The 57,671-nt window shown below is 38.2% G+C and carries 54 protein-coding genes, 5 tRNA genes, 1 other RNA gene, 1 pseudogene and 1 riboswitch (2 of these 62 cut by a window edge); of the genes and pseudogenes, 24 read left to right on the top strand and 37 right to left on the bottom strand.

Annotation, left to right across the window (positions count from 1 at the left end; genetic code table 11):
* Nucleotides 1-1,034, bottom strand: the 5' portion of a protein-coding gene (dinB, locus tag DV428_RS05725; RefSeq protein ID WP_114908998.1) for a DNA polymerase IV. It extends 34 nt beyond the left edge of the window; the window shows 1,034 of its 1,068 coding nt (coding positions 1-1,034); its start codon is at nucleotides 1,032-1,034; the stop codon falls past the left edge of the window.
* Between the two features lie 174 nt (nucleotides 1,035-1,208).
* Here dinB and ssrA point away from each other — a divergent pair.
* Nucleotides 1,209-1,574: a transfer-messenger RNA gene (gene ssrA, locus DV428_RS05720) on the top strand.
* 49 nt (nucleotides 1,575-1,623) lie between these two features.
* Here ssrA and hypE read toward each other — a convergent pair.
* The 8 genes from hypE to DV428_RS05680 all read right to left on the bottom strand — a co-directional run bounded on the left by hypE (nucleotide 1,624) and on the right by DV428_RS05680 (nucleotide 7,764).
* Nucleotides 1,624-2,637, bottom strand: coding sequence for a hydrogenase expression/formation protein HypE (gene hypE, locus DV428_RS05715; RefSeq protein ID WP_114908997.1), 1,014 nt, complete (start codon nucleotides 2,635-2,637; stop codon nucleotides 1,624-1,626).
* Nucleotide 2,638: 1 nt separating this feature from the next.
* Nucleotides 2,639-3,751, bottom strand: a complete 1,113-nt coding sequence (gene hypD, locus DV428_RS05710; RefSeq protein WP_114908996.1) for a hydrogenase formation protein HypD — start codon at nucleotides 3,749-3,751, stop codon at nucleotides 2,639-2,641.
* Nucleotides 3,752-3,754: 3 nt separating this feature from the next.
* Nucleotides 3,755-4,564, bottom strand: coding sequence for a hydrogenase nickel incorporation protein HypB (gene hypB / locus DV428_RS05705; RefSeq protein ID WP_114908995.1), 810 nt, complete (start codon nucleotides 4,562-4,564; stop codon nucleotides 3,755-3,757).
* 147 nt (nucleotides 4,565-4,711) lie between these two features.
* Nucleotides 4,712-5,329 (bottom strand): energy-coupling factor ABC transporter ATP-binding protein, encoded by a 618-nt coding sequence (locus DV428_RS05700; RefSeq protein ID WP_114908994.1) that lies wholly within the window; start codon nucleotides 5,327-5,329, stop codon nucleotides 4,712-4,714.
* Nucleotide 5,330: 1 nt separating this feature from the next.
* Entirely contained in the window at nucleotides 5,331-5,963 is a 633-nt protein-coding gene (locus DV428_RS05695; RefSeq protein ID WP_114908993.1) for an energy-coupling factor transporter transmembrane component T family protein, read from the bottom strand.
* Entirely contained in the window at nucleotides 5,963-6,583 is a 621-nt protein-coding gene (gene cbiM, locus DV428_RS05690; protein ID WP_114908992.1) for a cobalt transporter CbiM, read from the bottom strand. Before cbiM ends, DV428_RS05695 begins: the two co-directional genes overlap by 1 nt.
* Nucleotides 6,583-7,068, bottom strand: coding sequence for a hypothetical protein (locus tag DV428_RS05685; protein WP_005632431.1), 486 nt, complete (start codon nucleotides 7,066-7,068; stop codon nucleotides 6,583-6,585). The genes cbiM and DV428_RS05685 overlap by 1 nt, the downstream gene beginning before the upstream one ends.
* 12 nt (nucleotides 7,069-7,080) lie before the next feature.
* Nucleotides 7,081-7,764, bottom strand: coding sequence for a DUF4198 domain-containing protein (locus DV428_RS05680; RefSeq protein WP_065246690.1), 684 nt, complete (start codon nucleotides 7,762-7,764; stop codon nucleotides 7,081-7,083).
* A gap of 95 nt (nucleotides 7,765-7,859) precedes the next feature.
* On the opposite strand from DV428_RS05680, the gene DV428_RS05675 reads away from it, so the two are divergent.
* Nucleotides 7,860-8,267 carry a Cd(II)/Pb(II)-responsive transcriptional regulator gene (locus tag DV428_RS05675; RefSeq protein ID WP_005653165.1) on the top strand — a complete coding sequence of 136 codons (408 nt, stop codon included), beginning with the start codon at nucleotides 7,860-7,862 and terminating at the stop codon, nucleotides 8,265-8,267.
* A 13-nt stretch (nucleotides 8,268-8,280) separates the two neighbouring features.
* Here DV428_RS05675 and DV428_RS05670 read toward each other — a convergent pair whose 3' ends face one another.
* On the bottom strand, nucleotides 8,281-8,823 hold the full coding sequence (locus tag DV428_RS05670; RefSeq protein WP_114908991.1) for a tetratricopeptide repeat protein: 543 nt from the start codon (nucleotides 8,821-8,823) through the stop codon (nucleotides 8,281-8,283).
* Nucleotides 8,824-9,540, bottom strand: a complete 717-nt coding sequence (locus DV428_RS05665) for a YwiC-like family protein (RefSeq protein WP_053465502.1) — start codon at nucleotides 9,538-9,540, stop codon at nucleotides 8,824-8,826. It lies immediately after the preceding gene.
* A gap of 111 nt (nucleotides 9,541-9,651) precedes the next feature.
* Here DV428_RS05665 and DV428_RS05660 point away from each other — a divergent pair, with 111 nt between their 5' ends.
* Nucleotides 9,652-10,002, top strand: coding sequence for a RidA family protein (locus tag DV428_RS05660; RefSeq protein WP_114908990.1), 351 nt, complete (start codon nucleotides 9,652-9,654; stop codon nucleotides 10,000-10,002).
* 28 nt (nucleotides 10,003-10,030) lie between these two features.
* Nucleotides 10,031-10,435 (top strand): Z-ring associated ZapG family protein, encoded by a 405-nt coding sequence (locus DV428_RS05655; protein WP_114908989.1) that lies wholly within the window; start codon nucleotides 10,031-10,033, stop codon nucleotides 10,433-10,435.
* Nucleotides 10,436-10,569: 134 nt separating this feature from the next.
* Here DV428_RS05655 and DV428_RS05650 read toward each other — a convergent pair.
* Nucleotides 10,570-10,646: transfer RNA gene (locus tag DV428_RS05650), tRNA-Val, on the bottom strand.
* A gap of 229 nt (nucleotides 10,647-10,875) precedes the next feature.
* On the opposite strand from DV428_RS05650, the gene pyk reads away from it, so the two are divergent.
* The 4 genes from pyk to pgi all read left to right on the top strand — a co-directional run bounded on the left by pyk (nucleotide 10,876) and on the right by pgi (nucleotide 16,708).
* Nucleotides 10,876-12,312: a pyruvate kinase gene (gene pyk / locus DV428_RS05645; RefSeq protein WP_114908988.1), complete on the top strand. Its 1,437-nt coding sequence runs from the start codon at nucleotides 10,876-10,878 to the stop codon at nucleotides 12,310-12,312.
* Nucleotides 12,313-12,453: 141 nt separating this feature from the next.
* Nucleotides 12,454-13,860, top strand: a complete 1,407-nt coding sequence (locus DV428_RS05640; RefSeq protein ID WP_162790783.1) for a replicative DNA helicase — start codon at nucleotides 12,454-12,456, stop codon at nucleotides 13,858-13,860.
* A gap of 9 nt (nucleotides 13,861-13,869) precedes the next feature.
* Nucleotides 13,870-14,952, top strand: coding sequence for an alanine racemase (alr, locus tag DV428_RS05635; protein ID WP_111407288.1), 1,083 nt, complete (start codon nucleotides 13,870-13,872; stop codon nucleotides 14,950-14,952).
* Nucleotides 14,953-15,058: 106 nt separating this feature from the next.
* The gene (pgi, locus tag DV428_RS05630) at nucleotides 15,059-16,708 is read left to right on the top strand and encodes a glucose-6-phosphate isomerase (RefSeq protein ID WP_114908986.1); all 1,650 of its coding nucleotides are present in this window, start codon (nucleotides 15,059-15,061) and stop codon (nucleotides 16,706-16,708) included.
* 222 nt (nucleotides 16,709-16,930) lie between these two features.
* On the opposite strand, the gene DV428_RS05625 is transcribed toward pgi, so the two are convergent.
* The 3 genes from DV428_RS05625 to DV428_RS05615 are packed head-to-tail and all read right to left on the bottom strand — an operon-like array spanning nucleotide 16,931 to nucleotide 18,295.
* Nucleotides 16,931-17,395 carry an outer membrane lipoprotein gene (locus tag DV428_RS05625; protein WP_114908985.1) on the bottom strand — a complete coding sequence of 155 codons (465 nt, stop codon included), beginning with the start codon at nucleotides 17,393-17,395 and terminating at the stop codon, nucleotides 16,931-16,933.
* Between the two features lie 29 nt (nucleotides 17,396-17,424).
* Nucleotides 17,425-17,721: a hypothetical protein gene (locus tag DV428_RS05620; protein WP_114908984.1), complete on the bottom strand. Its 297-nt coding sequence runs from the start codon at nucleotides 17,719-17,721 to the stop codon at nucleotides 17,425-17,427.
* Nucleotides 17,722-17,725: 4 nt separating this feature from the next.
* Nucleotides 17,726-18,295, bottom strand: a complete 570-nt coding sequence (locus DV428_RS05615; RefSeq protein WP_114908983.1) for a VOC family protein — start codon at nucleotides 18,293-18,295, stop codon at nucleotides 17,726-17,728.
* A 79-nt stretch (nucleotides 18,296-18,374) separates the two neighbouring features.
* Between DV428_RS05615 and argS the strand changes: the two genes are divergently transcribed.
* Complete coding sequence (gene argS, locus DV428_RS05610) at nucleotides 18,375-20,108, top strand: arginine--tRNA ligase (RefSeq protein WP_114908982.1); 1,734 nt, start codon at nucleotides 18,375-18,377, stop codon at nucleotides 20,106-20,108.
* Between the two features lie 293 nt (nucleotides 20,109-20,401).
* Here argS and ilvN read toward each other — a convergent pair whose 3' ends face one another.
* The 3 genes from ilvN to DV428_RS05590 form a co-directional block, all read right to left on the bottom strand.
* Nucleotides 20,402-20,893 carry an acetolactate synthase small subunit gene (gene ilvN / locus DV428_RS05605; RefSeq protein ID WP_005626246.1) on the bottom strand — a complete coding sequence of 164 codons (492 nt, stop codon included), beginning with the start codon at nucleotides 20,891-20,893 and terminating at the stop codon, nucleotides 20,402-20,404.
* Nucleotides 20,893-22,614 carry an acetolactate synthase 3 large subunit gene (locus DV428_RS05600; protein WP_114908981.1) on the bottom strand — a complete coding sequence of 574 codons (1,722 nt, stop codon included), beginning with the start codon at nucleotides 22,612-22,614 and terminating at the stop codon, nucleotides 20,893-20,895. The genes ilvN and DV428_RS05600 overlap by 1 nt, the downstream gene beginning before the upstream one ends.
* A 266-nt stretch (nucleotides 22,615-22,880) precedes the next feature.
* Nucleotides 22,881-24,401, bottom strand: a complete 1,521-nt coding sequence (locus DV428_RS05590; protein WP_153066468.1) for a Na+/H+ antiporter NhaC family protein — start codon at nucleotides 24,399-24,401, stop codon at nucleotides 22,881-22,883.
* A 57-nt stretch (nucleotides 24,402-24,458) separates the two neighbouring features.
* Nucleotides 24,459-24,635, bottom strand: a riboswitch (Lysine riboswitch).
* A gap of 219 nt (nucleotides 24,636-24,854) precedes the next feature.
* Between DV428_RS05590 and DV428_RS05580 the strand changes: the two genes are divergently transcribed.
* From DV428_RS05580 to aroA, 3 genes are all read left to right on the top strand, one after another.
* Complete coding sequence (locus DV428_RS05580) at nucleotides 24,855-25,259, top strand: H-NS histone family protein (RefSeq protein WP_114908978.1); 405 nt, start codon at nucleotides 24,855-24,857, stop codon at nucleotides 25,257-25,259.
* 70 nt (nucleotides 25,260-25,329) lie between these two features.
* Nucleotides 25,330-26,166 (top strand): formyltetrahydrofolate deformylase, encoded by an 837-nt coding sequence (purU, locus tag DV428_RS05575; RefSeq protein WP_114908977.1) that lies wholly within the window; start codon nucleotides 25,330-25,332, stop codon nucleotides 26,164-26,166.
* Nucleotides 26,166-27,464, top strand: coding sequence for a 3-phosphoshikimate 1-carboxyvinyltransferase (gene aroA, locus DV428_RS05570; protein ID WP_114908976.1), 1,299 nt, complete (start codon nucleotides 26,166-26,168; stop codon nucleotides 27,462-27,464). The genes purU and aroA overlap by 1 nt, the downstream gene beginning before the upstream one ends.
* Nucleotides 27,465-27,549: 85 nt before the next feature.
* Here the strand turns inward: aroA and DV428_RS05565 are convergent, their stop codons facing one another.
* The 6 genes from DV428_RS05565 to DV428_RS05540 all read right to left on the bottom strand — a co-directional run bounded on the left by DV428_RS05565 (nucleotide 27,550) and on the right by DV428_RS05540 (nucleotide 35,505).
* On the bottom strand, nucleotides 27,550-28,890 hold the full coding sequence (locus DV428_RS05565; protein ID WP_114908975.1) for a replication-associated recombination protein A: 1,341 nt from the start codon (nucleotides 28,888-28,890) through the stop codon (nucleotides 27,550-27,552).
* A gap of 59 nt (nucleotides 28,891-28,949) precedes the next feature.
* Nucleotides 28,950-29,567, bottom strand: a complete 618-nt coding sequence (gene lolA, locus DV428_RS05560; protein WP_114908974.1) for an outer membrane lipoprotein periplasmic chaperone LolA — start codon at nucleotides 29,565-29,567, stop codon at nucleotides 28,950-28,952.
* 17 nt (nucleotides 29,568-29,584) lie between these two features.
* Nucleotides 29,585-32,356: a DNA translocase FtsK gene (locus DV428_RS05555; RefSeq protein ID WP_114908973.1), complete on the bottom strand. Its 2,772-nt coding sequence runs from the start codon at nucleotides 32,354-32,356 to the stop codon at nucleotides 29,585-29,587.
* 1 nt (nucleotide 32,357) lies between these two features.
* Nucleotides 32,358-32,837, bottom strand: a complete 480-nt coding sequence (gene lrp / locus DV428_RS05550) for a leucine-responsive transcriptional regulator Lrp (RefSeq protein ID WP_114908972.1) — start codon at nucleotides 32,835-32,837, stop codon at nucleotides 32,358-32,360.
* 122 nt (nucleotides 32,838-32,959) lie between these two features.
* Nucleotides 32,960-34,336, bottom strand: coding sequence for a DNA repair protein RadA (gene radA / locus DV428_RS05545; protein WP_005644699.1), 1,377 nt, complete (start codon nucleotides 34,334-34,336; stop codon nucleotides 32,960-32,962).
* A 122-nt stretch (nucleotides 34,337-34,458) separates the two neighbouring features.
* Entirely contained in the window at nucleotides 34,459-35,505 is a 1,047-nt protein-coding gene (locus DV428_RS05540) for a CYTH domain-containing protein (protein WP_114908971.1), read from the bottom strand.
* A 163-nt stretch (nucleotides 35,506-35,668) separates the two neighbouring features.
* Here DV428_RS05540 and DV428_RS05535 point away from each other — a divergent pair, with 163 nt between their 5' ends.
* The 8 genes from DV428_RS05535 (at nucleotide 35,669) to DV428_RS05500 (ending at nucleotide 42,514) form a co-directional block, all read left to right on the top strand.
* Nucleotides 35,669-35,881, top strand: a complete 213-nt coding sequence (locus tag DV428_RS05535; protein WP_114908970.1) for an excalibur calcium-binding domain-containing protein — start codon at nucleotides 35,669-35,671, stop codon at nucleotides 35,879-35,881.
* A gap of 134 nt (nucleotides 35,882-36,015) precedes the next feature.
* The gene (locus DV428_RS05530; protein WP_005641798.1) at nucleotides 36,016-36,696 is read left to right on the top strand and encodes a TIGR00153 family protein; all 681 of its coding nucleotides are present in this window, start codon (nucleotides 36,016-36,018) and stop codon (nucleotides 36,694-36,696) included.
* A gap of 24 nt (nucleotides 36,697-36,720) precedes the next feature.
* Nucleotides 36,721-37,983, top strand: coding sequence for an inorganic phosphate transporter (locus tag DV428_RS05525; protein ID WP_114908969.1), 1,263 nt, complete (start codon nucleotides 36,721-36,723; stop codon nucleotides 37,981-37,983).
* A gap of 67 nt (nucleotides 37,984-38,050) precedes the next feature.
* A complete protein-coding gene (locus tag DV428_RS05520; protein ID WP_005641802.1) occupies nucleotides 38,051-38,662 on the top strand; it encodes a TIGR04211 family SH3 domain-containing protein in 612 nt (203 codons plus the stop codon).
* A gap of 6 nt (nucleotides 38,663-38,668) precedes the next feature.
* Complete coding sequence (locus DV428_RS05515; RefSeq protein WP_114908968.1) at nucleotides 38,669-39,916, top strand: multifunctional CCA addition/repair protein; 1,248 nt, start codon at nucleotides 38,669-38,671, stop codon at nucleotides 39,914-39,916.
* A gap of 75 nt (nucleotides 39,917-39,991) precedes the next feature.
* Nucleotides 39,992-40,612, top strand: a complete 621-nt coding sequence (lolB, locus tag DV428_RS05510) for a lipoprotein insertase outer membrane protein LolB (protein WP_065264995.1) — start codon at nucleotides 39,992-39,994, stop codon at nucleotides 40,610-40,612.
* Between the two features lie 11 nt (nucleotides 40,613-40,623).
* On the top strand, nucleotides 40,624-41,565 hold the full coding sequence (gene ispE, locus DV428_RS05505; RefSeq protein ID WP_114909583.1) for a 4-(cytidine 5'-diphospho)-2-C-methyl-D-erythritol kinase: 942 nt from the start codon (nucleotides 40,624-40,626) through the stop codon (nucleotides 41,563-41,565).
* Between the two features lies 1 nt (nucleotide 41,566).
* On the top strand, nucleotides 41,567-42,514 hold the full coding sequence (locus DV428_RS05500) for a ribose-phosphate pyrophosphokinase (RefSeq protein WP_046939176.1): 948 nt from the start codon (nucleotides 41,567-41,569) through the stop codon (nucleotides 42,512-42,514).
* 314 nt (nucleotides 42,515-42,828) lie between these two features.
* On the opposite strand, the pseudogene DV428_RS09800 reads toward DV428_RS05500, so the two are convergent.
* The 6 genes and pseudogenes from DV428_RS09800 to hmrM form a co-directional block, all read right to left on the bottom strand.
* Nucleotides 42,829-42,986: pseudogene (locus DV428_RS09800) on the bottom strand (glycosyltransferase N-terminal domain-containing protein); the annotation flags it as partial.
* Nucleotides 42,987-43,230: 244 nt separating this feature from the next.
* A complete protein-coding gene (locus DV428_RS05490) occupies nucleotides 43,231-46,116 on the bottom strand; it encodes an autotransporter outer membrane beta-barrel domain-containing protein (protein ID WP_114908967.1) in 2,886 nt (961 codons plus the stop codon).
* A gap of 257 nt (nucleotides 46,117-46,373) precedes the next feature.
* A complete protein-coding gene (locus DV428_RS05485) occupies nucleotides 46,374-46,616 on the bottom strand; it encodes a hypothetical protein (protein WP_065246718.1) in 243 nt (80 codons plus the stop codon).
* Nucleotides 46,617-47,128: 512 nt separating this feature from the next.
* Nucleotides 47,129-48,316, bottom strand: a complete 1,188-nt coding sequence (gene tyrS / locus DV428_RS05480; protein ID WP_114908966.1) for a tyrosine--tRNA ligase — start codon at nucleotides 48,314-48,316, stop codon at nucleotides 47,129-47,131.
* Between the two features lie 199 nt (nucleotides 48,317-48,515).
* Nucleotides 48,516-49,232: a DNA/RNA nuclease SfsA gene (sfsA, locus tag DV428_RS05475; RefSeq protein WP_114908965.1), complete on the bottom strand. Its 717-nt coding sequence runs from the start codon at nucleotides 49,230-49,232 to the stop codon at nucleotides 48,516-48,518.
* An 8-nt stretch (nucleotides 49,233-49,240) separates the two neighbouring features.
* Nucleotides 49,241-50,635 (bottom strand): sodium-coupled multidrug efflux MATE transporter HmrM, encoded by a 1,395-nt coding sequence (hmrM, locus tag DV428_RS05470; protein WP_114908964.1) that lies wholly within the window; start codon nucleotides 50,633-50,635, stop codon nucleotides 49,241-49,243.
* A gap of 42 nt (nucleotides 50,636-50,677) precedes the next feature.
* On the opposite strand from hmrM, the gene DV428_RS05465 reads away from it, so the two are divergent.
* The gene (locus DV428_RS05465) at nucleotides 50,678-51,292 is read left to right on the top strand and encodes a riboflavin synthase subunit alpha (RefSeq protein WP_114908963.1); all 615 of its coding nucleotides are present in this window, start codon (nucleotides 50,678-50,680) and stop codon (nucleotides 51,290-51,292) included.
* 71 nt (nucleotides 51,293-51,363) lie between these two features.
* Here DV428_RS05465 and DV428_RS05460 read toward each other — a convergent pair whose 3' ends face one another.
* On the bottom strand, nucleotides 51,364-51,960 hold the full coding sequence (locus tag DV428_RS05460) for a DedA family protein (RefSeq protein ID WP_114908962.1): 597 nt from the start codon (nucleotides 51,958-51,960) through the stop codon (nucleotides 51,364-51,366).
* A gap of 226 nt (nucleotides 51,961-52,186) precedes the next feature.
* On the opposite strand from DV428_RS05460, the gene rplY reads away from it, so the two are divergent.
* Nucleotides 52,187-52,474, top strand: coding sequence for a 50S ribosomal protein L25 (gene rplY, locus DV428_RS05455; protein WP_005633680.1), 288 nt, complete (start codon nucleotides 52,187-52,189; stop codon nucleotides 52,472-52,474).
* 93 nt (nucleotides 52,475-52,567) lie between these two features.
* Here rplY and DV428_RS05450 read toward each other — a convergent pair whose 3' ends face one another.
* From DV428_RS05450 to DV428_RS05430, 5 genes are all read right to left on the bottom strand, one after another.
* Nucleotides 52,568-53,140: a DUF2726 domain-containing protein gene (locus tag DV428_RS05450; RefSeq protein WP_114908961.1), complete on the bottom strand. Its 573-nt coding sequence runs from the start codon at nucleotides 53,138-53,140 to the stop codon at nucleotides 52,568-52,570.
* A gap of 153 nt (nucleotides 53,141-53,293) precedes the next feature.
* A tRNA-Gln gene (locus DV428_RS05445) sits at nucleotides 53,294-53,368 on the bottom strand.
* A gap of 46 nt (nucleotides 53,369-53,414) precedes the next feature.
* Nucleotides 53,415-53,489: transfer RNA gene (locus DV428_RS05440), tRNA-Gln, on the bottom strand.
* Between the two features lie 28 nt (nucleotides 53,490-53,517).
* A tRNA-Leu gene (locus tag DV428_RS05435) sits at nucleotides 53,518-53,602 on the bottom strand.
* Between the two features lie 5 nt (nucleotides 53,603-53,607).
* Nucleotides 53,608-53,684: transfer RNA gene (locus tag DV428_RS05430), tRNA-Met, on the bottom strand.
* Between the two features lie 303 nt (nucleotides 53,685-53,987).
* Between DV428_RS05430 and lysC the strand changes: the two genes are divergently transcribed.
* A complete protein-coding gene (lysC, locus tag DV428_RS05425) occupies nucleotides 53,988-55,340 on the top strand; it encodes a lysine-sensitive aspartokinase 3 (RefSeq protein WP_114908960.1) in 1,353 nt (450 codons plus the stop codon).
* A gap of 129 nt (nucleotides 55,341-55,469) precedes the next feature.
* Complete coding sequence (purA, locus tag DV428_RS05420) at nucleotides 55,470-56,768, top strand: adenylosuccinate synthase (protein ID WP_046953488.1); 1,299 nt, start codon at nucleotides 55,470-55,472, stop codon at nucleotides 56,766-56,768.
* A 129-nt stretch (nucleotides 56,769-56,897) separates the two neighbouring features.
* On the opposite strand, the gene DV428_RS05415 is transcribed toward purA, so the two are convergent.
* Nucleotides 56,898-57,671, bottom strand: the 3' end of a protein-coding gene (locus DV428_RS05415) for a Hia/Hsf adhesin N-terminal domain-containing protein (protein WP_153066467.1). It continues 2,991 nt past the right edge of the window; 774 of the gene's 3,765 nt are visible here — the last part of the coding sequence; its start codon lies beyond the right edge, outside the window; it ends in the stop codon at nucleotides 56,898-56,900.

Here is a 57,671-nt window from a genome sequence, read left to right as displayed (position 1 = left end):
TCAGGTAAATTGACATGTAGCCCAATCAAACGAATCGATCGCCCTTTTGCTCGCATAAAAATTTGAGGAAGTAATTGTTGAAAACTCTCCAAAGAAAGTGGCAAACCTGTTTTTTCTAAAGTGGTTACTTGAAAATCTTCAAATTTAAGTTTCACGCCTATTTTACGAAATGCAGATAACGGTATATTAGAACTAACACGTTCAAGGCGACGAATTAACTCGTCATAAAGATTATTCAATAAGGCTGAAGCTTGCTCTATTGTATGAATGTTTTCAACCAAAGTCTGTTCTACGCCAACTGATTTACGTTCACGATGGGCTTGTACTTCACGATCATCAATGCCATGACTAAAGTCCCAAATACGTTTACCCGCTTTACCAAATTGATTTAATAAGACGATTTGATCAAAGTTTTGAATGTCAGCACAAGTTTCTAATCCCATATCGAGTAATCGTTGTGATGTTACTTTACCCACACCGGGAATTTTATTTAAAGATAAGGTTTTAATAAATTCACTGACTTCGTTCGGCTTAATCACAAATTGCCCATTAGGTTTATTCATATCCGAGGCAATTTTGGCAAGGAATTTTAAAGGCGCCACACCTGCTGAAGCAGTTAAATTCAACTCATCAAAAATTGCTTGGCGAATTTCTTGCGCAATCCAAGTCGCAGAGCCTGAACATTTTTGACAGTGCGTAACATCTAAATAAGCTTCATCTAAAGAAAGTGGTTCAATAATATCGGTGTAGCGCTGGAAGATTTGATGAATTTGTGCCGAAACTTGTTTATACAACGCCATATTCACAGGCACAAGAATGAGATCAGGACACTTTTTTATGGCTTGAGCCGTTGGCATTGCACTATGCAAACCAAATTTTCTCGCCTCATAATTACAAGTTGTTAATACACCTCGTTGACGAGAAGAACCACCCACAGCAACAGGCTTTCCCTGTAAATTAGGATTTTCACGAATCTCAATTGATGCGTAAAAACAATCCATATCAATGTGAATAATTTTTTTATCTTGTAGCATAAAAAAAGTGCGGTTAAATATTTTCTAATATTAATTAAGCAAACAACTGTTTAAATATACATTTAATTTAATAGCCTTGCAATTTAATATTTTATAAATGCCCTTTAACGCATCAATTCAATCAATCTCAACTTTCCCTACCTTTCTTTTTTTGTTAGACTAATGCGCAATTTTGGGGCTGATTCTGGATTCGACGGGATTAGCGAAGCCCAAGGTGCACGTCGAGGTGCGGTAGGCCTCGTAAATAAACCGCAAAAAAATAGTCGCAAACGACGAACAATACGCTTTAGCAGCTTAATAACCTGCATTTAGCCTTCGCGCCCCAGCTTCCGCTCGTAAGACGGGGATAACGCGGAGTCAAACCAAAACGAGATCGTGTGGAAGCCGCCGTTTGAGGATCGAAGCACTAAATTGAATCAAACTAGCTTAAGTTTAGCGTGTCTGTCCGCATGCTTAAGTAAAATTAAAGACTAGACTAAACGTGTAGTACTGAAGGTAGAGTAATTTCGGACGGGGGTTCAACTCCCCCCAGCTCCACCAAACAAAAAACTAAAGCCTTGATTATCAAGGCTTTAATTTGATCTAATCATTAACAAATTCTCGGCAGCGGTTCATTTGTTGGTAAATCTAACAATCGACTTTGTCCAAAAATGCCCACTAAACGCACTTTTTTATCGGTTGTCACTTCACCAATCACAGCCGCATTTTCACCTAATGGATGGCGACGAAGTGCGGTCAAAATTTCTGGTGTTTTTTCAGCTGAAGCAACGATAACAAGCTTTCCTTCATTAGCGAAGTTTAATGCTTCAAGACCAAGTAATTCACAAATTCCACGCACTTCTTGGCGAATTGGTAAGGCTTGTTCATCAATATTAATCCCTAGCTGTTGCGCCTGTGCAAATTCGTGTAAAACAGCATTGACTCCCCCACGGGTCGCATCTCGAACTGCTTTCACGCCATCTACCCCGCGTAAATTTTCAATCAATGGATAAAGCACTGAGCAATCACTGTGAAGATCCGTTTGGATACCCAGTTTTTCACGTAAATTTAAGATTGTTGCACCATGATCCCCAATGGTGCCACTAACAATGATTTTATCGCCTGGTTGAATTTTATGAACACCCCAATCCAAATTTTGAGGAATAACACCAATTCCACTGGTATTGATAAAAATCTTATCCACTGCGCCTTTTTGTACCACTTTTGTGTCGCCAGTAACAACTTGAATACCTGCCGCTTTTGCGGTTTCAGCCATTGATTGAATAATTGCTTTAAGATCCGTAAGTGGTAATCCTTCTTCCAAAATAAAGCCACAGGATAAATATTTTGGCATCGCACCGCACACAGCCACATCATTTGCCGTGCCGCACACCGCTAATTTTCCGATGTTACCACCAGGGAAAAAAATGGGATCAATTACAAAACTATCCGTACTAAATGATAGTGTTTCGCCTTGCTTTGCTAATTCCGTTAATGGGATTCTTGCCTGATCTTCCCCTTGCGCCAAAATAGGATTGGCAAAGGCTTCAAAAAAATAATCTTGGATCAATTTCTGCATGGCTGCACCACCATTACCGTGCGCCATGGTGATAAATTCACTCATTTTATTCTCTCCGATATTGATAATAGGCTGCACATGCGCCTTCGGAAGAAACCATTAATGCGCCATAAGCATTATCAGGATTACAACCTGTGCCAAATAATGGGCAATCAGATGGTTTACAACGCCCAGTCAAGACATCACCACAACGAGAATTAGGATCATCCGCCACCTGTTGCGCTTGGCTTTGGAAATAAATTTCGGCATCAAATTCACGATAAGCATCCGTCAATTCCACGCCAGATTGTTCAATTTCTCCCAAGCCACGCCATTCACTACTTGCTTTAAGCTGGAATACTTCTTGCATTGAACGTTGGGCTAAAGCATTTCCGTGATCATCAACAATTCGTTTATATTGATTTTCGATTTCACAACGGCCATCAGCAAATTGCTGCACTAACATTACAATCGCCTGCAAAATATCTAAAGGTTCAAAACCTGTAATCACAAAAGGTTTGTGATATTTATCGACAATCCCTTGATAAGGCGATGAACCAATCACCATACTCACATGCCCTGGCGCAAGAAAACCATCAATTTTGACTTGATCTTGAGCCAGTAAGCTATGTAACGTTGGAATAATCGTGATGTTTTGGCAAACAATCCAGAAATTTTTTGTTCCTAGTTTTTTGGCTTGTTGAAGCGTCACTGCTGTGCTCGGCATCGTCGTTTCAAATCCTAAGGAAAAAAAGACGACTTTTTTATTCGGATTATTTTGTGCAATATTCAATGCATCCAAAGGTGAATACACAATGCGAACATCTGCACCTTTCGCTTTTGCTTCTAATAGCGAACCTTTGCGACCTTTCACTCGCATTGCATCACCAAAGGTACAAAAAATGACATCTGGTTTGAGCGCAATTTCAATACAAACATCAATACGCCCCATAGGAAGCACACAGACAGGGCAACCTGGGCCATGAATAAATTCGATACTTTTTGGCAATAGCCGATCCAAGCCAAATTTAAAAATCGTATGGGTATGCCCGCCACACACTTCCATTAAATACAATGGGTTCTGCGCCGTAAAGCGCGGCATTTTTTCCATCAATTTTTCAAGTTGCGCCACTAAACTACGGGCAAGTTCAGGATCGCGAAATTCATCAACAAATCGCATCGATTATCCTTGTTTACATTGTTGTTCTAGCCAATTTAACCACTCACTGAGACCTTGTTCAGTGCTAGCGGAAAGTTGAATCACTTCAATATTGGGATTCACACGTTTTGCATTGGCAATGCATTGTTCTACATCAAATTTCAAATAAGGTAATAAATCCACTTTATTTAAAATCATTAAACTTGATGCAGCAAACATGTGAGGGTATTTAAGTGGTTTATCTTCGCCTTCTGTCACTGATAAAATCACCACTTTCGCTTTTTCACCAAGATCAAATTCAGATGGACAAACTAAATTTCCCACATTTTCGATAAACATAATGCTGTCAGCTTGAGGTCTTAATTTTACCATTGCTTCGCTAATCATTTGTGCATCCAAGTGGCAGCCTTTGCCTGTATTCACTTGAATAGCCGGCACGCCAGTAGCACGAATACGATCTGCATCATTTTCAGTTTGTTGATCGCCTTCGATTACATAACAAGTGCGGTCATTTTTGAGGGCATTTAGCGTCGTCGTTAAAAGTGTGGTTTTACCTGAACCCGGACTCGATACAAGATTCAAGGCTAAAATATGTTGTTTAGCAAAGAATGCTCGGTTGTGATCCGCTAGTTGATTATTTTTTCCGAGAACATCTTGTTCGATTTTTAACAAACGTTTTTGAGTATCGTCTGAATCGACTGGTTTATTGAAATGAAATGTTGAATGTGAAAAGTTTGGCGTACCTGATTGATGACTTCCTTGATCATCATGAGTATGAGGTAATTCACCAATACGGACTTGCTCTGGATGTCCGCAGCCACAGGTTGTACACATAAATCCTCCGTTTTAATGTGATTATTTGGGCTGAGATTTCAAACTGACTTTCAACAGAAATGATGTTTAAAACACTCAAAGCCCTTAGCTTTGTCAACAAATTTGCAACAAGCATAGCACAATCAAAATTCGGCTTTTTGATGAAGATCATAAACTGATAATTTCTGTGGCTAATTCGTTAATAAATCCATGATGATGGGATGAAATCAAAATGGGTAAGGAAAGTTCTCGCAAAAGTGCGGTCAATTTTTCAGTATTTTTTCGATCTAATCCATTGGTGGGTTCATCTAATAATAAGATTTTTGGCTGCATCGCTAAAACACCCGCAAGTGCGGTAAAATTTTTTTCCCCACCAGATAAGGTATGCACCATACGATCTTTTAAACGTGTAATACCAAGACGTTCTAATTGCTGCTCTGCGATATGATACGCCTGCTCTCTAGGCACATTTTGGTTTAATGGTCCAAAGGCAATATCATCCAATACTGTTGGGCCAAAAAGTTGGTCATCGGCATTTTGAAAACAAATGCCAACCGTGCCTCGAAACGGCGCAAAATCTTTTTCTTCACGACAAACTTGGCCAAATAGTTTAATTTCACCTTTGGTTACAGGAACAAATCCCAACAAAGCAAGCAGTAAAGTGGTTTTTCCTGAGCCAATTTCCCCTTGTACGAAAAGACGTTTTTGTCCTTCTAAGGTAAAACTCAAATCTTGAATAATCGCTCTACCATTGCGTTCTATATAAAGATTATTTACAGCTAACATGTTATTTTTCTCTCTTTTTACCAAACTGAAAACCACGACATTTTAAAGCCATTTGCGCAGTTTCGGCTTTCAATAGGGCATGAATCAATAATAAAGCGACACTTTGAGCCGTCACATAAAGGGTTCGGCGATTAAGCCCAGGACGAAATCCACGAGCTCGCATGGCAATATCCATTTTTTGACGCAGTTCGCCAAGCAGTGCAATGTAACGTACAGTCAGCACAAAAAGTTGAATTAATTTTTCTGGCAAAGGCAATTTACCAATAGCTTGAACAAGCACCGTATCATTAATATTCCACAAAAAAAGCCAAAGCGAAATCAACAATAAATGAGTCCGCAAACTCAATTTCTCTGCTAATTCTATACCTTGAAAATTGAGTTCAATGCCATTTTCTCCAATTTTCCAACTTAATGTCGCCCACATTAAAGCAATAAAAATGATTAAAGCAAACCAACGTTTAAGGTAAGGCAAAAAAGATTTTTGACTGAACTGCAGTGAAATAAAAAAGAGAGAAACTGCAAGCGCATTAAGGGGGATAAGCCAAGTGAGATCACTCAATCCACTAATGATTAGCCCCCAGATAAATAGATAAATCAACCTAAAGTGCGGTTGAAATAAGCGGTGAATTTTCATTAAGAGACATTCTCGGTACGATTCATGACTTCAGGATACATTTTACCAAGTAAGGTAATCACCCCTACGCTGATAATACTATCCAAAATAAATACCGGAAGATGAGAGACTAGCAAGAGCCAAACAAGATTCAGATAACTTTTACCACCATCTAACATCAGCACAAAAGAAGCAAGCGCGCCTGCCCCACCAACGCCAATTACGCCAGATCCAATACCGACTAATAAGCGATCTTTTAAAGCCATGTTTGGTTGTAAACGAGAACGGAAAAGATAATGAGCGATCACCGCTGGCGTTGCCATCACGCAAAGGTTGACACCTAACACTGCAAATCCGCCAAAAGAAAAGAAGATGACTTGCAATAAAAGTGCGATAAGAAACGCAGGAAAAACAGCCCACCCAAGGAATAAACCAGCCATGCCATTTAAAATTAAATGCACACTACCTATTCCGACGGGCACATGAATGGTTCCTGCCACAAAAAATGCAGCAGCAAAAAGTGCGGTGAGCGGTAAACGTTCTGATTCTAAACGACGTAACCCCACGGCAATGCCAGCAACAGCAAGCACTGCGCCAGCTAATAAAATAGGCGTATGTAACACGCCTTCAGATAAATGCATTAAATACGTCCTTGTTTAATTTTACGCGCATTACGTAAAGCAATAAGTCCAGCAATACCAACGATATAACCGATTCCGCCTAAAATATCATGCAAATAAATTTTATCTTTTAGATGCGCAATATCTTCACGAAGAAGCATTAAATCTGCACCGCTTTGATTTTCGGCAGATGTATGAGCAGCAACAACTGACGCACGATGTCCTTCATCCCCTTCCACCACAACTTTTAAAGTTGTATGTGGCACATCAGCAATCGAAAGCTTAAATGCGCCTTGGCGGTCTGTTTTTCCAGTTAAAACGGGATCAGAAACACCTGAGCGGAAAACTTCTAAATAAGTTTCAGCTGCTGGGGTCATATCGGAATAATAGGATTTGCCAGAGAGTGTTTGCCCATCATATTGGGCAAACACATAAAGCGCGTGGGCATAAGCATTCGGGAGATAGCAAGCCGCAAAAAGTGCGGTTAAAAAAACAATTTTCTTCATCCCAAATCCATATTATTGCGCATCAAAAGTTAACATATATTCTACAGAGCGACGATCGTAATCCGCATTATTAGTTACTTTTTCCTCAAACTCTGCCCATACTTTGTTGAAGCCTTTAGCTGGCGTAAATTGAGCGATACCTTTTTCATTAGTTAAATTGAACGGTGCATCTTCACTCACGCCCACTTTAATGCCTTGAACCGGTTTACCATTATGTAACACAAGGATAGAAAGTGGTTTGTTCGCTTGTGCTTTTTCTTGAGGAATCAATTCGTAAGCTTGTTGATGAGATTTGAAAGATTCAGCATCCCATTTCAAAATCGCTTTACCAAATTTAACAGGATTGGTACTAAATTCTGCCGTTGGTTCTTCACGTTTTGTTTTTTCAACGTATTTACCGCTTGGTAATTTTGACCACACGCCATTATCGAAATGAACGAATACTAAATCTGATTTAGGCATAAGATAGGCTTCGCCATTTCTGAATTGATAGTCAACTGCGGTTAATTTTCCTTGCGCATTTAAGGCTTGAATAGATTTAAGTTTAGATTCTGGATAGGTTTCAGTTTGTTCATGTCCAAATTTCACCACGTATTCACCTTGGGCTGAAGCAGGTTCAAGCCAAACATTGTGAGCGTTAGCAACAGACATACCTAAAAGTGCGGTTAATCCCACTGCGATTTTTTTTAATTCCATTTTGGATACTCCTTGTTTGTTTTTGTTTAAGAAAATCTGAATGCATGATAAAATATGAAGTAACTTTAGAGTCAAGTCATTTTTTAAGGAAATTGATGAAAATTGGAGCACTTGCTAAAGCCCTAGGCTGTACCGTAGAAACCATTCGTTATTATGAACAACAGGGTTTAATCCCGCCCCCAAAACGCACTTCAGGCAATTTTCGGCAATATAATGAAGAACATTTACAACGTTTATCGTTTATTTGTAACTGCCGAAATCTAGATATTTCATTAAGTGAAATAAAAAGCCTACTGAATTTAGAAAATGCCTCCAAACAACAAGCAGAAGAAATAAATCGCGTGTTAGACAAACATATTAAAGAAGTGGCCACACGAATTCACGAACTCGCCCATTTACGGATGAAATTAATGGAATTACGTGAGAAAACAGTCTCGAATGATGAAGATCCAATGAAATTGCTATTGCAACATAGTGGCGTGAAATTTGTGCGATTAAAATAACCGCACTTTTAGATTATGGCTGACTAGATAAACGCTGTTTTGCTTCCTTATTGCCTAATTTAGCAGCTTTCTTTAGCCATTCCAATGATTTTTCAGGTTGGTTTTGCGAGCGATAAATATTACTTAACATCATCATCGCATCCGTATCTTTAGCTCGAGCTGTACGCTCAAAAAGCTTAATAGCTTGCTCTGTATTTTGTTTGACGTAATCGCCACGTAGATACATAACGCCAAGGTTATTTAGCCCTTTCACACTGCCCTTCTCTGCCGCTTCGCTAAACCACCAATAAGCCTTTTCGTAATCTCTCACTGTACCACGCCCAAGGTTATATAACATACCTAGATTGCTTTGAGCGGTGACATTTCCTTCTAACGCCATCGGATACATAATATCGAAAACAGAAATCCATTGCTGTTTATTGGCAAAGTCTTGTGCCAAATTCATTCTTGCTTGATCATCCATTTTCGAACTCGCTGTAATATCAACGGTTTTCATCGCCCAAACAGACAAACTAAAACAAAGTAATACTGTATGAAAAAATAACTTCAGTTTCATTTATAAAGTTGCAATTAAAAGTAAAATAAAAAACACAGCAGTAATCGCAAATTCTGTTAGTCCAACTTGCATAACAGAAAGCTTTTTAGTGGGCAGATAAACCGCTCGTACTAATCCGGGAACAAAAGCTAATGCTAAAATAAATTGTTGCGAAACCACAAAAATCAGCACACATAATAAGTGAAAAATTACTGATGCCCAAAAATAACGTGGATTTTTTCGCTCACGCATCATGGATTTCACATAAAGTGTTGTTCCAATAAAAAATAATGTTGGATAAATCGCCACCCAAAGTATTTTTTCATCAAAAGTGCGGTCAGAAAAGTAATAGGATCCCATTCCAGCTAAAGCAAAAATTAAAATTCCCGCCAAATCATTCCATAAGTTACGCTCATCTTTTTTCTTGGTGAAATAAATGTTCACCGCGACAAACGGCAGCATGGCAAACATAAAATACAGCACTTGCCAATTATAAATTAACGCCGGAATCGCAAAAATCACGGCGGCAGCAAAATAAATCACAGACCATTTTTTGTATAACTCAAGATTTTTACCTTTAAACAAATTCAAAAAAGGATACGTCATCAAATAAAGCGAAAACCATCCTAATAGTAAAAATACGTGCGCCCATACAGGATTGGCAAGTAACATGCCGTAAATAAAAGGCACCAATGCCATAACAATAGCGCCATGCTGATTAGAGATAAGCAGTTTCATAATGATTAAATAATTGAGAATAATTATCGGGTATTCTAGCCTAGTAAAGAGGATTTTACAAAGTGGTAAACGCTATTTAGAATAGAAGAAAATACCCCAAAGGAGAACCTTATGACAATTCAACGCATTTTACCCAGTGCACGTTTAAGTGAAGTTTCAATGCATAACAACCTCGCCTATTTTGCAGGGCAAGTTCCAGAGTTAACCATCGAGCAAAATACCTACGAACAAACCAAAGAAGTATTAGGTTTAATTGATAAATTGTTAGCAGAAATTGGCTCCAATAAAAGCAACATTTTAACCGCACAAATTTTCTTGGCTGACATGCAAGATTATGCACAATTCAATCAAGCTTGGGATGAATGGGTCGATCATGTTAGCCCACCAAGTCGAGCGACAGTCGAAACTAAATTAGCGGATCCTCGTTGGAAAGTTGAAATTGTTATTATTGCAACTTGTTAGTTTTAAGCCGAATAAACAGGAGAATATTATGGAAAATTGGACAAATGAAATTTGGGTAGCAATTGGTATCGCTTTTATTGTTGGATTATTTATTGGTTACATTGCCGTGCGTTTAACCAAAGGCTCCGTAAAACATCAAGCTAAAACAGAAGCTGAATTAAAAACAGTCAAAACCCAACTTGATACACAAAAAGCGCAAATCGAAAAACATTTCGCAGAAAGTGCTGAATTATTCAAAACCTTAATTAACGATTATCAAAAACTTTATCGCCACCACGCAACCTCCTCCAATAATTTACTGGGCGAAAAAGATCACAAAGGTTTATTCACCCAACAGCTAATTACTGCAACAGATAAATCTCAAAATGAACAACCAAGAGATTATTCTGAGGGCGCATCAGGTTTATTTAAAGAAAATAAAGAAGAAAATTAAAAAGTGTGGCTAAAAATAGAAATGTTTTTAGCCGTTTTGATATAGGAACAATTTATTGTTCTCTTATACCACTCATAAAACCTAAATAAAACAAAACCCCGCGATTAGTTTCGCGGGGTTATGAAAGGGTTAATTGGTGCGACTAGCTGGACTCGAACCAGTGACCCCCACCATGTCAAGGTGGTGCTCTAACCAACTGAGCTATAGTCGCACTGCACAAAGTGTCTGGAATTATAGATATTTTTAATCTGAAAACAAGTATTTTCTTAAATACTCGATATAACTGGCAAAAAAGTAAACAGTATTGCCTTAAATAACCGAGCCGTTTTTGATTTCCCAAATTTTTAAGCGTATAATGCGCACCGATTTTTCATCTGGCTAATATATAGTCAAGTAAAAATAGTATCTTTAAAATTTTGTAATTATTGACGGAGTAAATAATGTCTAGAAGACTAAGAAGAACGAAGATTGTATGTACTATGGGCCCATCAACTGACCGTGATAACAATCTTGAAAAAATTATCGCAGCGGGCGCTAACGTAGTTCGTATGAACTTCTCTCACGGTACACCTGATGACCATATTGGACGAGCTGAACGTGTACGTTCTATCGCGAAAAAATTAGGTAAAACCGTGGCGATCTTAGGTGATTTACAAGGTCCTAAAATTCGTGTTTCTACCTTTAAAGACGGTAAAATTTTCTTAAGCGTTGGTGATAAATTCATTCTTGATGCAGAATTACCAAAAGGCGAAGGTACACAAGAATCTGTTGGTTTAGACTATAAAACGCTTCCACAAGATGTTGTTCCTGGCGACATTCTTTTATTAGATGATGGCCGTGTTCAATTAAAAGTATTATCAACTGATGGGGCGAAAGTTTTTACTGAAGTTACTGTTGGTGGTCCATTATCAAATAATAAAGGTATCAACAAATTAGGCGGTGGTTTATCCGCAGATGCCTTAACAGAAAAAGATAAAGCAGACATTATTACCGCTGCACGCATTGGCGTTGATTTCTTAGCTGTTTCTTTCCCTCGTTCAAGCGCTGACCTAAATTATGCGCGTGAACTTGCTCAACAAGCTGGTTTAAATGCAAAAATCGTTGCTAAAGTTGAACGTGCAGAAACAGTGGCTACTGATGAAGCAATGGACGATATCATTTTAGCATCTGATGTCATCATGGTTGCTCGTGGTGACTTAGGTGTAGAAATCGGTGATCCTGAATTAGTCGGCGTACAGAAAAAATTAATCCGTCGTTCACGTCAATTAAATCGTGCAGTAATTACAGCAACTCAAATGATGGAATCAATGATTAGCAATCCAATGCCAACTCGTGCTGAAGTGATGGACGTTGCAAACGCAGTATTAGATGGTACTGATGCGGTTATGCTTTCTGCAGAAACAGCAGCAGGTCAATATCCTTCTGAAACAGTAGCAGCAATGGCTGGCGTATGTTTAGGGGCGGAAAAAATGCCAAGCATTAACGTTTCTCGTCACCGTATGGATAAAGAATTTGAAACCATTGAAGAGTCTGTTGCGATGTCTGCAATGTATGCAGCAAACCACATGAAAGGTGTTGCAGCAATTGTCACTTTAACTAGCACAGGCCGTACTCCATTATTAATGTCACGTATCAGCTCAGGTTTACCTATCTTTGCTTTATCTCGTCATCAAGAAACCTTAAACCTTTGTGCACTATACCGTGGCGTAACTCCAGTTTATCATGGTGAAGATAGCCGCTCAGAAACCAGTGCAAAAGCAGCACTTCAATCATTAAAAGAAAAAGGTTACTTATCTACTGGGGATTTAGTGCTTGTTACTCACGGTGGTCAAGGTGCGACACAAACCAACGTATGTCGTACATTAATTGTTGAATAATCAACAATCTAGATACGTTAAAATGAAAGAGCGGTGGATTTTTCCACCGTTTTTTATTTCCTTTTTTCACCGCACTTTTCACTTAAACCCAATAGATATTTGCGGTATCATAAGCAACATTCTAGTATCGAAATAAGTCCTATGGCATCACAACCTCAAATCAAATCTTCTGACAAAAAAACGGCAAAAATAAGTATTCCACCACACTCACTTGAGGCTGAACAAGCCGTGTTGGGTGGCATCATGCTGAGCAATCAACATTGGGATGGTATTGCTGAACGTGTGATTGCTGACGATTTTTATACTTTTCAGCACCGTCTGATTTTTACAGAGATGGAACATCTAATGCGTAATCAATCGCCTATTGATTTAATTACGCTAGATCAAGCCTTAAGAAGCCGTGGTGTAAGCGATGAAGTGGGTGGATTTGCCTATCTAGCTGAACTTTCCAATAATACTCCGAACGCGATTAATATTTTGGCTTATGCAGATATTGTGCGCGAGAAAGCTATATTACGAGAACTTATTTCGGTAGGAAATCGCATTGCTGAAAATAGCTATTCTCCCAAAGGGCAAGACATCAAGTTAATTCTTGATGAGGCTGAGCGTGAAGTGTTTGCAATTGCAGAAAAACGAACAACTTCTAGTGAAGGTCCACAAAATGTGATCAATGTGCTGGAAAGTACTATTGAAAAAATCGATATTTTGAGCAAACTTGAAAATCATTCAGGCGTAACGGGCATTACGACAGGTTTCACTGATCTTGATAAAAAAACGGCAGGTTTACAGCCTTCTGACTTAATTATCGTTGCGGCACGTCCATCAATGGGTAAAACCACTTTCGCCATGAACCTTTGCGAAAATGCGGCAATGGCAAGTGAAAAACCCGTTTTAGTATTTAGTTTAGAAATGCCCGCAGAACAAATTATGATGCGTATGATCGCATCGCTTGCTCGCGTTGATCAAACTAAAATCCGAACAGGTCAAAATTTAGATGAAATCGAGTGGAATAAAATTGCTAGCGTAGTGGGAATGTTCAAGCAAAAAAATAATCTTTATATCGATGACTCTTCAGGCCTAACGCCTACTGATGTTCGTTCCCGCGCACGCCGAGTTTATCGTGAAAATGGTGGATTAAGTATGATTATGGTGGATTATTTGCAATTAATGCGCGCACCAGCATTTTCAGATAATCGAACACTAGAAATCGCAGAAATTTCTCGCTCCCTCAAGGCGCTAGCCAAAGAATTACAAGTGCCAGTGGTCGCCCTTTCTCAATTAAATCGTACTTTAGAACAACGTGGAGACAAACGCCCTGTAAACTCAGATTTACGTGAATCAGGCTCCATTGAACAAGATGCAGACTTAATTATGTTTATTTACCGAGATGAAGTCTATAACGATAACTCGGAAGATAAAGGTGTTGCAGAAATTATTATCGGTAAACAGCGTAACGGCCCGATTGGTCGAGTGCGGTTAAAATTTAATGGACAATTCTCACGCTTCGACAATCTAGCCGAACAACGTGAATATCATGATGATTATTAAGGAATAACAATGAATGTAAAACCGGCGACAGCGAAAATTAGCTCGCACGCCTTAAAACAAAATTTAGAAATAATTAAACAAAAAGCACCAAATAGTAAAATCATCGCAGTGGTTAAAGCAAATGCCTATGGTCACGGCGTTGTGTTTGTTGCATCAACTTTAGAACAAAATGTTGATTGCTTTGGCGTGGCTCGCTTAGAAGAGGCTTTAGCATTACGTTCCAATGGTATTACTAAACCGATTTTATTGCTTGAAGGCTTTTTTAATGAACAAGATTTGCCCGTCTTAGCGGTCAATAATATTGAAACTATCGTACATAATCGTGAACAATTGGAAGCACTAAAACGTGCGAATTTACCAAGCCCAATTAAAGTTTGGTTAAAAATAGACACAGGCATGCATCGTTTAGGTGTTGCATTGGATGAAGTGGATTTTTTCTATAATGAACTTAAAAAACTTCCATATATTCAACCGCACTTAGGCTTTGTTAGCCATTTTAGCCGCGCTGATGAATTAGAATCCAATTATACCCAACTTCAAATCAACCGTTTTTTGTCCGCCACAAAAGATAAACAAGGTGAACGTACTATTGCGGCGTCAGGCGGCATTCTCTTCTGGCCTGAATCTCATCTGGAATGTATCCGCCCTGGTATTATTATGTATGGCATTTCACCAACTGATACTGTAGGCGCTGAATTTGGTTTAACGCCAGTGATGAATTTAACTTCATCATTGATTGCTGTTCGCAACCATAAACAAGGTGAACCAGTTGGGTACGGTGGTATTTGGACTAGTTCGCATGATACAAAAATTGGCGTTGTGGCTATTGGCTATGGCGATGGATATCCTCGCGATGTTCCTGAAGGCACGCCTGTTTATTTGAATGGTCGTATCGTGCCAATCGTTGGAAGGGTTTCAATGGATATGTTAACCGTTGATTTAGGACCTGATAGCCAAGATCAAGTAGGTGACGAAGTGATTCTATGGGGTAAGGAATTACCTATTGAAACCGTAGCTAAATTCACAGGAATTTTAAGCTACGAGCTAATTACAAAATTAACACCGCGTGTTATAACTGAATATGTTGATTAATCTGTTAATCACTGCATTTTCTGAAGAGAGGGATTCACTCCCTCTCTAATAGAAATCCAAGAAAGTGCGGTTAAAATTTTGATTATTTTTTATGAAAGGAAATACCATGAAAAACATTAACCCTACTCACACCCATGCGTGGAAATCTCTCGAAGCACATAAAGCTGAATTGTCAAACATCACCATCCAGGATTTATTTAAACAAGAAAAAAATCGTTTTGACGATTATTCTTTAACATTCAATAACCAAATTCTTGTAGATTTTTCCAAAAATAACATCAATCAAACAACCCTTTCACATCTTCGCCAACTTGCTCAAGAATGCTCTCTTGATAGCGCAAAAGAAGCAATGTTTACCGGTGAAAAAATCAATCGTACTGAAAATCGGGCTGTACTACATACCGCACTACGCAATCGCGCTAATACTCCCGTGTTTGTTGATGGTAAAAATGTTATGCCTGAAGTCAATGCGGTGCTAGCTAAAATGAAAGATTTCTGTCAGCGTATTATTTCTGGTGAATGGAAAGGCTATACAGGCAAAGCGATTACTGATGTTGTGAATATTGGTATTGGTGGCTCTGATTTAGGTCCTTATATGGTAACTGAAGCACTTCGCCCATATAAAAATCACCTAAATATGCACTTTGTTTCAAATGTCGATGGTACACATATTGCGGAAACCTTAAAAAAAGTCAATCCAGAAACGACGCTTTTCTTAGTGGCATCGAAAACTTTTACCACTCAAGAAACCATGACAAATGCGCAAAGTGCACGTGATTGGTTACTAAAAGCAGCGAAAGATGAAAGTGCGGTTGCAAAACATTTTGCAGCATTATCAACCAATGCTAAAGATGTAGAAAAATTTGGTATTGATACCAATAACATGTTTGAATTTTGGGATTGGGTTGGCGGTCGTTACTCTTTATGGTCAGCTATCGGTCTTTCAATTGCACTATCAATTGGCTTTGAAAACTTTGAAGAGTTGTTGAATGGCGCGCATGAAATGGATAAACATTTCCGCTCTACCCCAATTGAAAAAAATATCCCAACCACTTTAGCATTAGTTGGTTTATGGAATACCAATTTCCTTGGTGCGCAAACAGAAGCGATCTTACCTTATGATCAATATTTACATCGCTTCGCAGCCTATTTCCAACAAGGTAATATGGAATCAAATGGTAAATATGTCGATCGTGATGGCAATATCATTAACAATTACCAAACTGGCCCTGTCATTTGGGGAGAACCAGGTACAAACGGACAACATGCATTCTATCAATTAATTCACCAAGGCACTACTTTAATTCCTTGTGATTTTATTGCGCCAGCCCAAAGTCATAATCCATTGGCAGATCATCATAATAAATTGCTTTCTAACTTTTTAGCACAAACAGAAGCATTAGCGTTCGGAAAAACAAAAGAGGAAGTCGAGGCTGAATTTGTAAAAGCGGGGAAATCTTTAGATGATGTAAAAAATATTGTTCCATTTAAAGTATTTACTGGTAATAAGCCAACTAATTCTATTCTCGTTCAAAAAATCACACCATTTACCTTGGGGGCATTAATTGCTATGTATGAACATAAAATCTTCGTACAAGGTGTCATTTTTAATATCTTTAGCTTCGATCAATGGGGTGTAGAACTAGGCAAACAACTTGCAAACAGAATTCTTCCTGAATTAACAGATTCTGAAAAAGTAGCAAGTCATGACAGTTCAACCAATGGGTTAATTAATCAATTTAAAGCATGGCGTTAATTGTTTATTTAATATAAAAGATTTAAACAATTATAATTTTATATAAAGGACTAAATTCCATATTTATTATAGGATTTAGTCCTTTAAATTTATCTTTAAGATGTTATGAATAGATATAGCAATTTTTAATTGATTGTTTTTTGTATGTTTAATAATAAAAAAATCAGCGCCTTAACTGATTAAGACGCTGATTAATAATATATTAGGCGTTAACGCTATTAGTTATAGCACAGAAACATTTAAGTTTGAGCCACCACCAACAATACGAACTCGGCGACCAGCTACAAAACTGCTGCCAGCCTTTTGAACAACAACGATCTCTTGACCATCATCTTTCTTAATTACAAGTTCAGCACCGTTTACTTGACTCATTTTTTCTTCGATTTTGCTTCCAGCTACTGCACCGCCAATCGCGCCAACTACTGCTGCAATAGCTTGACCACGACCACCGCCGATTGCACTACCCGCAATACCACCTAAAGCACCGCCGCCAAGCGTACCAATTACGCCTTGATTATCTGCTTGGATCTTAACAGGACGCACAGAAACAATTGTACCATAAGTAATTGAACGCGCTTCTTTAGCTTGAGATGCGCTATAAACATCACCGCTGAAAATATCGGTATTCGCACAACCTGTTACGGTAAAGGCAACTAACAATGCAAAAGCTACTGTTGTCTTTTTCATATATTACGCTCCTTATTTACAGAAAGTAATTAAAGTGGATTTCTTGGAGAGAAAGTTGAAATATTTTTAGTATTACCATTCTCTGATACTAAAACACAAGCACCCACAACCAAGGTTGAATCATACTTGTGAGTAAGCACAACTTGCTCACCTTCTTGTTGATTACCTGAACAATTATTTTTACGGATGGTTAATTTAAGATTTTCACCTTCCATTTGGCTAAAAACGATTTGACCTTTATAAGCATTTTCATCTTTTTGGAAAGAAGAACAAGCGCTTAAACCTACAGCTGCTAAAACCGCTAATGCAAGAGATAATTTTTTCATTTTGCTAAACCTCGAGTATTTTCTTTATAGAATAAGGATGAACCTTAATACAAGTATGATTTGATGTCTTATCAACAAAACTTACTGCAATAGATGGATTAGGCAATCTCTCACCATCCACTTTAGGCTCGCTCACTTTAATGGTTAATTGAGTTAATTCGCTCCATAAAAAATGCATATTAATACGCAGTACCCATTCATTTATCGATTCATTCGGTAAAAATGGCATAACAACCTCAATATGCTCCCAACCTTCTACGGGATACTGCTTATTTTTAGGGAACGGAAGTTCAATAACATCAACGAACTGATTAGCGAATTTCACTGCTTTTTCTAACTGAATTAGATAAATCTTACGTCCGTTGACAATGTTATCCGACAAAATTCTACCGTATTTCAATAAAAGTGTCAGCCAGTCTTTTGCATTTTGTTCATTATTCACACGCACAGCAAGGTGATCGATTTCATAATTTGAAAAATCAATTGACATCATTTGAGCTAATTGTTGAATTTTTTTTTCAAATTCCGCCAAATCAGAAAAAAGTGCGGGTGATTTTTCCTGTAAATTTGTCATTTTGTCCCTTTGAGAAACTCATAAAGAACGGTATCATAGCCGATTATTTTCATTATTCAATTTGAACATAGGAAAAAACGTGAATATTCAATCTATTCTATCCGACAAAATCAAACAAGCGATGATTCTTGCTGGAGCAGATCAATCTTGTGATGCGCTTGTTCGTCAATCAGGAAAACCACAATTTGGCGATTATCAAGCCAATGGCATTATGGCTGCGGCAAAAAAATTAGGTTTAAATCCACGAGAATTTGCTCAAAAAGTTTTAGATAATGCTCAACTATCTGATATTGCAGAAAAATTAGAAATCGCAGGACCAGGCTTTATTAATATTTTCTTAAATCCAACTTGGCTAACAACAGAGGTTTCAACTGCGCTTTCCCAAAAGAATTTAGGCATTCAAGCTACGGATAAACAAACAGTTGTGATTGATTATTCATCGCCAAACGTAGCAAAAGAAATGCATGTAGGTCACTTGCGCTCTACGATCATCGGTGATGCAGTTGTGAGAACCCTAGAATTTTTAGGTCACCATGTCATTCGTGCAAACCATGTTGGAGACTGGGGAACGCAATTCGGAATGCTTATTGCTTATCTTGAAAAAATGCAAAACGAGCATGCGAGTGAAATGGAATTACAAGATCTTGAAGCCTTTTATCGCGAAGCCAAAAAACACTACGATGAAGATGAAGTATTCGCAGAAAAAGCGCGTAATTATGTTGTGAAATTACAAGGCGGTGATGAATATTGTCGAGCGATGTGGAAACGTTTAGTCGACATCACCATGCAACAAAATCAGCACAACTATGATCGCTTGAATGTGACTTTAACCGAAAAAGATGTGATGGGTGAGAGTCTTTATAATCCTATGTTACCAAGCATCGTAGAAGATCTTAAAAAACAAGGTTTAGCTGTAGAAGATGATGGTGCATTGGTTGTTTATTTAGATGAATTCAAAAATAAAGAAGGCGACCCAATGGGCGTGATCGTTCAGAAAAAAGACGGCGGTTTCCTTTACACAACAACCGATATTGCTGCAGCAAAATATCGTTATGAAACATTAAAAGCTGATCGCGCACTTGTTTTTTCAGATACCCGCCAAAGCCAACATATGCAACAAGCTTGGTTAATTACTCGTAAAGCTGGTTATGTACCAGAAAGTTTCTCTTTAGAACATAAAAATTTTGGGATGATGCTTGGTAAAGATGGCAAACCATTTAAAACCCGTACCGGTGGCACGGTGAAATTAGCCGATCTATTAGATGAAGCGATTGAGCGCGCCACTGTATTAATTAATGAAAAAAATACAAATTTATCTAATGATGAAAAAGAAGCTGTGATTGAGGCTGTCGGTATTGGTGCGGTGAAATATGCAGATCTATCCAAAAACCGTACTACTGATTACGTTTTTGATTGGGATAACATGTTAAGCTTTGAAGGTAACACTGCGCCTTATATGCAATATGCTTATACCCGAATCCGTTCGATCTTTAATAAAACAGATATAAATTCGACCGCACTTTTGTCTGCACCTTTAACGCTTGAAGATGATAAAGAAAGAGCGCTTGCAATTAAACTTCTACAATTTGAAGAAGCGGTGCAAACAGTTGGAAAAGAAGGCACACCACACGTACTTTGTGCTTATTTATACGAACTAGCAGGCATATTCTCGTCATTCTATGAACATTGCCCAATTTTAAATGCTGAAGATGAGGCCGTAAAATTAAGCCGTTTGAAATTGGCATTATTAACAGAAAAAACCTTAAAACAAGGTTTAGAGTTACTCGGTATTAAAACCGTAGAAAAAATGTAATTTAGATAATTAAAATCCCTTTCTTACGAAAGGGATTTTTTATACTTATTTACAGAATAAAAAAAGTGCCCCAATGGGGCACTACTCGGAAAGCAAAATAGATGTCGGCTATTTAAGATAGCACTTGTTTTTAGTGGTTTCAGAATAAAGAAATCCGATCAGTTATGCAAATACATATTTTTAGATTTGTGAACTTGGTCACGATTTTTTTATAAAAAAACTAAAAACAAATATATTTCTAATAAAGTGCGGTAAAATTCTATTAAAATATTTCCGCACTTTACGCCCCTACTTTAGAGAATATTCTTTTCTCCACGAGACACACTAATCAATCCGGAACGAACAATTTCCAACAATGTGGTTTCTTCTTTCAATGCAGAAATAAATGCATCAATTTTGTCTTTGGTTCCACTTAATTGAATTGTGTAAGATTTTGGTGTGACATCTACAATTTGACCACGGAAAATATCAGCTAAACGTTTAATCTCATCGCGAGATGAACCCACTGCTCTCACCTTCGCTAAAACAATTTCACGGACTATATGCTCTTGCTCACTCAAGTTAATCACTTTAAACACATCCACTAATTTATGGAGTTGTTTCTCAATTTGTTCCAATACTTGAGCATCGCCCACTGCTTCAATAGTCATTCGAGAAAGTGTTGGATCATCCGTTGGCGCCACCGTCAAACTTTCAATATTAAAGGCACGTTGGGAGAATAAACCAACAACACGCGATAAAGCACCAGACTCATTTTCGAGTAAAACAGATAAAATTCTACGCATTAGTTTGTCTCCTCTTGAGGTTTACTTAAAATCATTTCATTCATTGCGCCACCGCGGATTTGCATTGGATACACATGCTCAGATTCATCTACATTAATATCCACAAATACTAGTTTATTTTTGATACTAAATGCTTCTTGCAATTTGCTTTCGAGTTCATCGGGCGTAGCAATTTTTATACCGACATGACCGTAAGATTCTGCCAATTTCACAAAATCAGGTAAGGAATTCATATAGGTTTGAGAATGGCGGCCAGAATAAATCAAATCTTGCCATTGTTTTACCATTCCCAAGAAATGATTGTTCAAACAAATAATGACAACTGGAATGCCATATTGTGTTGCGGTAGAAAGCTCTTGAATATTCATTTGAATACTTCCATCACCAGTAACACAAACGACTGTTCCTTCCGGATGAGCCAATTTCACGCCTAATGCAGCAGGTAAACCAAATCCCATGGTGCCCGCGCCACCAGAGTTAATCCAATGACGAGGCTCATCGAACGGATAATGTAACGCAGCAAACATTTGGTGCTGACCTACATCAGAAGCCACATAAGCTTGTCCTTTTGTGAGGCGATATACCGCTTCTAGGACTTGTTGCGGTTTAATCACGCCAGAAGTGCGGTCAAATTCCAAACATTTTTTTGCTTTCCATTGGTTGATTTCTTGCCACCAACTTTCAAGATCTGTTTGAGATTTCAGTCCCTCTTCATTCAATAAACTCAAAAATTCTTCCAATACATTTTTCGCATTTCCGACAATTGGAATCGCTGCTGGAACATTTTTAGAAATCGATGTTGGATCAATATCAATATGAATCACTTTTGCATTTGGGCAATATTTTTCTAAATTATTTGTTGTGCGATCATCAAAACGAACGCCAATCCCCAAAATAAGATCACTTTCGTGCATTGCCGTATTGGCTTCGAAAGTACCATGCATCCCTAACATGCCTAGGAATTGTTTATCCGTACTTGGATAAGCCCCTAATCCCATTAATGATGAGGTAACTGGTAAATTTAAACGTTGTGCAAACTGAATTAACTGCGTACTACATTCAGCAGCAATTGCACCACCACCGACGAAAAGTATTGGTTTCTTCGCTACTAAAAGTGCTTTTAATGCTTTTTTAATTTGACCTTTGTGTCCATTTACTGTGGGATTATAAGAACGTAACTCGACAGATTCAGGGTATTCATAAGGATATTTAAAATTCGGATTTACAGTATCTTTTGGAATATCCACAACAACAGGGCCAGGGCGCCCCGTAGATGCAATATAAAAAGCTTTTTTCAAAATAGATGGAATATCTTCCGCTTTTTTGACAATAAAGCTATGCTTCACAACAGGACGAGAAATCCCCACCATATCACATTCTTGGAATGCATCTCGGCCAATTAAATTACTCATGACCTGACCAGAAATAATGACCATAGGCACAGAATCAGTATAAGCCGTTAAAATCCCAGTAATTGCATTTGTTGCGCCTGGCCCCGAAGTCACCAGCACACATCCTACTTTACCTGTTGAACGAGCGTAACCATCCGCCATATGCACCGCGGCTTGTTCGTGGCGAACTAAAATATGTTCAATACCACCCAGCGTATGAATTGCATCATAAATATCTAATACTGCTCCACCAGGATAACCAAATAAATACTCTACGCCTTCATCGCGTAAAGATTGAACGACCATCTCTGCGCCAGATAACTTCTTCATTTTTTACTCCTTAAATTCACCGCACTTTTAAAAATACGAACGGCTTATGTCAATGTTTCACATCATACAAAGTAAAAAAAATTTGTCTAGCTACTAAAACAACAAAAAAATCAATTAATAAAATATAAAAAACCAAAAATAAATGAATACTTAGTTTTTTATAAAATTTTTCATCAAAAAAAATAAAAAAATGCGACAAAATGCCGCATCTTATAAAATAGTAAAAATATTATTTTTTATTCAAATTTTTGAATTAGATCACACTTTTAGCGTTTTTTAACTGCAAATACAATGACAATCAATGAAACTGCCGTTGCTGCAAAACCAGCTAAACCTGAATAAGTGAAACCTACCACGATGTAACCAATGGCCGTTGCGGCTGCAACGGTGGCAGCATAAGGAAGCTGAGTAGTAACGTGATCAATATGATTACATTTTGCGCCCGTTGAAGACAAAATTGTTGTATCCGACACTGGCGAGCAATGATCACCGCATACTGCACCTGCCATTACTGCAGATAAACAAGGAAGCAATAATTCTGGTGCAGCATTTGCAGCCATAGCCGCAGCAATTGGTAACATAATACCGAATGTCCCCCAGCTAGTACCGGTTGAGAATGCCATTGCAGAACCAAGAATAAATAAAATTACTGGTAAGAATTGCATTGGGATATTACCAGAAACAAGAGAAGATAAATATTTACCAGTTTGCATATCCCCAACGACTTTATTAATTGTCCACGCAAAGAATAAAATTGCGATTGCACCAGTCATTGATTTAATACCTGCAATCCAAGAGCGTGCATATTCTGGAACACTCACCTGACGATCAAGAATAATTAATAAAGTAGAAACTAGAATTGAGCAAGTACCACCCACAACTAAAGAAGTTCCAACAACAGTATTTTCAAACGCACCTAAAATGCTAAATTCTTTACCATCCGCTGCTAATGCTGATGCACCAGTGTAAATCATCATTGTAACCGTTGAAAAAATTAAAACTAAGATAGGTAATACGAGATTACGTACGTGGCCTTTTGCACCCGTTTCTTCTTCTGATTCATCTTCAGAATTTTCCAAAGCTAATTGTTCATGGCGTGCCATTGAAGCAATATCGAAAGAAAAATATGCCACAAAGAACACCATGATAATTGAGAAAATTGCATAGAAGTTCATTGAGCTCATTGCCACGAATGCACCAATTGGTGTGTATTCAGTGATCGAATAAGTCGCTAATAAACCGCCTACTAAGGTAATAATGTATGCGCCCCAACTTGAAACTGGCATCATTACACACATCGGTGCTGCCGTTGAATCCAAAATATAAGCAAGTTTCGCACGAGAAACTTTAAAACGGTCTGTCACTGGACGAGCAATTGCGCCTACAGCAAGACTGTGGAAATAATCGTCAATAAAAGTAACAAAAACTAATGATGCAGCTAATAATTTAGCACCACGACGACCTTTAATACGGCTTTGTGCCCATTCAGCAAACGCACGATTACTGCCTGATACCGTTAAAAGTGCGGTTAAAACACCAAGCAATAATAAGAACAAAACAATGTTCATATTAGAGTTAATTGCGCCATCAGCATAAACAAGTGAAATCACGTTGCTTGATAGATAACTGAAAGATGAGCCAATATTCCAGCCACCTAACATTAACGCACCAACAATAATCCCTGCACTGAGAGACACCAATACACGACGAGTTGCAATCGCCAAGACAATCGCCAATAAAGCTGGAATGATTGACCAAACTGAAGATGAAAAATCGATAAGTTCCATTAAGAGATACCTACAATTAATGGAGAGAACGGAAAGCAAAGGACAGAATAAGACCAGAACAACCGTAGCGCTCCATAGTTAATCAAAAAAACTATGACAGTGTCGCCCCTTTCGAGTACGCCACCAACCAAACAAAATGACTTCTGTTTGATTTCGGCAATCATTCCTTTCTTTTTTCTTCATCGTTATCCACTCTGAAAAAATACTTATAATGATTGCACCTCTACTTTTGTAGTGACTCAAGAGATTACCGTAAAAAAATCCAAATGCCAACAGATTTTATAAAATTTTTTATTAGATTGAATTAAAAATATAAAAAATAAACAAAAAAGAAATTTAAAGATATATACCTGCTCCGACCATTTATTTAAAATAGATATTTACAATAAATATTATTTTCTCTATTATTAAATAAGTTTTTCCACATACAAGATTATTTTATCGAGGTTTATTATGAGCGAATTAGCAAAAGGTTTGACAAATCTTCGTAGTTTACGTGCGGCAGTACGCGAATTAACTTTAGAACAAGCGGAAAGTGCTCTTGAAAAATTACAAACTGCTGTTGAAGAGAAACGTGCTAATGAAGCAGAATTAATTAAAGCAGAAACAGAGCGAAAAGAACGTTTAGCTAAATATAAAGAATTAATGGAAAAAGAAGGTATTACACCTGAAGAATTACAAGAGATCTTTGGTACAGCAGCAACATCTGCTAGAGCAAAACGTCCACCTCGCCCAGCAAAATATGCATTTATTGATGAAAATGGCGAGCGTAAAACATGGACTGGCCAAGGTCGCACACCACGCCCAATTCAAAATGCATTGAACTCTGGTAAATCATTATCTGATTTCAAAATTTAATTTTTCTATTTGAAACTAGAACCCATTTTTATGGGTTCTATTTTTTTATCTAAACGTAGCACACAACATTATGATCGAAAAAAAAATATTACTCACCGATTGTCCCGATGATAAAGGCCTAATAGCTAAAATAACCAACATTTGTTACAAACATCAACTAAACATTCTGCATAATAATGAATTCGTAGATTTTGAAACCAAACATTTCTTTATGCGTACAGAATTGGAAGGTATTTTTAACGAAGCTACTTTATTAGAAGATCTAAAATATAGCTTACCCGAAGGAACACATTGTCGATTAATTGGTACACAACGTAAACGAATTGTTATTTTAGTCACCAAAGAAGCTCACTGCCTCGGCGATATTTTAATGAAAAATTATTATGGTGCGCTTGATGTAGAAATTTCGGCAGTAATCGGTAACCATGATAATTTACGCGAGCTCGTTGAGCGTTTTAATGTTCCATTTCATTTGGTTAGTCATGAAGGCTTAACTCGTATTGAGCACGATAAATTATTAGCTGAAAAAATTGATGAATACACGCCAGATTATATTGTTCTCGCTAAATATATGCGTGTGTTAAATCCTGAATTTGTTGCTCGTTATCCAAATCGAGTGATTAATATCCATCATTCATTCTTACCTGCTTTTATTGGTGCCAAGCCTTATCAACAAGCCTATGAACGAGGTGTAAAAATTATCGGCGCAACAGCTCATTTCATTAATAACGAATTGGATCAAGGCCCAATCATTATGCAAAATGTCATTAATGTGGATCATACTTATAGCGCTGAAGCAATGATGCGTGCTGGCCGCGATGTGGAAAAAACCGTATTAAGTCGTGCCCTTGATCTTGCTTTACACAATAGAATTTTTGTTTATAAAAATAAAACGGTGGTGTTGTAGTGGAAAAAATCACCCTTGCGCCAATAAGTGCGGTTGAAGGAACAATTAATTTGCCGGGTTCTAAAAGTTTATCGAATCGCGCATTACTTTTAGCCGCCTTAGCTAAAGGCACAACAAAAGTAACCAATTTATTAGATAGCGATGATATTCGACATATGCTTAACGCCCTCAAAGCGTTAGGTGTACGCTATCACCTTTCTGATGACAAAACTATTTGTGAAATAGAAGGATTGGGCGGAGCATTCAATATACAGAATAATCTTTCTCTCTTTCTTGGTAATGCGGGGACTGCAATGCGTCCATTAACCGCTGCGCTTTGCTTAAAAGGCACCTCCGAAGTTGAAATCATCTTAACGGGTGAACCTCGTATGAAAGAGCGTCCAATACTCCATTTAGTCGATGCTTTACGCCAAGCGGGTGCAGATATTCTCTACCTAGAAAATGAAGGTTATCCTCCAGTCGCAATTCGCAACAAAGGAATAAAAGGTGGAAATGTCAAAATTGATGGCTCTATTTCATCCCAATTTTTGACCGCACTTTTAATGTCTGCACCACTTGCAGAAAATGATACAGAAATCGAAATTATCGGTGAACTTGTCTCTAAACCCTATATTGACATCACCCTTGCGATGATGCGAGATTTTGGTGTTCAGGTTGAAAACCATCACTACCAAAAATTTAAAGTTAAAGGAAATCAATCCTACATTTCACCTGGCAAATATTTGGTAGAAGGCGATGCCTCATCGGCCTCTTACTTTCTCGCAGCTGGCGCCATTAAAGGCAAAGTGAAAGTAACTGGAATTGGCAAAAACTCTATTCAGGGCGATCGTTTATTTGCTGATGTATTAGAGAAAATGGGTGCAAAAATTACTTGGGGAGAGGATTTTATCCAAGCTGAATGCGATGAATTACATGGCATTGATATGGATATGAATCACATTCCAGATGCCGCAATGACGATAGCAACCACAGCACTTTTTGCTAATGGCGAAACCGTCATTCGAAATATTTATAACTGGCGCGTGAAAGAAACAGATCGTTTAACAGCAATGGCAACCGAATTACGTAAAGTCGGTGCAGAAGTCGAAGAAGGTGAAGATTTTATTCGTATTCAACCACTTACGCTCAATCAGTTTAAACATGCAGATATTGAGACTTATAACGATCACCGCATGGCAATGTGTTTTTCTCTAATCGCACTGTCCAATACACCAGTGACAATTTTAGATCCCAAATGTACTGCCAAAACCTTTCCAACATTCTTTAGTGAATTTGAGAAAATTTGCTTAAGAGGTTAAATTAAAAAAAGTGCGGTAAATTTCAAAAAAGTTTTCAAAATTAACCGCACTTTTCATTCCATTCTTAAAAAATCCCAAATTGAGATTATTTATACCGTTTTTTCACCGCACTTTTATCTTGCTCACGTAATCGTTCTAGTTTTTCCTTAATCTGAATTTCCATACCTCTATTTGTCGGAAAATAATATTGAGTGTCTTTTAATTCAGGCGGGAAATAATTTTCACCTGCCGCATAAGCGTTAGGTTCATCATGAGCATAACGATATTCAGCACCATAGCCAAGCTCTTTCATTAAATTACTCGGCGCATTGCGTAAATGTGGTGGAACATCATAATCTGGCAAATCTTTAGCTTGCTGTTTTGCGGTGTTAAATGCGGTATAAACCGCATTACTTTTTGGCGCTACTGCAAGGTAGATAATAGCTTGGGCAATGGCTCGCTCCCCTTCATAAGCGCCCACGCGAGTAAAGCAATCCCATGCAGCCAATGCGACTTGCATAGCGCGAGGATCTGCATTTCCCACATCTTCTGAAGCAATAGCAAGTAATCGGCGCGCAACATATAAAGGGTCACCACCCGCTGTCAAAATTCGTGCATACCAATACAATGCAGCATCTGGAGCAGAACCGCGAACAGATTTATGTAGCGCAGAAATTAAATCGTAGAAACGATCACCTTGTTTATCAAATCTCGCTTGACGTTCGCCTAAGACTTCTTTTAATAAAGTGCGGTCAATTTTCTTTCCATTTTCCGTTTCATCCGCCATATCCACCATTAATTCGAGGCAATTCAAGGCTAATCGCGCATCTCCATTGACATATTCGGCAAGTACTTGCAGTAAATTCTCTTCTAAAATTAACCGCTCTTTACCCAATCCACGTTCAGGATCTTCTACAGCTTGCTGCAAAACTTGTTCAATTTCAGCCGTTGTGAGTGATTTCAGCACATACACTCGGGCACGAGAAAGCAACGCATTATTTAGCTCAAAAGATGGATTTTCTGTTGTCGCTCCAATGAAAATAACGGTCCCGTCTTCAATGTGCGGTAAAAATGCATCTTGCTGGCTTTTATTAAAACGATGCACTTCATCCACAAACAAGATAGTTTTACGATCTGCAAGACGATTTTGTTTTGCACGATCAATCGCTTCACGAATTTCTTTGATGCCACTCGTCACCGCAGAAATTCGCTCAACTTCTGCATTAATGCGTTGGGCAATAATTTCTGCAAGCGTTGTTTTTCCTGTACCTGGTGGCCCCCAGAAAATTATAGAATGAATATGCCCAGCTTGAATAGCTTTACGCAGCGGCTTACCTTCACCAATAAGATGAGTTTGCCCAAAATACCGCTCTAGACTCGTTGGACGCATCTTGGCTGCCAGTGGACGAAAATCATTTTCGGCAAAATCAAAATTGAGGTTAGACATTTTATTTCTCACAAAATTGAAGGGCGTATTTCTACGCCCTTATTTAAAATAATAATTCATTATTTTTTACGTTGGTCATCCAATTCAACGCCTTTTTCTGGCTTGAATTGGAACAAGCTATCAGACAACGTTTGATTAGTAATGTTACGTAAAACATAAAGATTGGTTTGCCCATCTTTCTCTGTAGTACTGAAATTTCTCAATATTCCATTAACATCAACGCGAATATCAAATTGCTTGATATTACTTTTTGAAGATTTAGGTTTCAATACGAAAGTATCCACTTGTTGCATAACCGAATATTGATCCCAATGGCTTTTATCATTACTTGTAAGCAAGACAAAAGGGGTGTTATTTACCGCATCTTTCACCCATTGTGCTGTTACTTGTTGCACAAATGGATCGTAGAACCATAAGGTTTTACCATCAGAAATAATCTGGGTTTCTTGAGGGGTTTTAGTATCCATACGGAATAAATTTGGGCGTTTAATTTGAAGTTTTCCACTTCCTTGTTGAATATTTTTGCCACTTCCAGAAGTCACTGTTTGCACAAATTCAGCGCTTAACACATCGACTTTGGCTAAACGCATTTGCAGTTCACTTGCCGCATCAGCCAATGCCAAATTACTCAAACCAAGTAAGGTAAGTGCGGCAAATTTTAACGTTGTTTTTTTCATTTTACTTTCCTTTTAAATTAGTATTCTGGACGATGCGATAAAATCTCACGCTTACCATTTTGCATTGGGCTGACAATCCCTTGTTCTTCCATTTGATCCATAATACGAGCGGCTCGGTTGAAACCCACGCTGAATTTACGTTGAATAGAAGATACTGAGGTTGTACCAGTATTAATAACAAAATCCATTACTTCATCAAAGAGTGGATCTAGTTCTCCACTGCTTGATATTCCTTTTTCCGAACTTTCCTCATCATCTGCGCTTTCTAAAATGCCATCAATATAATCAGGTTTACCACGTGCTCGCCAATCATCCGCAATACGAATAACTTCATCATCACTCATAAAGGCACCATGAACACGCATCAAATCCGATGAACCTTGCCCCGAATAAAGCATATCACCACGACCTAAAAGAGCCTCTGCCCCACCTTGATCGAGAATAGTTCGTGAGTCAATTTTACTTGCCACCGTAAAGGCGATGCGACTTGGAATATTTGCTTTAATTAAACCAGTAATCACATCCACAGAAGGGCGTTGTGTGGCTAAAATTAAATGAATACCGATGGCTCGCGCTTTTTGTGCCAATCGCGCAATAAGTTCTTCGATTTGCTTACCAGCCACCATCATTAAATCAGCAAACTCATCGACAATAACCACAATATAACTCAATTTCTTCAATGCGGGTGGCATTGCATCCATCGTATCGCCCGGTCGCCAAATTGGATTTGGCACAGGCATTCCCATTGCTTCGTATTCATCGATTTTTTCGTTAAAGCCTTCAATGTTTCGTACGCGTAAAGCTGAAAGCAACTGATAACGACGTTCCATTTCATCTACACACCAACGCAACGCATTAGCGGCTTTTTTCATATCTGTTACAACAGGCGTTAGCAAGTGCGGAATATCATTATAAACTGAAAGTTCAACGACTTTAGGATCGATCATGATGAATTTCACATCTTCTGGTTGAACACTATAAAGTAAACTTAAGATCATCGTATTCACGCCAACAGACTTACCTGATCCCGTTGATCCTGCAACCAACAAATGTGGCATTTTCGCTAAATCAACAATCACTGCCTTTCCGCTAATATCTTTACCTAAAGCCATTGGCAAAGTGGCATGAGTATCACGGAATTCGCTGCTATCTAACACATCACGTAATGGCACCATTTGACGATGAAGATTAGGTGTTTCAATACCAATATAAGGCTTGCCAGGAATAGCCTCTGCCACACGAATTGAGCGGAACATTAATGCACGCGCCAAATCGGTATCAATACTCGTTACTTTTGACGCTTTCACCCCAGGTTGTAATTCTAATTCATAGCGAGTAACAACAGGGCCAACAAGCACATCTTTTACAGTCGCTTTCACATTAAAATTACGTAATTGTTGTTCAATACGTTGGGATGTTTCAAAAACTTCTTCTTGCGTAATATTTTGTTCCACTGCAGGATGTTTTGATAATAAATCTAAACTTGGCAACGGCGTACTAGGCTTTTCACGTTTAGTTGTTTGCTGTTGGAATGCAGGATGAATCAAGCTACCGCTATAACCTTTATAATTAGGTGATTCCTCTTGATTTTTGTCTAATTGAACATCCCTTATATCATCCTGTAAGGATACATTAAATTTTAATTCATCATCACCCAAGCGTACTTTTTCATCAGCCTGAACATTAAAATTATTATCCGCCATTTCAGTATTCAAGGATTCATGAGTCGGTTTTAATGAAACTGTTGGCATTTCATCATTTGTAAGCAAAGAAACTTTAGTAAAATCATCCGCGCTTTCATGAATTGATTCATCATCTTGAACAGTAGGTTTAACCGACTTATTCCAAACTGGAACAAAATCATTTTTACTTACTGTTTGCCCATGCGCGTCGCTCGATAAATTCACGCTAGGTAATGCTTCAGATTCAAACTCAAGAGAAAACTGAGGTTTTACACTCTCTTCGGGAGAAACTTCATATTCTGATTTAATCGTGACCTCTGGATTTAAACCATGAATATTAATTAAATGCGAAGGATGATCAACAGAGTTGTCTTCATCCTCTAAAGATGATTTTTGAGTTTCAATCTCACTATTTTGTTCCACATTAAGATTATTTTGATCTAGATTTTCTGTTGCTGAACTATCTGATTTTACAATCACGATTTGCTCTAATTCTTCCGTTGATTTTTCTTGCTCAACACGTTCTTCCTGCTCATTTTTCATTGTCAACCAATGATAAAAGGCCACAATCAGTCGAATTAATGAGGCACCAGAGCAGAAAATAAAACCGATTAAAGCAAATACAAAACCGATTAAAACCGCTCCGAATTTACCTAATGCTGGATAAAGCCAATTTACAACAAGTGAACCGCCCAATACACCACCACTTAAATAAAAGGCATTGCTTGACAAAAGCAACATACTCATCACACAAAGCCCAATAATCAACATGGTAAAGCCAAAACTACGTAAAATAATTCGAGTACAGGAAAGATTTTTAACTGCTTTTGTTTTCAATAAATAGACAGGTACAAAAAAAGCCGTAAAAGGAATTACGTGGGCAACATAACCTAAGAAAACAAAAGAAAGATCGATAATCCACGCACCAAATGCGCCGACTTTATTAATTGTTTCACCATGCGCACCAGCCGTTGCCCAAGAATTATCAAGCGGAGTATAACTTGACCAAGCAATAATTAAATAAAGCCCGAAAAGTGCGGTTAATCCAAGCAAAAGTTCAGCTAAATACTGTCTTGGCGTAAATCGTTCTGTTATTTGTTTAATCATATTATTTCAATACAAGGAAATTGGTTTGTTTTACTTCTTCCATCACAACATAAGTGCGAGTGTCATTTACACCAGGTAAACGCAATAATGTCGTCCCCAGCAATTTTCGGTATTCAGCCATGTCAGCAACACGAGTTTTTAATAAATAGTCAAAATCGCCCGATACTAAATGGCATTCTTGAATTTCTTCCAACTCTTGAATTGCAGCATTAAATTCCTCAAATACGTCAGGTTTTCCACGAATTAACGTAATTTCCACAATCACAAGCAAAGGTGCTTCCAATAATTCAGGATTCAACAACGCACGATATCCCATAATTACGCCTTGTTTTTCTAAACGTTTCACACGTTCTAAACAAGGCGTAGGCGAAAGCCCTACTTTTTTCGACAAATCAATATTAGAAATTTTACCATTGCGTTGTAATTCATTAAGAATTTTTATATCAATCGCATCCAGCGCTTTATTCAGTTTCTTTTCCATTTTCTTATTTTTCTTTGAATAAAAAGTATGTTTATTTTAACAAATTTTACTAAGGTTTTCAGTACAACGGAATTAGATAATTCATTTCCATTGAGACTATTAATTATCTCTAATTAGATTATTTAGAAATTATCCAATACAGCTAGCGCATCGGAAAGTTTCTTCACCGTAAAAACTTGCATATTTTCGACCGCACTTTTCGGTTTGTTGCCAAAAGGAACAATCGCGCGTTTAAAACCATGCTTTGCCGCTTCACTAATACGCTCTTGCCCACTTGGCACAGGGCGAATTTCTCCCGCTAATCCAACTTCACCAAAGATCACTAAATCTTGTGGCAAAGGGCGATTACGGAAACTAGAAATTAATGCAAGCAACAAAGCCAAATCCGCACTTGTTTCACTGACTTTTACACCACCCACGACATTTACAAAAACATCTTGATCAGCCATTTGTAAGCCACCATGTCGATGTAACACCGCCAGTAATAGAGCTAAGCGATTTTGCTCTAAGCCCACCGCAACACGACGAGGATTCGCTAACATTGAATGATCCACCAAGGCTTGAATTTCCACTAAAAGAGGACGAGTTCCTTCCCAAAGTACCATAACGGAACTACCTGATGTAATCTCATCACCACGACTTAAAAAGATCGCCGATGGATTTTTTACTTCTCGCAAGCCTTGCTCGGTCATACCAAATACGCCTAATTCATTCACCGCACCAAAACGGTTTTTATGGCTACGCAAAGTACGATAGCGAGAATCGGCTTCACCTTCTAATAGTAGTGAACAGTCAATAGCGTGCTCTAACACTTTCGGCCCCGCAAGGGTACCGTCTTTTGTTACATGCCCCACCATAATAATGGCGACTTGGCGGGTTTTCGCATAACGAGTGAGGAAAGAAGCGCATTCTCGCACTTGTGCTACACTTCCTGGCGATGATTGAATATCTGCCAAATGCATCACTTGGATCGAGTCTACCACTATAATTTGCGGTTTTAACTGATCCGCCAAATTACAAATCTGTTCCACAGAGGTTTCTGACAACATTTTTAATTGATCGTTTGGCAATCCCAATCGACTTGCACGCATCGCAACCTGTTGTAACGATTCCTCTCCCGTTACATAAAGTGCGGTCATATTTTTCGCTAAACCACACATGACTTGTAATAACAAGGTGCTTTTCCCAGCACCAGGATGTCCACCAATTAAAATCGCACTTCCCGGTACAATCCCGCCACCCAGAACCCGATCTAATTCATTAAAGCCACTGGAAAAACGAGGTGTTTCTTGCAAACTAATTTCAGAGAGCGTTTGAATTTTTGCCTGAGTTTCACCCGCGTAGCCACTAAAACGATCATTTTTTGATTTTGCTGTAGAAATTAACCGCACTTCCGTGATTGTATTCCACGCTTTACAAGCCGAGCATTGCCCTTGCCAACGAGAAAATTCTGCACCACAATCGTTACATACATAAGCTGTTTTTGGGGCTTTAGCCATTTTATTCTCCGTATTCCCCGTGGGTAAGTATACCCACGGTTAATTATGCTTATAATGGTTCCCCCTTTGGGGAACATCAAACTACTCCAACGGAGTAGCACTGAAATTAGCCTAGGGTATACCTACCCTAGGTCATAAGATAATTCCATTAATTTGATCATTCGCTCAAAATAAACTCGACTTTTCAAAAGTGCGGTCAATTTTTCAATAGTTTTTTCATTGTCTTTCGTTTCACTATGAAAACGAATCAAATCACGAATTTCAGAAAAAATTTTCTGATTGCTTTCTAACAAAGCAGGTAAGAGCGTTTCTTTTTGTTTCTCTGTTGCCACTGTTTCTAGGATTTTTCCATTTTCATCATAATAATGATAAAGATTAAAAAATGCCCCTACTCGCTCCACTGTTTTCATAAAATCTTGGCTAAAAAGTGCGGAAGAAAATGATAAGGTTTCTTCCAAAAGTTTCTGTTCCATTTTCAACACAGAATTAAATTTTGCACAAAAATCTACCGCACTTTCTTCTCGTTCTTCTTTTAAGAAATCACGCCATTTATTTAACCAATCTGTTAAAAATTGTTTTGAACCCAGCAAATAACCACGCTTCGCTTTACTTGCGCTACTAAAATAAATATCTCTTTCGAAAGGCAAAGTTTCCACAAAATCAAAAAGATCCTGCACATTGCCAGATTTCAATTCAAACTCAATTTCACAAATAGGTTGCTCAAATTCGCCTGCAATAATTTTGCCTTGATCGAACGCCACTTCAATTTTGGATTGTTGAAATTCAACTAACCAAAAAGTGCGGTTAAAATCTGTGGAGAAAATAGGTTGTAGTGTAGAACTAGGTAATTGTTCAAAAGGATAAAGTTCTCTTAATTGGGCATTGGTTGGCGTTTCTTTTTCGGTTAATGGTAAATTATATTCTGGGCGACTATGCAATCCACCAACAACTTCGCCATTGGTTTTAAGCGTTAATGTAAGTTCTTGATCTTCTTGACGAATACGTAATCCCATCTTTTGTTTAGCAAGGAAATGATCAGGATAATCATAATAAGTATTGCTCAGAAACTGTTTTTTATGCGCTAAACAAGTAAAGTATTTTAAATGTTCTTCTAATTCATTAAATGCCTGGTCAGATACCGCTAATTTAATTTCAACTTCATTACTCATAAAATTATACTCCCTTCAACTCAAAACTGTTCAAATATACAGATAAAAATAGATAAATCAAGCGTTTTATAGATTTATATTCCTTTAAATTAAACATCGTAAAATAAACATAAAGGGCTATAATTTGACTTAATTTTAAATAACTAATTAATTAAGGATCTCTATGAGTAAATTGTTTCTATTTTCTATGCTTCTAAGCATCACATTGCCTATAAATGCTGGCGTTCGTTGTTCAGATTTTAATACACAAGAAGAAGCACAACGCTATTATGAAAACCACCATGCTTATCATTTGGATCGAGATCGCGATGGTGAAGCCTGTGAATGCTTGCCTGGCGGTAGTAAATACGGCTCATCGCGTTGTAAGAAATATTAATGATACATTGAAAAGATGAAAAATTCGGCTTTTCCTTTTCAGTGAAGGGATCGCCCCCTAAAATACATTTAATTATTAATAAAAATCGGGTAATATGCGCACGAATTTTTAACCCCTTATGGAGTAAATCACTTATGGCAATGAATAATATTCTCGGATTATTTGCCCATTCGCCTTTAAAACCATTGCAAAAGCATTCGGAAAAAGTCACTGAATGTTGCGATCTTTTAATTCCTTTTTTTGAAACCACCTTCTCAAAGGATTGGGAAAAAGCGGAAGAAAAACGCTTAGAAATCTCTCAGCGTGAACGTGAAGCGGATAGCTTGAAACGTGAGATTCGTTTGAAATTGCCACGTGGTTTATTCTTACCTATCGATCGTACTGATCTCTTAGAATTAGTCACGCAACAAGATAAATTAGCAAATTTTGCTAAAGATATTGCAGGCCGTATGATTGGTCGTCAATTTGGTATTCCTGAAGAAATGCAGGAAGAATTCTTACATTACGTAAAACGTAGTTTAGATGCCATTCATCAAGCTCATCGAGTAATCGAAGAAATGGATCAACTTTTAGAAACCGGTTTTAAAGGCCGCGAACTAAAATTAGTTAACGATATGATTCAAGAACTCGATGCAATTGAAGATGATACCGACCAAATGCAGATCAAATTACGTAAAATGCTTTACACCATAGAAAGCCGTTATAACCCAATTGATGTGATGTTCTTATATAAAATTATTGAATGGGTTGGCGTGCTAGCTGACCAAGCACAACGTGTTGGCTCACGCATTGAATTAATGCTAGCGCGTTCATAATCAACAAAACATAGGAAATTAACTATGGAAGTTATTAGTCAATATGGTTCATGGTTGGTGTGGATTACAGCAGCCTTCGGCTTTTTTATGGCTTTCGGTATTGGAGCCAATGATGTTTCAAACTCAATGGGTACATCTGTAGGATCTGGTACTGTAACAGCCAAACAAGCAATTATTATCGCGTTAATTTTCGAATCTGCTGGCGCATATCTAGCCGGTGGTGAAGTAACAGAAACGATTAAAAGTGGCGTAATCGATCCAATGCGATTTGTGGATACGCCCGATATTTTAGCACTAGGTATGCTTTCTGCTTTATTTGCCTCTGGTGCTTGGTTATTTATTGCAACGAAAATGGGCTGGCCTGTTTCAGGTACTCACACTATTATCGGTGCAATTATTGGGTTTGCATGCATTACGATTGGCCCTGGCGCAGTAGATTGGTCAAATATTGGCAGCATCGTTGGTAGCTGGTTCATCACACCTGTCATTGCAGGTATTCTCGCCTATGCAATCTTTGCAAGTACGCAAAAACTTATTTTTGATACCGAACATCCTCTAAAAAATGCACAAAAATATGGTCCTTATTACATGGGGATAACCGTATTTGTGTTGTGTATCGTAACCATGACAAAAGGTTTAAAACATGTTGGTTTAAATCTTTCCAATAAAGAAACTTTGGTCATTTCACTTATCATTAGCCTTGTAAGCATGCTGTTTTTCCATTTCTATTTTAAAAGCAAAACATTCACTCAATCTGCAAGCAAAGGGACTTTTGGCGCGGTAGAAAAAGTCTTCAGCATTTTAATGTTATTAACCGCCTGTGCGATGGCTTTCGCTCATGGTTCTAATGATGTAGCCAATGCAATTGGCCCACTTTCAGCGGTTGTATCAATCGTAGAACAAGGCGGTAAAATTGTTTTAGGCGGAACTTTAACTTGGTGGATTTTACCATTAGGTGCATTAGGTATTGCTGTGGGCTTAATTACTATGGGACAAAAAGTGATGGCGACAGTTGGATCTGGGATCACCGATTTAACGCCAAGCCGTGGCTTTGCCGCTCAATTTGCCACCGCGATGACCGTTGTAGTTGCATCCGGTACAGGTTTGCCAATCTCAACAACACAAACACTTGTTGGGGCAATTTTAGGTATCGGTTTTGCTCGCGGTATTGCGGCACTCAATTTAACGGTTATCCGAAACATCATTAGTTCTTGGATAATCACTTTACCAGCCGGCGCATTCTTCGCAATTATTATCTTCTATTTACTGCGTGCGGTGTTTAATTAATTTATTGCAACAAAAAGTGCGGTTTATTCAGCCGCACTTTTGTTGTTTTTATTTTTAAGGAGAAAGCATGAAAAAAATCTACAATACTCTTTTATCTTGCGCGTTACTTGGTACAGGTATTGCAACTGCTCATGCAGAAACGCAATATGTTACTGAAAATCTCAGTACGTTCTTACGCCGCGGTGCCGGTGAACAATTTAAAATTGCAGGTTCAATTCAAGCTGGAGAAGCGGTGAATGTATTAGATCGTCAAGGCAAATACACACTCATTCGCGACAATAAAAATCGTGAAGCTTGGATTTTAAATTCAGACTTAAGCAACACGCCAAGTAGTAAAGAAGAAAATCCAAAATTAAAAGCTCAAGTCCAAGAATTAACTTTAAAACTTAGTCGTTTAGATGGCGATTGGCAACAACGTACTGTCGAAATGCAACGTCGAACCAAACAAGCTGAGCAACAAAGTGCGGATCTTTTAGAACAAAATTCTCAACTGAAACGCGAACTTGAAATGACCAAAAATAAAAATCGTGATTTAGAAGCGATGCTTGATGCAGGTAAACGAGAAATTGCAATCCAATGGTTTATTTATGGCGGTTCAGTATTGGGTGTAGGCTTACTCTTCGGTTTGCTCATTCCTTATGTGTTACCAAAACGTCGCCGTCGCGATGGCTGGGCATAATCACGAATGAAAGTTTATTTGGTTGGTGGGGCTGTTCGCGATCAATTATTAGGTTTACCGGTAAAAGATCGTGATTGGATTGTGGTAGGCGCAGACCCCGCTACGCTACTCTCTCTCGGTTATCAACAAGTAGGCAAAGATTTTCCGGTTTTTCTCAATCCTAAAACAAAAGAAGAATATGCGCTTGCCCGAACAGAACGTAAATCTAGCGTAGGTTATACTGGCTTTATTTGTGATTTCTCCCCAACAATTACATTAGAACAAGATTTAATTCGACGAGATCTCACTATTAATGCCATGGCTCAAAGCGAAGACGGTGAAATTATCGATCCTTATGGCGGAAAACAAGATTTAGACAATCGAATTTTACGCCATATTTCTCCCGCTTTTTCAGAAGACCCTTTACGAGTATTACGCGTAGCACGCTTTGCAGCCCGTTATCATTCTCTCGGTTTTAAAATCGCATCGGAAACGCTATCCCTAATGGCAGAACTTGCACAATCGGGAGAATTACAACATCTCACGGCGGAACGCGTTTGGCTAGAAACAGAAAAAGCCTTAAACGAAAAAAATCCTGAAATTTATTTTGAAACCTTACATAAAACAGGTGCATTAAGAGTTTTATTTCCTGAAATCGATGCCCTTTATGGTGTGCCAAATCCAGCAAAACATCATCCAGAAGTAGATAGTTTTATTCATACCATGTTGGTATTAAAACAAGCGGTTAATTTGACTGAAAATAACCCTATCCTAAATAAAAGTGCGGTCCGTTTTACCGCAATTTGTCATGATCTAGGCAAGGCTCTTACACCTCAAAATATTCTTCCTCATCATTATGGACATGAGCAAGCTGGCATAAAACCAACAAGATCATTGTGCAAACGCTTGAAAGTACCAAGTTATTTTCAAGAACTTGCAGAACTAACTTGTGAATTTCATACGCATATTCACAAAGCCTTTGAGCTTCGAGCTGAAACCGTCATAACGCTGTTTAATCGTTTTGATGTGTGGAGAAAACCACAACGCTTTCAAGAATTTCTACAAGTATGTCTAGCTGATACGCGAGGTAGAACAGGTTTTGAAAATAAAAACTATCCACAAATAGATTACATCAATCAATTATTACAAGCGGCAAATGAAGTAGATGTACAGCAAGTTATTGCAGATGGATTTGAGAAACAAGAAATCAGAAATGAATTGACGAAACGAAGAATCTTAGCGGTTAAACAAACAAAAGAAAATTATCCCAAATAATTAACAAATAAAAGTAACTTTACTCAATTAAACTAAATCCTTAAAATACGCGAGCTTATTAACTTGATGAATAATATGAAAACGTTTAAATTTCTCACCGCACTTTTTGTAACCAGCATACTTACAGCCTGTACGATGGATGCTGACCGTCCAGTCAACGTGCAATATATCGATAAAACCGACGCCACATGGCAACAGCATTTACAAAAGATTCAAAAAATTCAATCCTACCAAGCTAAAGGACAAATTGGTTATATCAGTCCAACAGAACGTTTTTCTAGCCGCTTTGAATGGCAATACCAAAATCCGAAATCTTATACGCTTAAACTCTATTCTTTAATCAGTAAATCTACCCTTTGGATTCAAATGCATCAAAGTGGAATGACAATTTCCGATAACAACGGCAATCAACAATCTGCAGCCGATGCCAAACTATTATTACAAGAGATTATTGGAATGGATGTGCCATTAGAACACTTAGCGTATTGGTTGAAAGGTCAACCGGCAATGAACGCGGATTATCAAGTCGGTACCAATCATTTACTTGGCGCATTTACTTATCATGTAGATGGTTCTCAATGGACTGCAGATTATCTAACTTATCACTCAAATAATTCGATGCCTGAAAATATTCTGCTAAAAAATGACAGCACGAAACAAACTCTAAAAATTCGCGTGGATGAGTGGATTTACTAATGAATACATTAATGAAATCACATCAATTTTCTACCGCACTTTGTCAAAATACAACACAATCAAATGGGAAGCCATTGCGCTTCCCTAGCCCATCCAAACTGAATTTATTTCTTTATATCAACGGAAAATTGCCGAACGGCTATCATGAATTACAAACACTTTTTCAATTTTTAGATTTCGGCGATTGGTTAGAAATGAGTATCCGTGAAGAAGATAATCGAATTGTTTTAACGCCAGAAATTCCAAATCTAAAAACTGAAGATAATCTAATTTATCGAGCTGCAAAACTTTTACAAGAAAAAGCCAATATTCAATTGGGTGCAAATATTCATTTAGATAAAATTCTTCCAATGGGAGGCGGTGTTGGCGGAGGTTCGTCTAATGCTGCAACCGCATTAGTCGCGTTAAATTATTTATGGCAAGCTAATTTATCCATTGATGAATTGGCAAAATTAGGATTAACACTAGGCGCTGATGTGCCAGTATTTGTACATGGGCACGCTGCTTTTGCTGAAGGTGTCGGGGAGAAAATCACTTATTGTGAACCTGCTGAAAAATGGTTTGTTGTATTAAAACCCGATGATTCAATATCGACAGCTGTGATATTTCAAGATCCAAATTTACCACGTAATACACCGAAAAAATCCCTAGAACAACTTTTGAGCGAGCCTTATGTAAACGATTGCGAAAAAGTTGTGATAAATCATTATTCAAACGTTGAAAAAGCGCTAAACTGGTTGCTACAATATGCGCCGGCAAGATTAACAGGAACGGGAGCATGTGTTTTTGCTGAATTTGATCATGAAGCAAAAGCACAAGCGGTATTTAGACAAAAACCAGAAGCATTTTTTGGCTTTGTTGCGAAAGGACTCAATGTTTCTCCCTTGCACGCAATGTTGAAGCAGCTATCATCAACTTATACTCATCGACAATCTAAACCTGAGGTTTTATAAAATGCCTGACATTAAACTCTTCGCGGGTAATGCAACACCTGAACTTGCAAAACGTATTTCTGAACGTTTATATATTTCGCTAGGCGATGCGACGGTCGCACGTTTCAGCGATGGTGAAATCCAAGTTCAAATCAATGAAAATGTGCGTGGTGCGGATGTGTTTATCATCCAATCAACTTGTGCGCCAACCAATGATAACTTAATGGAATTGATTGTTATGGTAGATGCATTACGTCGAGCATCTGCTGGTCGTATTACTGCCGTGATTCCTTATTTCGGCTATGCTCGCCAAGATCGTCGTGTTCGTTCGGCTCGTGTACCAATTACCGCTAAAGTTGTGGCAGATTTACTTTCAACTGTTGGTATTGACCGTGTCTTAACCTGCGACCTACACGCAGAACAAATCCAAGGTTTCTTTGATATTCCAGTAGACAACGTATTTGGTTCTCCAGTTTTAATTCACGATATTTTGAAAAAATCTGATCTTGAAAATCCAATTGTTGTATCTCCAGATATTGGTGGTGTTGTACGTGCTCGTGCGGTAGCTAAATTATTAAACGATACCGATATGGCTATTATTGACAAACGTCGCCCTCGTGCAAACGTAGCACAAGTAATGCATATTATCGGTGATGTTGCAGACCGTGATTGTATTTTGGTAGATGATATGATTGATACTGGCGGTACGCTTTGTAAAGCCGCTGAAGCATTAAAAGAACGTGGAGCAAAACGTGTTTTTGCTTATGCAACTCACGCCGTTTTCTCTGGTGCAGCAGCCAAAAACTTAGCCAGCGATGCCATTGATGAAATTGTTGTGACTGACACCATTCCACTATCAGAAGAAATGAAAGCGATCGGTAAAGTTCGCGTGCTTACGCTTTCTTCCATGCTAGCAGAAGCCATTCGTCGCATTAGCAACGAAGAATCTATTTCTGCGATGTTTAACTAAATTAAAATTTCAATAAAAAATACCGCACTTTGAACTGCTCCCATAAAGTGGGTTGTTCATAAATTACTTAAAATATTGAGCTCTGTATAATGCAGAGCTCAAATTCTTTAAACTTGTTTTTATCTGCTTCTCGTTATACATAATGCCTTCTCTAATTTAGAGATAATTAAAAATCGATGACTGTATTTTTCCCAGAAAACTTTCAATAGCTGAACTATCATAACAATTTCCCTGATGGCTCATACTTTGGATAAACCATGTACACTCTAGCCAGTATAAACATCCTTGATCTTGGATTATATCTGATGATTATATGGAAAGCGTTTAGTTTCAATCACGATCATTAATTTAGGTTGTACAAAATCAATAAAGCGAACAATTGCAGCAGGCAGATCGTAAGACAGATAAAAGTGCGATACGCTCTCGCCAAATGCCCTTTTACACCTGCCGAACCTGTTGGCGTCACAGTAGTACCATTTGATGTTAGCTTTAAAATTGGAATAAACTCCATAACATTCGCATAAACGTTTTCGATAATTGGGCGTTATTCTAGAATAAAATCGAAGAGGACAAAGAAAAGCCTAGGGGGAAGAAAAAGGAAAAGAAAAGGCTAAGCTCGCCAGAACTTAGCCCTTAATTTTACAAAGCGGTCAGAATTTTCTGACCGCTTGTTTTAACCTTGTCGTCCTCCATTTTGGAAAATATGCCGACGACAATTACCAAATATATTTCAAACCAACATATCCTTGATAAGCTTCCTTACCTCTGCCGCTAAACAAGGTGTTGGTTTTGCTTAATGCACGGGTATAATTCAGATTTGCCTGCGCCGATAACTGTTTACCCAATGGTAAAACGCCGCCGATGCTCACTTCACCAAAGGTTGGGGCATAACGTTCGGTAATACGGTCACGCCCTACCTCTAATTCGGTTTTTGCGCCCATAAAATCGTGCACCAAATTCAGTGAAGCAAAGAAACTATTGGCGTTTTTGCCTTTTTCGGCATTAAAGCTCACACCTGCCCCAACACGTCCGCGTAATACGGTTTGATGGGTGGATTTTATATCACGAATGCCGTCATTAAATCCGCCCATTTTGGTCTCAAGCAAGGTGAGTTGTGCTTGTGGTACAAAATTCCATCTGCCATCAGTAGAAATCGCAATTTTCTTACCCACTTCAGTATTTGCCATAAAGCTGAAGCCGTGATTTTTCGCTTTGTTGCCGTTTTGTGTGGTGTATTTCGCCCCAATCCAGCCCACATTTGCGGAGGTGTCCAAATACAAGCCGTTATTGCCATACCAAGTGGAATATAAGCCCAGTGTTGCGGTTTCTAACTTGCCTTTGCCCACCAATTTATCCGCCACAATATAGCCATTTTGGGCGTGGTATTTGTCGTAGAATTTGTTATCCGCACGGTTGAACGATACCATCACACCGCCGCGGCGAATGCCATTTTCATTGCTGTTCATGAATAAATCTGAGCCGATTTGCACAAGTTTTGCTTTCGATTTATAAGCTAAACGATCTTTGCCCTGTTCTTGGGTATAGCCACCGCCTACGCGTGCCCAAGTTTGCGGTGTTAACGGTGCTTGCAAGCTGCCCATTCGGGTTTGCAATTTACCGTTTTCTTGCAATAATGCTTCCCTAGCAATGCGTTGAGTTTGTACATAGCCAGCTATCTGTTCCGCATAAATCATCGGGCCGTTGTTGGCTGGCACCGCTGGTTGCGGTGTTGGTTGTACTGGCTCTGGTTGTGGTGCTGGTTGTACTGGCTCTGGTTGCGGCACTGGTTGTACTGGCTCTGGTTGTGGTGCAGGTTGTACTGGCTCAGGTTGTGGTGCAGGTTGCACTGGTTCTGGCTGTGGCACTGGTTGTACTGGCTCAGGTTGCGGCACTGGTTTCACTGGTTCTGGCTGTGGCACTGGTTGCACTGGTTCTGGCTGTGGCACTGGTTGCACTGGTTCTGGTTGCGGCACTGGTTGCATTGGCTCTGGTTGTGGTGCAGGTTGTACTGGTTCTGGCTGTGGTGCTGGTTGTTCTAATGCTGTTAACGTCCAATAATAGTTATTGCCATGTCGCACTAATTGGGCTTCGCCTGCGTTTGTGGTTGGGGCAGTACCTTCAAATTTGCCCTTTTCTTCGCCTTTAATTTCCACCACAGGGGTTAATAAGCCACCGTTTTTCTCTACATCCGAACGGGTTACATCACCGAAAATGCTCTTGTTGCCTTGGTAGTAGGCTTTAACGGTGGTGGTGCCTTTGTGATTGCCTTCAATAATCAGTTTATCAGTTTGTTGGATATCGGGGTTATGCCAGAAAGTGTTAACGCGAAGTTCGCCAGTGTATTCTTGATCAGCATACCATTTACGATAATCGCCACTAATAGTTAGAGTATCATTTGGAAGATCATTTTTAGAGAGATCAATTATGCTGTTATAGTTTTCAACAGAATAATCAAGCCTAATATTTGAAGGGGTATTTTTAGGAGCAATTATTAACTTAGAATTATAACCTATAGAAATCACACCAATTTTACCAGAATTACCAATCATATTCCCAGTTAAATTTAAAATACTTCTGTTAAGAATAATACTCTGAAAATTACGAATTGCTTTATCTTCGTAACTGCCTACACTTTCACTACTACCAGTTAACGTTAGCCCATAGATACCCATATGATTATACTCCATATTATCTAGAGCATCAGGATTATTTTTATAAGACCCATCCAATACTTTTACTTTAGAGATATCAGCTCCTTTATCTACAAATAGTTCATCATCGCCTTTACCTAAGTAAATATTTCCTTCAATTTTACTATAGTTACGTAACCAAAGTCTGTCATAATAATCCGAACCAATAAATGCCGCTTTATCTTCCTGAGCAGAAATCACTCCATAATTCTCTACGTCTGGCCTTACATAAAGGTTAAGATTCTCAACCACTTTACCAAATAAATCCGTACGATTAAAGGCAGAAAAATCAATAGCATTCCCTTTTTCGGAAGAAATGGTACCATGATTCTCTATCCCAATATCAGTATAAAGATTTTTATAAAGCTCTTTAATTTTATCAGCTTTCTCTTCATTAGAAAGGGTAAAAAATGTTGGGTCATGTTTGTCCTTTTTAAATTCATCAAGTACTTTAACCGCTACGCTATTTTCTCCAATCGCCTTAATTGAATCTGCATTATCTAGAAACAATCTAATACGTCCATTATAAAATTCTCTTTCATACTGATCTTGACTTAAATTTAAACCTAAACCAAATTTATCTCCAAAATCATATCCAATAGAGTCTAGGTTTAATCCCAAAGATGCGGTATTGGGAGTAGCTCCAGTAATCTCTAATTTATCAATCTCGTAGAGAGATCTATCATTTCCACTTCCTGAATAAGTTAATGTGCCATCTGCATTTTTATGTAAATCGCCAACAAATTCATTATTATATATCGTAACTGCTGTTGAAAAGTGAGAAGCTGACAAAGCAGCAATCACTAAGGCGGTTTTCACCAAACCAGATTTACCTCTGTTTTTCGCTAATTCTGATGTCACGACAGAATTTTTAGTGAGATAATTGTATTTGGTTTTAAAGATTTTGTTCATTTAGGTTGCCTGCGTAATGTTGGATTAATTTAATAAAGATATTTAAGTGTAAAAAAGCTGAAATTACGGTCTCTAAGACCATTCCTAATTTGTTAAAGAATTAGTCTAAGTGTGAGTAATTTCAGCTTCGTTAGATACAAAACTCAGGCTTAAATAGTTAGACAAGGTGTCTAAATACAGGCTCAAGGATCGTTTTGTATTTTTGATAAAATTAAAATAATTGCAATATATGATTATTTACTCCTTAGGTTCTCTTGCTATATTGGGCATAAGCTGAAAACCTGATATAAATCTAGAATTTTCGCTGCACCAATAAAACCTATAAAACCGACTGCATATTTAATGACACAATAAAGAACTAGAGGGAATGATTTTCCTTTTCTGTTGTAAAAGAAGAAACCATTAAAGCCACATAGAACGAATGAACCATTTTCTTTAGAAAATGCAGTTTTTGATTTTTCTACTTTACGTGTAGAACGATTTTTTGCTTTTCTTTTCATAAGCGTTACTCCGTATCACTTTTGCCAATAAGTATCTACACGTATATTGTTTATTCATGAGAATATCCTCCTCTAAGTTAAAAATAAACTTCACAAGCTACAATATATTTTGTGGCTTACGACCAACTATTTCCTACCTCTAATGAATACATAAACTTTAGTATCCCAGATATAGGCACTTTGGAGAAAAAATTTCTTCTCCAAGGTGTTTTGTTCTCTCTGTAAAGAGAGAACAAGAGGGAGTATACTCCCTCGCGACCGTTTAAAATTTGCACTAAAGATGGGAGGTAAAGATAAGAAGTTAAAATATTGATATTTAATGAATTTTAAGATGTTCTGGGTAGTTTGTGTATTAACACTTTCTTCCATGCTAGCTGAAGCTATTCGTCGCATTAGCAACGAAGAATCTATTTCTGCGATGTTTAACTAAATTAAAACTTCTATAAAAAATACCGCACTTTTATTGCCAAAGTGCGGTATTTTTTTATTTACTTTATTTAGCTGTATCTACTTTATTCAACCGTTACACGCGCAAATTTTCGTTTACCCACTTGGTAAACATTTGTACCTTTCGGTGCATTGTCTTTTACGTTATCGACTTTTTCACCATTGATTTTCACGCCGCCTTGTTGAGCAGAGCGAATTGCTTCTGAAGTGGAAGGAACAAGTCCCGCTTCTTTTAATAAAGTAGCTAAACCCATTTCGCCAGAAAACGTAAATTCAGGCATTTCATCAGGCATCGCGCCTTTTTGGAAACGATTAATAAATTCTTGTTCTGCTGCATTTGCCGCATCTTCATTGTGGAAACGTGCAATTAATTCTTTTGCCAGTAAGATTTTTACATCGCGTGGATTTTTGCCATTTTCTACTTCCGATTTTAATTGTGCAATTTCGCTTAATGGACGGAATGAAAGAAGATTATACCAATCCCACATGAGTTCATCAGAAATGGACATCACTTTACCGAACATATCGCTTGGTGCTTCCGTTACGCCGATATAGTTACCAAGTGATTTAGACATTTTTTTCTCGCCGTCTAAGCCAACGAGTAATGGGAGTGTAATCGCAACCTGTGGTTTTTTGCCTGCTGATTTTTGTAATTCACGACCAACAAGTAAGTTGAATTTTTGGTCTGTACCGCCTAGTTCCACATCGGCATCTAATGCAACAGAATCGTAGCCTTGCAGTAATGGGTAAATAAATTCATGGATGGCAATGGGTTGATTGTTGCCAAAGCGTTTTTTGAAGTCGTCACGTTCAAGCATACGCGCAACGGTGTAGTTGCTTGCAAGACGAATCATCCCTTCTGTACCAAGTTTGCTTAACCATTCAGAGTTGAAGACGATTTTGGTTTTTTGTGGATCGAGAATTTTATAAATTTGCTCTTTATAGGTTTCAGCATTACGCAATACATCTTCACGGCTGAGTGGAGGACGCGTGGCGTTTTTGCCCGATGGATCGCCTACCATTCCAGTGAAATCACCAATTAAGAAATAGACTTCATGACCGAGTTGTTGAAATTGACGTAATTTGTTTAATACAACGGTATGCCCTAAATGAATATCTGGTGCGGTTGGATCGGCGCCTAATTTTACTTTTAATGGGCGATTTTCTTTCAGTTTTTCGATTAAATCCGCTTCTGAAAGGATTTCATCAGTACCGCGCTTTAGTTCCGCGAGAACGGTATTAATGTCAGTCATTATTATTTCCTAATTATGTTTTTTGAAAGGTTTTATTATAGGGATTCTTGGCGATTTGTGAATAAAAAAAACGCCTATTTGTGGGGAAATAGGCGGGAATGTTGGAGTGATTATCTAATATTGTTGTTGGAATGGTTAGATGATAATTGTTATCAATAACTTTGTCAACAACTAAATGAAAATAATTCTCAAAAAAATATTATTTTATATAAGGCACCGATTCTGTTAAGGAAAGTGCGGTAGGAATTCCATTAGAAATTTCAAATTGTCCCGCATAAGCATAGGCTTCAACACCTTGTTCCATTGCTTCTTTTAATAAGCGATCGTATTCGGGATCGATATATTCTGCGATCTTGAAACGATCAAAACCATTATGTAACCCAGCAAATAATACTACTGCACGATGACCTTGTTTTTTCATTGCTAGTAATTCACGGACATGTTTTTGCCCACGCGTAGTAACCGCATCGGGAAACATTCCTAAATTTCCTTTCACTAAGGTGATGGATTTCACTTCCACATAACAATCGGGTAAGCCTTCACCTTTTAATAGGAAGTCAATTCGGCTATTTTCTTCGCCGTATTTCACTTCAGGATAAATTTCGTTATACATTGCCAATTCCTTGATTTGCTTCTTTTGCAGTGCTTCAAAGACAAGCTGATTAGAACGATGCGTATTGATACAGCAAAGTTGCCCGTTTTCAAGTTGAGTGAGTTCCCAAGAATGAGGATATTTACGGGTTTGGCTATCGGAATGTGAATACCAAATTGTGTCGCCTTTTTCACCGCACCCAGTCATCGCGCCTGTATTAGCACAATGGATTGTCATCACGTCACCGGTTGGCAGTTCAATATCCGCAAGAAAGCGTTTGTAACGACGAATTAATGTCGCCGATTGTAAAACTGGAAGTTGCATAAAGTTCCTTATTTAAGTTTTTCTAAACGTTGTAAAATGGCGTTATCGCTCATGGCTTGCATTTTTTTCATTCTCAAAGAAAGTAAAATCGCTGCAAAAGTGAGTGAGACCACAAAGGCAATCCAGAAACCTTTCGCATCAATGTGTGGCACAAGCCAATCTGTACGACCGAGCGTATAACCCAGTGGCACCCCAATTACCCAATAAGAGAAAAGGGTAATGTATAAAATGACTTTGGTATCTTTATAGCCTCGTAAAATGCCTCCAACCACCATTTGGATGGTATCTGAAAATTGATAAAGTGCGGCAAATAATAATAAATTTGCCGCCATGGCGATGACAATTTCATCGGTTACGAAAATAGAGGCAATTTCATAACGGAAGAAAATCGTAATTAATGCGGTAATAATTGTCACCGTTAGCCCTAATAATAATGCGGCATAGCCCATTTTTTTCGCATTTTGTGGTGAACCAGAGCCCAATGCTTGTCCAACTAAAATTGTCGTTGCCATACCAATTGATAGGGGGAACATAAAAATGAAAGAGCTGGTATTCAACGTAATTTGATGGCTCGCCACAACGGTTGAGCCTAGCGGAGAAAGCATTAATGAAGTGAGGGCAAATAACGCCACTTCACAACAAAGTGCAATAGCAATGGGCAAGCCTAAACGCAGTAGTTTTTTAAGCGTTTTGGGATTCGGCATTTCAATTAATTGGCTAAATACTTTTAGCGAACGTTCTTGAGCATTCGTGTAGGAATAGAACATCATCATTAAGCACATTGCCCAGTTTACAATGGCTGTCGCAATACCACAGCCCACCGCACCAAAAGCAGGCATACCAAATTTTCCATAAATAAAAATGTAATTAAGCGGAATATTCAGCATTAAACCTAAGAAGGTAATGACCATTGCTGGCTTGGTTTTGGCAATCCCATCATTTAAACAACGAAAATTAATCAGCATCAAATAAGCAGGCAATCCCCACAACATCGCATGTAAATAATCGCGTGCTAAATCTGACATTTTGCTTTCCATTTGCATATATTGCAGCGGAATTTCACAGAAATAAATCAGCAAACCTAAAGGAATACTCACGCCTAACACAAGCCAAATTCCTTGGCGAACTTGATGGGCAATGCGATGGCGTTGGCCTGAACCGTTTAAATAAGAAATGGTCGGAGGCAGCGCTAATAATAAGCCTTGACCGAAAAGCACCAATGGCATCCAAATAGATGCGCCAACAGAAATGGCAGCCATATCAGTAGAACTCACGCGACCAGCCATAATGGTATCCGCTAATCCCATTGAGTTTTGTGCAATTTGCGCTAACAAAATGGGTAAAGAAATTTTAATTAATTTTTTAATATCAGCGTGATATTGGGATAAAAGACGAAAATTCATAAATTTGATATACTAAGAAAAATTTTTAGAAAAGGAGAAAATATGTTTACTGGAATTGTACAAGGCACTGCACCTATTCATTCAATTACAGAAAAGGCTAATTTTAGAACACAAGTGGTAAAATTACCACCTGAAATGCGTAAAGACTTAGAAATTGGCGCATCGGTGGCAAATAACGGTGTATGTTTAACCGTGACTGAAATTAACGACGATCTCGTTAGCTTTGACCTCATGCAAGAAACCTTAAGAATTACGAATCTAGGCTTGTTGAAAGTAGGCGATCATGTGAATATCGAACGAGCCATGCAAATGGGAACCGAAATCGGCGGGCATTTGTTATCTGGTCATGTGTATTGCACCGCAACCATTTCAGACATTATTGCCAGTGAAAACAACCGACAAATTTGGTTTGAACTGCCAAGCACAGATGTAATGAAATACATTTTAGCGAAAGGATTTGTTGCCGTAGATGGTATTAGCCTCACTATTGGTAAAGTAAAAGGTTCACAATTCTGTGTGAATTTAATTCCTGAAACTTTGCAACGAACCTTAATGGGGCAACGTAAAGTGGGTGATATCGTGAATATTGAAATCGATCCACAAACACAAGCCATAGTAGATACAGTAGAAAATTATTTAAAAGCGAGAAATTTGTAGTCTATTGAAATAAAAAGAGCGGTTAAAAAAACACAGAATTTTTTAACCGCTCTTTTGGTTGATGACTTCGTTTATTTTTTCGATTTTTTCCATTTCCAGAAAAGGAATAGGGCAAGTAAAGCGATAAGCACATAAATCACTATTTGACCTTTTTGGATTTGAGCATGTAACCAGTCTAAATTTTTTGCACCAAGTTCGCCTAAATAAACCCAAATTGGCACAGAAATAATAGCAGCACAGAAATCAATTAAGACAAAACGTGTGTAACTGACACGGCGAGTAATGCCAGAAACCATATAAATTGGGGCACGCAAACCGGGTAAAAAACGTGCGACAAATAACACTCGGTTGCCATATTGGCTGAATTTTTCACGCACCATTCTTAAACGTTGTAATGTCACGATTTTACGCATTGGGCGGAAACGTAAAATTTTTGTGCCATAAATACGACCAAGCCAATACATGCTAGAATCGCCCGCAAGTACACCAATCATACTGACGAGCAACATCAAATGTGAATTCACGCTTTCTGGATAAAGCCCAGCAATGACACCGCCAGAAACTAACGTAATGTCCTCAGGAATCGGCACACCAAATCCACAAATAATTAAAACAAAAAGAACAGCCCAATAGCCGTACTCAGTAAAAAATCCAATCAGAAATTCCATAATCTTCCTACTTTTATTTTTTAATGAATATCGTAAAAACTGCTAAGCATTCTAATCTTTTCAGGGTAAAAAACCTAGAAAAAGTTTGCTTTGAAAGGAGGGATATTCTATAATTCGCCGTCTCAAAGCGTGGCTCAGTGCTTATTCTTTGAGAACAATATTTGGAAAATTGCTGGGTCGCCTGCAATTTTCTTTCTTTTAACATTAATTTAAAGAGAACATTAAAATGGCATTTAAATTTAACGCTGAAGTTCGTACAGCGCAAGGTAAGGGTGCGAGCCGCCGCCTGCGTCACAATGGCCAAATCCCTGCAATCGTTTATGGTGGCAGCGAAGAGCCAGTTTCAATCATCTTAAACCACGATGAATTAAACAACGCGCAAGCACATGAATCTTTCTATTCTGAAGTGATCACTTTAGTGATCGGTGGCAAAGAAGTTGCAGTTAAAGTACAAGCAATGCAACGTCACCCATTCAAACCAAAATTGGTTCACATTGACTTCAAGCGCGCGTAATTCACAAGTTTGAACAAAGTAAAAAAGCTAAGATATCAATCTTAGCTTTTTTGTTCTAAGTATTTTAATTATTTCTCAATAAATACCTAAACTTTAATTTTTTATCAAATAACGTTTTAAATTTTCAACAACAAATTCTAATTCTGCTTTTCCATAGTTTGGCTGAAATTCTAAAAAAATCACCCCAGCCTTTCGACAAGCCTCCCGTTTCACTGCATCACGCTTCGCCGCATTATCCTGATAATGTCCCTGCCCTTGATATTCAATTACTATTACGGCATAGCCTTTCTTATCTACAATCAAAAAATCTACACGCTTACTATTTATCGCAAAATAAGCCTCTTTATCTATTGATTCTAAAAACTCTCCCATTGAAACCTGAGTAAATAAACGAAACTCTTGATAACCTTTAGATAACAACTTTTCTAAACGAAGAAAAAGTTGATATTCACTCTTATTCATCAAGGCTTTTCTTTTATACTTACTCAATATAACGACATCAAGATGATCATTTTTATTCACAATATTAATTTTGTTTTCTGTCGAAAGATAAAGACGATTCTTCTTTGCATTACGACGAGTTGATCCCGATTTAGATGAAAATAAGCCAATTATAAATAAAATAACAAAAATGAAAATAATGATGTATTGTAAAGAAAATTCCATATTGCTCTCCTAAATGAACAGGAAAACAAGATAGCATTAATAGAATATTACTTTATATTACAAATAAGCGTGTTTGGGATCTGGATCGCAAAAACAACCTTAAATAAGGTAAAAAAACTAGCTTTTGTTAGAACTATGAGAATTTAAAAAATATGGCTGGGGTACTAGGATTCGAACCTAGGGATGCCGAGATCAAAACCCGGTGCCTTACCGCTTGGCGATACCCCAACAGAGAAATCTTTGATTAGATATAAAGAAGATTTATTTGATAGTATGGCTGGGGTACTAGGATTCGAACCTAGGGATGCCGAGATCAAAACCCGGTGCCTTACCGCTTGGCGATACCCCAACTACTATTTGACTTACAAAGCGATAAATGGTGCGGGACGAGGGACTTGAACCCACACACCTCTCGGCGCCAGAACCTAAATCTGGTGCGTCTACCAATTTCGCCAGTCCCGCAAATTTGGTGGCTACAGCGAGATTCGAACTTGCGACCCCAACATTATGAGTGTTGTGCTCTAACCAACTGAGCTATGTAGCCATTACCTTAATTTGCCTAACCATATCGGCTTTGCGGGGCGTATTATGCTGATTTTGACGATACTCGTCAAATACTTTTTTTAAAATATTTAGATTTTCCCTTTCATTTGATTATTAATAAAACACATCAATTATTTTTTATACATTTCTACAATATCATATTAGCTTTTTTAGCACTTTAATCGCAATTTCTCTTTTACTCACTCATCTATTTATTTTTAATTAAAATTTATTTGACAAAAAATGCCTAAATCGTTATTTCTAATGTTCATTATTCTAAAAACACAACATCAAGGAGTATCTTATGTCCCATCTCTCAGTCGCCAAATTTGGCGGAACATCTGTAGCCAATCATGCAGCAATGACAGCTTGTGCAAAAATTGTCATCGCTGATCCAAATACACGCGTAGTCGTGCTTTCTGCATCAGCTGGGGTAACGAATTTATTAGTCGCGTTAGCAAATGGTGTAGAAGCGACAGAACGTGAAAAATTAATTGGTGAAATCCGTCAAATTCAAGAAAATATTTTAAATGAATTAAAAGACGACAGCCGTGTTCGTCCGATTATTGAAAAATATCTTGAAAATATTACCGCACTTTCTGAAGCGGCCAGTCTTGCAACCTCTCCCGCATTAACTGATGAACTCATCAGCCACGGTGAAATGATGTCTACTCAAATCTTTATTGAGATTTTACGTGAACAAAACGCATCGGGTACTTGGGTTGATGTACGTACAATTGTTGCAACCAATAACCATTTTGGTAAAGCCGCACCGAATGATGAACAAACTCAATCAAACAGTGATAGAATTTTAAAACCATTAATAGACCGCGGTGAATTAGTCATTACCCAAGGTTTTATCGGACGTGAACCAAGCGGTAAAACAACCACATTAGGCCGAGGTGGTAGCGACTACTCTGCTGCTTTGTTAGCCGAAGTATTAAATGCAAAAGACGTTTTAATTTGGACTGACGTTGCGGGTATTTACACAACGGATCCACGCATTGTTCCTGCTGCACAACGCATCGACACAATGAGCTTTGCTGAAGCAGCGGAAATGGCAACCTTTGGCGCAAAAGTGCTACACCCAGCCACATTACTCCCTGCCGTACGCAGCAATATCCCTGTTTATGTGGGTTCAAGCAAAGCACCTGAAGCGGGCGGAACTTGGGTCACTCGCGATCCTCAACCTCGTCCAACTTTCCGTGCTATCGCATTACGCCGAGATCAAACTTTACTCACTCTTTCAAGCTTAAGTATGCTGCATGCACAAGGTTTCTTAGCGAATGTATTTAACATTTTGGCTAAACACAAAATTTCAGTGGATACAATCACCACATCCGAAGTCAGCGTTGCACTAACCTTAGATAAAACTGGCTCCGCATCTTCAGGAGCGGAATTACTTTCAACTGAATTATTAGATGAGCTTCGTCAATATTGTGCAGTAAAAGTCGATACTGGATTGTCATTAGTTGCATTAATCGGCAATGACTTACATATTGCTTCCGGTGTAGCAAAACGTATTTTTGATACGCTTCAATCTTACAACGTGCGTATGATTAGTTATGGCGCAAGTACTAATAATATTTGTATGCTAGTGCAAAGTGAACATGCTGACGAAGTCGTTCATTCATTACACAAATCTTTATTTGAATAAAGTCGAAAGCCTAAAGTGCGGTGAAAAATCACCGCACTTTTGCTTTTATATCATTGAGATTAAAGCCGAAAAAGAGTAAAGTAAACGGCTGTTCATTTGACTAATTTAACCGAATAAAAGGCGGAAATTATGGGAAAAAGTGTTGTTATCTTAGGCGCTCAATGGGGCGATGAAGGTAAAGGGAAAATCGTCGATCTTCTAACGGATCGCGTAAAATACGTAGTTCGTTACCAAGGCGGTCACAACGCAGGCCATACACTTATCATTAATGGAGAAAAAACCGTATTACGTTTAATTCCATCTGGTATGTTACATCCAAACGTAACTTGCTTAATTGGTAATGGCGTTGTGGTTTCACCTGAAGCATTAATGAAAGAAATGGGCGAACTTGAAAGCCGTGGTATTAAAGTTCGTGAACGTTTGTTAATTTCTGAAGCTTGTCCTTTAATCTTGCCTTATCATGTGGCTATGGATCACGCCCGTGAAGCAGCTCTCGGCAAAAAAGCTATTGGTACAACTGGTCGTGGTATTGGCCCTGCTTATGAAGATAAAGTGGCTCGTCGTGGTTTACGCGTAGGCGATTTATTTGATAAAGAAGCTTTTGCCGAAAAACTCAAAAACATCCTTGAATACTATAATTTCCAATTGGTGAACTACTACAAAGTTGAACCTGTCGATTATCAAAAAACCTTAGATGATGTGATGGCAATTGCTGATGTAATCACTGGTATGGTGGCAGACATCACTACAATTCTTGATACAGCACGCAAAAATGGTGAACACATTTTATTTGAAGGTGCGCAAGGTACCATGTTGGATATCGACCACGGTACTTATCCGTATGTAACCAGCTCAAACACAACAGCTGGTGGCGTTGCAACAGGTTCTGGTTTTGGCCCGCGTAATCTTGATTATGTACTTGGTATCATTAAGGCTTACTGTACTCGTGTAGGTGGTGGCCCATTCACAACTGAATTATTTGATGATGTGGGTGCTGAAATTGCTCGTAAAGGTAACGAATTTGGCGCGGTAACAGGTCGTCCACGTCGTTGCGGTTGGTTTGATGCCGTCGCCATTCGCCGTGCAATCCAACTTAACTCTATTTCTGGTTTCTGTATGACTAAACTAGACGTATTAGATGGTTTTGATGAAGTTAAAATCTGTGTTGCATACAAAATGCCAAATGGCGAAATCGTTGAATATGCACCATTAGCAGCAAAAGATTGGGAAGGTGTAGAACCAATTTATGAAACCTTACCAGGCTGGAAAGAAAATACTTTCCGCGTCACAGATGTAAATAAATTGCCACAAAACTGCATTAACTATATTAAACGTATTGAAGAAGTAACTGGGGTACCAATTGATATTCTTTCAACAGGTCCTGATCGTGTAGAAACCATGATTTTACGTGATCCGTTCGCCGCTTAATTGCTTTAAATTTCTGACCGCACTTTAAAAGTGCGGTCTTTTTTTACCTTGTTTTTACAAAAAACTAAAAGGGCTAAATCCATTACAGAACTTAGCCCTTTAATTTACTCGCTATAAAGTGCGGTTAAATTACCAGAAATATCCTACTGCGGCACCACTCGTCACTTCACCTTGTGTGTTAGCCCCCATTGAGAAACGAATACCATATTTACCGTTATCAGAAACACGAGAGTAACCCACAGCCACTGCAGCTTGGTCTTTATGCTGACCAATACCCGCTGTTGCGACAGATTGACCTGGTTTATGTGGTTGTAATAAGTTAGCCATCGCAGCAGAAGTCGCCATACCTGCATTCATACGATTACCTAATTTATTAACTTGGCGCTGTAAGTTATTAATGCGATTACCAACATTCGCAATGCCTTTCGTTGCATTATATAATTGGCTACCATTTATAGCATCTTTTGAAGTTGCTGAAATTTCACCAGGTGCAACACCAGTAATTTTCGCACCATTCACACTTAATTCAGCAGGCTGAGCTGGTGTAGCTGGGCTAGTCGCTGTTGCTGGTTTTGCAGGTTGTGCTGCTTTACCTGTAATCTTCGGCCCTTCTTTACCAAATTGGACACTATCAAATTGAGGGTTCATTGAAGTTGCAATCGCAATATCACGACCATTACGTGTAATCTCAATATTGTTACCTGCATCAACATTAACCGTCTCATCCATTTTAACTTTAGTTGGCGAAGTATGAGCGGAAATCACTTTACCAGTAGAACCTTCAACCTTACTAGAATGAATATTAATACCACTATTCTGTAATTGATCAACATTCACTGCATCACTTGGTTTCGTACCCCATGCAACATTAGAGATAACTGTACCGCCAGTACCTTTATCTAA

Origin of the sequence: Haemophilus haemolyticus (assembly GCF_003352385.1) — a bacterium.
In the GTDB taxonomy this organism is placed as follows: Bacteria; Pseudomonadota; Gammaproteobacteria; order Enterobacterales; family Pasteurellaceae; genus Haemophilus; species Haemophilus haemolyticus_I.
This window is presented reverse-complemented; position numbering and strand designations above follow the sequence as displayed.

Coding starts and splice junctions, on each gene's coding strand:
- DV428_RS05490 (WP_114908967.1), bottom strand. CDS start 46,116: ATGAACAAAATCTTTAAAACCAAATACAATTATCTCACTAAAAATTCT.
- DV428_RS05625 (WP_114908985.1), bottom strand. CDS start 17,395: ATGAAAAAGACAACAGTAGCTTTTGCATTGTTAGTTGCCTTTACCGTA.
- rplY (WP_005633680.1), top strand. CDS start 52,187: ATGGCATTTAAATTTAACGCTGAAGTTCGTACAGCGCAAGGTAAGGGT.
- DV428_RS05615 (WP_114908983.1), bottom strand. CDS start 18,295: ATGACAAATTTACAGGAAAAATCACCCGCACTTTTTTCTGATTTGGCG.
- ispE (WP_114909583.1), top strand. CDS start 40,624: ATGAAATCACATCAATTTTCTACCGCACTTTGTCAAAATACAACACAA.
- DV428_RS05520 (WP_005641802.1), top strand. CDS start 38,051: ATGAAAAAAATCTACAATACTCTTTTATCTTGCGCGTTACTTGGTACA.
- hmrM (WP_114908964.1), bottom strand. CDS start 50,635: ATGAATTTTCGTCTTTTATCCCAATATCACGCTGATATTAAAAAATTA.
- DV428_RS05580 (WP_114908978.1), top strand. CDS start 24,855: ATGAGCGAATTAGCAAAAGGTTTGACAAATCTTCGTAGTTTACGTGCG.
- DV428_RS05700 (WP_114908994.1), bottom strand. CDS start 5,329: ATGTTAGCTGTAAATAATCTTTATATAGAACGCAATGGTAGAGCGATT.
- hypD (WP_114908996.1), bottom strand. CDS start 3,751: ATGCGATTTGTTGATGAATTTCGCGATCCTGAACTTGCCCGTAGTTTA.
- DV428_RS05555 (WP_114908973.1), bottom strand. CDS start 32,356: ATGATTAAACAAATAACAGAACGATTTACGCCAAGACAGTATTTAGCT.
- DV428_RS05655 (WP_114908989.1), top strand. CDS start 10,031: ATGGAAAATTGGACAAATGAAATTTGGGTAGCAATTGGTATCGCTTTT.
- radA (WP_005644699.1), bottom strand. CDS start 34,336: ATGGCTAAAGCCCCAAAAACAGCTTATGTATGTAACGATTGTGGTGCA.
- DV428_RS05680 (WP_065246690.1), bottom strand. CDS start 7,764: ATGGAATTAAAAAAAATCGCAGTGGGATTAACCGCACTTTTAGGTATG.
- DV428_RS05485 (WP_065246718.1), bottom strand. CDS start 46,616: ATGAAAAGAAAAGCAAAAAATCGTTCTACACGTAAAGTAGAAAAATCA.
- hypB (WP_114908995.1), bottom strand. CDS start 4,564: ATGTGTACAACCTGTGGCTGCGGACATCCAGAGCAAGTCCGTATTGGT.
- ilvN (WP_005626246.1), bottom strand. CDS start 20,893: ATGCGTAGAATTTTATCTGTTTTACTCGAAAATGAGTCTGGTGCTTTA.
- purA (WP_046953488.1), top strand. CDS start 55,470: ATGGGAAAAAGTGTTGTTATCTTAGGCGCTCAATGGGGCGATGAAGGT.
- sfsA (WP_114908965.1), bottom strand. CDS start 49,232: ATGCAACTTCCAGTTTTACAATCGGCGACATTAATTCGTCGTTACAAA.
- DV428_RS05565 (WP_114908975.1), bottom strand. CDS start 28,890: ATGTCTAACCTCAATTTTGATTTTGCCGAAAATGATTTTCGTCCACTG.
- DV428_RS05620 (WP_114908984.1), bottom strand. CDS start 17,721: ATGAAAAAATTATCTCTTGCATTAGCGGTTTTAGCAGCTGTAGGTTTA.
- cbiM (WP_114908992.1), bottom strand. CDS start 6,583: ATGCATTTATCTGAAGGCGTGTTACATACGCCTATTTTATTAGCTGGC.
- DV428_RS05660 (WP_114908990.1), top strand. CDS start 9,652: ATGACAATTCAACGCATTTTACCCAGTGCACGTTTAAGTGAAGTTTCA.
- DV428_RS05590 (WP_153066468.1), bottom strand. CDS start 24,401: ATGGAACTTATCGATTTTTCATCTTCAGTTTGGTCAATCATTCCAGCT.
- DV428_RS05535 (WP_114908970.1), top strand. CDS start 35,669: ATGAGTAAATTGTTTCTATTTTCTATGCTTCTAAGCATCACATTGCCT.
- pgi (WP_114908986.1), top strand. CDS start 15,059: ATGAAAAACATTAACCCTACTCACACCCATGCGTGGAAATCTCTCGAA.
- tyrS (WP_114908966.1), bottom strand. CDS start 48,316: ATGACTGACATTAATACCGTTCTCGCGGAACTAAAGCGCGGTACTGAT.
- DV428_RS05465 (WP_114908963.1), top strand. CDS start 50,678: ATGTTTACTGGAATTGTACAAGGCACTGCACCTATTCATTCAATTACA.
- DV428_RS05530 (WP_005641798.1), top strand. CDS start 36,016: ATGGCAATGAATAATATTCTCGGATTATTTGCCCATTCGCCTTTAAAA.
- DV428_RS05515 (WP_114908968.1), top strand. CDS start 38,669: ATGAAAGTTTATTTGGTTGGTGGGGCTGTTCGCGATCAATTATTAGGT.
- purU (WP_114908977.1), top strand. CDS start 25,330: ATGATCGAAAAAAAAATATTACTCACCGATTGTCCCGATGATAAAGGC.
- hypE (WP_114908997.1), bottom strand. CDS start 2,637: ATGAGTGAATTTATCACCATGGCGCACGGTAATGGTGGTGCAGCCATG.
- DV428_RS05695 (WP_114908993.1), bottom strand. CDS start 5,963: ATGAAAATTCACCGCTTATTTCAACCGCACTTTAGGTTGATTTATCTA.
- DV428_RS05540 (WP_114908971.1), bottom strand. CDS start 35,505: ATGAGTAATGAAGTTGAAATTAAATTAGCGGTATCTGACCAGGCATTT.
- DV428_RS05675 (WP_005653165.1), top strand. CDS start 7,860: ATGAAAATTGGAGCACTTGCTAAAGCCCTAGGCTGTACCGTAGAAACC.
- DV428_RS05525 (WP_114908969.1), top strand. CDS start 36,721: ATGGAAGTTATTAGTCAATATGGTTCATGGTTGGTGTGGATTACAGCA.
- DV428_RS05500 (WP_046939176.1), top strand. CDS start 41,567: ATGCCTGACATTAAACTCTTCGCGGGTAATGCAACACCTGAACTTGCA.
- DV428_RS05450 (WP_114908961.1), bottom strand. CDS start 53,140: ATGGAATTTTCTTTACAATACATCATTATTTTCATTTTTGTTATTTTA.
- lysC (WP_114908960.1), top strand. CDS start 53,988: ATGTCCCATCTCTCAGTCGCCAAATTTGGCGGAACATCTGTAGCCAAT.
- DV428_RS05670 (WP_114908991.1), bottom strand. CDS start 8,823: ATGAAACTGAAGTTATTTTTTCATACAGTATTACTTTGTTTTAGTTTG.
- DV428_RS05665 (WP_053465502.1), bottom strand. CDS start 9,540: ATGAAACTGCTTATCTCTAATCAGCATGGCGCTATTGTTATGGCATTG.
- DV428_RS05685 (WP_005632431.1), bottom strand. CDS start 7,068: ATGAAGAAAATTGTTTTTTTAACCGCACTTTTTGCGGCTTGCTATCTC.
- lrp (WP_114908972.1), bottom strand. CDS start 32,837: ATGGAAAAGAAACTGAATAAAGCGCTGGATGCGATTGATATAAAAATT.
- pyk (WP_114908988.1), top strand. CDS start 10,876: ATGTCTAGAAGACTAAGAAGAACGAAGATTGTATGTACTATGGGCCCA.
- DV428_RS05600 (WP_114908981.1), bottom strand. CDS start 22,614: ATGAAGAAGTTATCTGGCGCAGAGATGGTCGTTCAATCTTTACGCGAT.
- DV428_RS05460 (WP_114908962.1), bottom strand. CDS start 51,960: ATGGAATTTCTGATTGGATTTTTTACTGAGTACGGCTATTGGGCTGTT.
- DV428_RS05640 (WP_162790783.1), top strand. CDS start 12,454: ATGGCATCACAACCTCAAATCAAATCTTCTGACAAAAAAACGGCAAAA.
- alr (WP_111407288.1), top strand. CDS start 13,870: ATGAATGTAAAACCGGCGACAGCGAAAATTAGCTCGCACGCCTTAAAA.
- lolA (WP_114908974.1), bottom strand. CDS start 29,567: ATGAAAAAAACAACGTTAAAATTTGCCGCACTTACCTTACTTGGTTTG.
- lolB (WP_065264995.1), top strand. CDS start 39,992: ATGAAAACGTTTAAATTTCTCACCGCACTTTTTGTAACCAGCATACTT.